Origin of the sequence: Sphingomonas sp. NIBR02145 (assembly GCF_027359115.1) — a bacterium.
GTDB classification, from domain to species: Bacteria; Pseudomonadota; Alphaproteobacteria; order Sphingomonadales; family Sphingomonadaceae; genus Sphingomonas; species Sphingomonas kyeonggiensis_A.
Genome location: NZ_CP114791.1, coordinates 3279296 through 3332701, shown reverse-complemented (window position 1 = coordinate 3332701; position 53406 = coordinate 3279296). Strand labels below are relative to the sequence as shown.

The following is a 53406-nucleotide window of genomic DNA, read 5'->3' as shown; positions in this document are numbered from 1 at the left end:
CCAGCTCTCGGGCAGGGCGTGAACCAGCTTTACGTCTCCCTGGGCTCGATCGGCGCCATCCTGGTGATGACGCTGGTGGCCTGGGCGCTGGGGCTCGGTCGTGGCGCCGCGATCGCCAGCGCCGAGGAAGCGCGGGAGACGGCGGAGGGGATGATCTCCGGCTTCGACGCCGGAGAGGCACTGCTCGGCAGCGACGGCAGGGCCGCGCTCGTCCATGGCAAGGCCGGCGACGTCGCGCTTCTGAAAATGCACGGCGCGCGTGTTGCGGCGCGGCATCTGCGGCTCCCGCTCACCAGCCAGGCGACCCCCGATGGCCTCCGTGTCGACAGCGGCGACAAGCGCTTCGGGGTCGTGCTGCTGCGCGGCGTGACAGGTTACTGACAACAGGGTAAGCAAGCGCCATGCTGGTGCCCCATCTCCCCGATCCGGTGACCTATGCCATTCCCGGCTTCGTCATCCTGATCCTGGCGGAGATGGTCATTGCCCGCATTCGCGATCGCCGCCGCTTCTGCCCCAGGGATACGCTGACCAGCCTCGCGCTCGGCTTCGGCAGCACCGTCGCTGGGCTGCTCACCACCGGCCTCGTCTATGCGCTGGCGATGTGGCTATACCAGTTCCGCCTCTTCACCATCGGCTTCGCCTGGTACTGGTTCGTCCTCGCCTTCGTGCTCGACGACCTGGCCTATTACGCCTTCCACCGCGCCGCCCACCGGGTGCGCTGGTTCTGGGCGAGCCATGTCATCCACCATTCGAGCCAGCATTATAACCTGACCACGGCGCTGCGGCAGACCTGGACCGGGTTCATCAGCGTGAGCTTCGCTTTCCGGCTGCCGCTGTTCCTGATCGGCTTCCACCCGGCGATGATCTTCTTCTGTGCCGGCATCAATCTGATCTACCAGTTCTGGATCCACACCGAGATGGTCGGTCGGATGCCGCGCTGGTTCGAGGCGGTGATGAACACGCCGTCGCACCACCGCGTCCACCACGCGACCAACCCGCGCTATCTCGACAAGAACTATGCCGGCGTCTTCATCATCTGGGACCGCATGTTCGGCACCTTTGTCGAGGAGCGCGCAGACGACCGGCCGCGTTACGGGATCGTCAAGGACCTGGGCAGCTTCAACGTCCTCTGGGCCGCCTTCCACGAATGGATCGGCATCGCCAAGGACGTGTGGGCGGCTCCGGACTGGAAGTCCCGAATTGGCTATATGATCGCGCCGCCGGGCTGGAGCCACGATGGCAGCCGCGATACATCCGAGACCATAAAGGCGCGCTGGGAGGCGCGGGAGCAGCTACGGGGGGATTCGTGGAAGCAGCCGATATCGTCGTCATCGGTGGGGGATCCGGCGGGAGCGCCGTCGCGGGCCGCCTGAGCGAAGGCGGCAAGTACAGCGTCGCGGTGCTCGAGGCGGGTGGCCGCAACACCAGCATCAAGACCCGCATGCCCGGGATGATGCCGTTCCAGCGCCCCGGCGCCAACTGGGCGTTCGAGACGGTGCCGCAGCGCGGGCTCAACGGCCGGCGCGGCTACCAGCCGCGCGGGCGCGGCCTTGGCGGCTCGAGCGCGATCAACGCGATGCTCTATGTCCGCGGCCACCATAGGGACTATGATGAGTGGCGCGGCCTCGGCTGCCCCGGCTGGGGCTGGGACGACATGCTGCCCTGGTTCAAAAAGGCCGAGCACAATGTCCGCGGCGCCAGCGACTATCATGGCGACAAGGGTCCGCTCTGGGTCAGCGACCAGCTCTGGGCGCACCCGGGCTCCGAGGCGTTCATCGACGCGTGCGGCGAGCTCCAGATCCCGCGCAATGACGATTTCAACGGCGCCGGGCAATCGGGCGCCGGCCTGTTCCAGGTCACGCAAAGGAATGGCGAGCGCTGGACCGCCGCGCGCGCCTATCTCGATCGCCGCGACAATCTCGAGATCATCACCGATGCGATGGTCGAACGCGTGCTGTTCGAGGAAGGCCGTGTCTGGGGCGTCGCCTATCAGCGTGACGGCCAGGCTCGCGAGATCCGCGCCCGCCGCGCCGTGGTCCTCGCTGCCGGTGCCTTCCAGACGCCGCAGCTGCTGATGCTCTCCGGCATCGGCCCGGGCGAGCATCTGCGTGAGACGGGCCTGTCGGTGCGGATCGATCGCCCCGCGGTCGGCGGCAACCTCCAGGATCATGTCGACTATGTCGCCGCCTTCGAGACCGAGGGCAGCTTCTTCCTCGGCCGCTCGGCGGCGGGCACGCTCAAGTCGCTCGGCTCGATCGGCCGCTGGATGGTCAGCCGCAAGGGGCGGATGACCACCCCCTATGCCGAGGCCGGCGCGTTCCTGCGCAGCGATCCGGCGCTGGAGCGGCCCGATCTCCAGCTCCATTTCCTGATCGCCATCGTTGAGGATCATGGCCGCACCGCCGTGCCCGGGCACGGCTTCAGCTGCCATGCCTGCGTGCTGCGGCCGGAAAGCCGGGGCACCGTCCGGCTCCAGTCGCTCGATCCCCGCGCCGCGCCGCTGATCGATCCGGACTTCCTGGGCGATCCGCGCGACCTGGAGCTGCTCAAAAAGGGCACGCGGGCGATGTACCGCGTGCTCGAGGCACCACAGCTTGCGCAGTATCGCGGCCGCGATCGCTATCCGATCGATCTCGACGACGATGCCGCGCTCGAGCGGCTGATCCGCGCGCGCGCCGACACGATCTACCATCCGGTCGGCACCGCGCGCATGGGCTCGGACGAAGGCGCGGTGGTCACCCCACGGCTCAAGGTCCGCGGGGTCGAGGGGCTCTATATCGCCGACGCCTCGATCATGCCCCGGCTGGTCGGCGGCAACACCAATGCCCCCAGCATCGTGATCGGCGAGCGCTGCGCCCAGTTCATCAAGGAAGATCTGGCCTGATCCGCTCCCGGAGGCGGGAGAGGGAACTCCGAACATAAAAAAAGGGCCGATGGTCGAAACCACCGGCCCAGTCGTCCGCAGGAGGAACCTCGGTTGGGCGCCGCGCTAAGGAGAGGTGTGCGCGGCGCCCGATCTCGTCAGTAGTTGTAGGCGCGCTCGCCGTGCGCGTTGATGTCGAGACCTTCCATCTCGACTTCGACGCTCGGGCGGATGCCGATCGTGTACTTCAGCGCCAGGAACAGGACCGCCGACACGCCGCCCGAGAGCAGCAGCGTCACGCCCACGCCCGTCGCCTGGGTGACCAGCTGCGACGCCATGTCGTACTTGCCGGCAACCGCCGGGATCACGGTGAAGTCGATCCAGCCCTGGCCGCCCAGCGCCGGGTCGGCGACGACGGCCGTGCCGATCGCGCCGATGATGCCGCCGATGCAGTGCACGCCGAACACGTCGAGCGTGTCGTCATAGCCCAGCGCGTTCTTCACCGTGGTGACGAAGAAGAAGCAGCCGATCGAAGCGACGATGCCGAGCACCACCGACGTCATCGGGGCGGCGAAGCCGGCGGCCGGGGTGATCGCGACCAGGCCGGCGACCACGCCCGAGGCCGCGCCGAGCAGCGAAGGCTTGCCGTGCACCACCTGCTCGATGATCGCCCAGGCGGCACCCGCGGCGGCGGTGGCCACCATGGTGTTGATGAAGGCGAGCGAAGCGAACTTGTTGGCTTCGAGGTTGGAGCCGGCGTTGAAGCCGAACCAGCCCACCCAGAGCAGCGAGGCGCCGATCATGGTCATGGTCAGCGAGTGCGGCGCCATCGGCTCCTGCTTGTAGCCGGTGCGCTTGCCGATCACGAGGCAGCCGACCAGGCCGGCGATACCGGCGTTGATGTGCACCACGGTGCCGCCCGCGAAGTCGAGCGCGCCCTTGCCCCACAGGAAGCCATGGTCGTCGGGCAGGCCGGCGGTGAAGTCCGGACCCGGCCAGTACCAGACCATATGGGCCATCGGGTAATAGACGAGGATCGACCAGATCACGACGAAGAGGATCAGCGGCGTGAACTTCACGCGCTCGGCAAAGGCGCCGACGATCAGCGCTGGGGTGATCATCGCGAAGGTCATCTGGAAGACGACGAAGGTCGTCTCGGGCAGATAGACGCCGTTCGAGAAGGTCGCGGCGAAGGTGTTGGCGTCAACGCCCTGCATCAGCGCCTTGGAGAAGCCGCCGACGAACAGGTTGAGCGCGCCGCCATTGGTGAAGGCCATCGAATAGCCGATGGTTACCCAGAGCAGGCCGGCGACGCAGACGATGGTGAGCACCTGCATCAGCACCGAGAGCATGTTCTTGGTGCGGACCAGGCCGCCATAGAAGAGCGCGAGGCCGGGTACCGACATCATCAGCACCAGCGCGGCCGAGACGAGCATCCAGGAGACGTCGCCCTTGTTGACCATCGCGTCGGTCGGCACGACCGGCGCTGCGGCGGCAGGCGCCTGCGCGAGGGCAGGCATCGCGGCGAACAGGGCGCCGAGCCCCGCTCCCGCGGCAATCTTCATCGCAAGTTTCATCTGGACCCCCATCTTACAGCGCCGTCTCGTCGGTTTCGCCCGTGCGGATGCGCACGGCCTGGCCGACATCGAGGACGAAAATCTTGCCATCGCCGATCGCGCCGGTGCTGGCGGCGGCCTGGATCGCTTCCACGGCGCGGTCGGCCAGATCGGCTCCCACCACGACCTCGATCTTGATCTTGGGCACCATGTTGGTGCTGTATTCCGCGCCGCGATAGATTTCGGTCTGGCCCTTCTGGCGGCCGAAACCCTTCACTTCCGACACGGTCATCCCCGCGACCCCGACACCCGTGAGCGCCTCGCGGACCTCGTCCAGCTTGAACGGTTTTATGATGGCGATGATGAGCTTCATGTCGCCCCCTCGTTGGCGGTTATCCCGAGGGGGTTCGTCGCAAACAGCGTGCCAAGCGCAAGAATCCCACGATTCCGTGGGGTTTGGGCGCAATCAAATATTACCCATGGGTAAATTTTTGTGCAGATGCGAAGGTCTGCTCAAAAAACGGGCAGGATTCGTTACGCATCCGAAGCTGTGCTGCACAATTAATTCGCCCCCGCGCGCCTTCGGCCGGAAAATGCGGTAAGCCCTTGCCCATGATGCTTGCCATCGCCCTCTCCGCGCTCGCGATGACGCTGATCGTCGGCGTGCGCTATCTGCTGGCGAGCGGCGGCTTCGCCCTGGCGACGCGGGTGAAGCATCCCGGCCTCTATACCGGGCTCGACCGGCAGATCCGCCGCGAGATCGGCTGGAGCCTTGCCAGCGCCGCCATCTACGGCGTGCCCGCCGGTGTGGTCGCTTGGGGCTGGCAGAATCATGGCTGGACGCGGATCTACACCGATGTCCACGCCTTCCCGCTCTGGTACCTGCCGGTCTCGGTGCTGCTCTATCTGCTGGCGCACGATGCCTGGTTCTACTGGACGCATCGCTGGATGCACCGCCCGGCGCTGTTCCGCCGGATGCATGCGGTCCATCATGCCAGCCGGCCGCCCACCGCCTGGGCCGCGATGAGCTTTCATCCCTGGGAAGCGGTCACCGGTGCGGTGGTGATCCCGGCGCTGGTGTTCCTGATCCCGATCCATGTCGGCGCGCTCGGCCTGGTACTGACGATCATGACTGTGATGGGCGTCACCAATCACATGGGCTGGGAGATCTGGCCCCGCTTCGTCTGGCAGGGGCCGCTCGGAACCTGGCTGATCACCGCCAGCCATCACCAGCGTCACCACGAACATTATGGGTGCAATTTTGGACTGTATTTCCGCCACTGGGACCGGCTTTGCGGCACCGACAAGGGCCTTGGGGATTTCGATCGCGGCCATGCTGCTGCTCGGCGCCGGATCGCCCGCGGTTGAGACCGGCGGTCCGCTCGAGATCGAGATGACCGGACTGCGCTCGGCCAAGGGCGTCGTGCGGCTCTGCCTCGTCCAGGATCCGGGCGACTTTCCCGATTGCCGCGACGGCAGGGGCGCGCTCAAGCGCACGCTCCCGGCCGCCAATCCGCGCATCCGGCTCGAGGGCCTGCCGGTCGGTGACTATGCGATTGCCGTGATCCATGATGCCAATGGCAATTCGAAGCTCGATACGATGCTCGGCATTCCGCGCGAGGGTTTCGGCTTCTCGCGCAACCCCGCGATCCGTTTCGGCCCGCCCCGCTACAAGGATGCGCGCTTCACCCTGGGCGCTGATGCACAGCGGCAACAGGTTCGAATTCGCTATCTGTTATAGGAACTTGGGCGCTCCGGGCGGCGTTCTCGCGCCTGCAACATGACAGAGGGTGCCCCATGATCCGACTTTGCGGTGCGCTTGCCGCCTCGTTCCTCGCCATTGCCCCGGCCTGCGCGCAGGACCAGGCCGCGCCGCAATCGGCCGAAGTGGCCGAGGCCGCCAGCGAAGGCGCCGCGCGGCTTACCCTGGGCGTCGGCGCGGCCTATTTCCCGGACTATGAAGGCTCCAGCCACAATCGCTGGACGCCGATCCCGGTCGCCAACGGCACGGTGGCGGGGATGAGCTTCACCCTGGTCGGCAACCGCGCCCAGCTCGACGTGATCCCGAACGGCACCGGCCCTGGCTGGGATATCCAGCTCGGGCCCGTCGCGGTCTACAACATGAACCGCTCCAACCGCGATTCCATCCGCGATCCCCGCGTCCGCGCGCTCGGCGAAGTCGATTCCGCGCTCGAGGTCGGCGGCTATTTCGGCATCGGCCGCACCGGGCTGATCACCAGCGATTTCGACAAGCTCTCGGTCACGATCTCCTATCGCCGCGACGTCACCCGGGTGCACAAGGCCGGCATCTGGAACCCGGTGGTCACCTATTCGACGCCGCTCAGCACCAAGGCGATGGTCAGCCTCTCCGCCTCGGCGGAGATCGTCGAGGATCGCTATGCCCGCACCTATTTCGGCGTCACCCCGGCGCAGAGCATCGCCAGCGGGCTCCCCATCTTCCGCCCCGAGGGCGGGCAGAAGGACATCACCTTTGGCGGCTATTTCGCCTATGCGCTCACCGGCAACCTCACCAAGGGCCTGTCGCTGGTCGCCGGCGGTACCTATCGCAAGCTGGTCAATGATTTCGCCGACAGCCCGCTGGTCAGCATCGCCGGCGACCGCAACCAGTGGACCGGCGCGGCGGGGCTGGCGCTCACCTTCTGAGTGCTGGACCTCGCTTCCCCAAGCGCCTAAGACACGGCCATCCCCGGGGGACCGCTTCGTCGCGGTTGAGAGGGAGGCCGCAGCCTCCGACCCGCTGAACCTGATCCGGTTGAGACCGGCGTAGGGAGGGAGCGGCCGCCACCATACGACCGTCCTCTCCCGATTTGGAGAAGTGACGAATGGCCGACATCCCCGCCAAGACCGAACTCGCCGTCACCACCGGCGCGATCCGCGGTTCGAAGAAGATCCATGTCGGCCCGCTGAAGGTCGCGATGCGCGAGATTTATCTCGAGCCGTCGTCGGGCGAACCGCCGGTCCGCGTCTACGACACCTCCGGCCCCTACACCGATCCCGAGGCCCGGATCGACATCATGGCCGGCCTGCCCGAGCTGCGCCGCGACTGGATCCGCGCCCGCGGTGATGTCGAGGAAGTCGCCCAGCGCGAAGTCCGTCCCGAGGATAACGGCCAGCTCGGCCCGGACCGCAGCGGCGGCGTCCAGCCCTTCCCGAACGTCCGCAAGAAGGTGCTGCGCGCCAAGCCTGGCATGAACGTCTCGCAGATGTATTACGCCAAGCGCGGCATCATCACGCCCGAGATGGAATATGTCGCCGAGCGCGAGAATCTCGGCCGCGCCCGCCTCGCCGAATATGTCCGCGACGGCAACAGCTTCGGCGCGTCGATCCCCGACTACGTGACGCCGGAGTTCGTCCGCGAGGAAGTCGCCCGCGGCCGCGCGATCATCCCGAACAACATCAACCACCCCGAATCGGAGCCGATGGCGATCGGCCGCAACTTCCTGGTCAAGATCAACGCCAATATCGGCAACTCCGCCGTCGCCTCGAACGTGGCGCAGGAAGTCGACAAGATGGTCTGGGCGATCCGCTGGGGCGCCGACACGATCATGGACCTGTCGACCGGCCGCAACATCCACGACACCCGCGAATGGATCATGCGCAACGCGCCGGTGCCGGTTGGCACCGTGCCGATCTACCAGGCGCTGGAGAAGGTCGGCGGCATCGCCGAGGACCTGACCTGGGAAATCTTCCGCGACACGCTGATCGAGCAGGCCGAGCAGGGCGTCGACTATTTCACCATCCATGCCGGCGTCCGCCTGCCGTACGTGCCGCTCACCGCCAAGCGCGTCACCGGCATCGTCTCGCGCGGCGGCTCGATCATGGCGAAATGGTGCCTGGCGCACCACAAGGAGAGCTTCCTCTACGAGAAGTTCGACGAGATCACCGAGATCATGAAGGCGTATGACATCGCCTATTCGCTCGGCGACGGCCTGCGCCCCGGTTCGATCGCCGACGCGAATGACGAAGCCCAGTTCGCCGAGCTCTACACGCTGGGCGAGCTCACCAAGCGCGCCTGGGAACAGGACGTCCAGGTGATGATCGAAGGCCCCGGCCATGTGCCGATGCACAAGATCAAGGAGAATATGGACAAGCAGCTCGAAGCGTGCGGCGAGGCGCCCTTCTACACGCTCGGGCCGCTCACCACCGATATCGCGCCCGGTTACGACCATATCACCAGCGGCATCGGCGCCGCGATGATCGGCTGGTACGGCACGGCGATGCTCTGCTACGTCACGCCCAAGGAGCATCTGGGTCTCCCGGACCGTGACGACGTCAAGGTTGGCGTGGTCACCTACAAGCTCGCCGCGCATGCCGCCGATCTCGCCAAGGGCCATCCCGCGGCCAAGGTCCGCGACGATGCGCTGAGCCGCGCCCGTTTCGAGTTCCGCTGGCGCGACCAGTTCAACCTGTCGCTCGATCCCGATACGGCGGAGAAGTATCACGACCAGACGCTGCCGGCCGAAGGCGCCAAGACCGCGCATTTCTGCTCGATGTGCGGCCCGAAGTTCTGCTCGATGAAGATCACCCAGGAAGTGCGCGACTTCGCCGCCAAGCAGAATGCCCCGGTCGAGGGCTTCCTGGCGGCGGAAGATGCCGAGGCCGGCATGGCCGCGATGTCGCAGCTCTACAACGAGACCGGCCGCGAGCTGTACATGGGCCAGGGCGACCGCGAGCACGATTGACGCGAAAAGGGGCGGCCGTGCGCGTCTCGGCCGCCCCGCTTTCGTCTGGCGCCAGGCTCAGTGCCAGTGGCCGCTGCCGCCGCCGATCCCGCCCACGGTCGAGATCGATCCGGCCTGGAAGCTGCCCAGCGTGTTGCCGCTGTCGTCCATGAAGATGAAGCTGGTATAGACCGGCGTCGCCACCAGCGTGAAGCTGGAGGTCTTCGCGTACAGCTTGTTGATGTCGTCGGTATAGACGTCTCCCTTCAGTGCGCCGCCGCCCGGGAAGGTCACGCCCCAGGCCGAGCCGTCAAAGGTCTTGCCGCCGTTCAGGATCGTGCACTGGCACTTGGTGTAGACGATCAGCGACGCGACGCTGCCATTGGCGGGATAGGCCGTCGTCGCCGCCGCCCTGGGTGCGCTCTCCAGATGCGCCACGGCATTGTCGATCGCTTCCTGCGGCAGATGATCCGCAAGCAGTTTCCTGAAGTCGCTCGCGATCTGGTCGCGATCGATTTCGGTAACGGTGTCCGTCATGTGAAGTCCTCCCCACGTGGATCGGTCAAATCGAAGCGAGGATCGCCTCGATGATCCAAGGCTGATCTTGTCCCGGGCCGCACACAACCATGGCTTGGGTCGGATCGGAGCATAACCATTTCGGCTGTTTCATCGCCGACTCGCCGGGATTGCTGGCATTTCGGACCGCTGGTGGCCCGGTGCGCGCCGGAATGGCTCCGGAGCGGATCAGCCTTGCACCGCAGCCGGCGATCAGGACCAGCTGCCGGTGCCGCCATAGCTGCCCGAAACCGTCCCGAGCGCGCGGCCCTGGAAGCTGCCCAGCGCATTGCCGCTGTCGTCGAGGAAGATCAGGCTGACATAGACCGGCGTTGCGACCAGCATGAAACTGGTCGACTGGCTGTAGAGCCGCTCGGGATCGTCGGTGTAGATCGATCCGGGCGACCGGGTGGCGGGCGCGCCGCCCCAGAAATGCCCGAGGAAGGTCGGCCCGTCATCGACCACGCACTGGAGCTGGCCGGTGATCCCGCCGGTGATGATCAGGGTGGCGTCGCCGCTGCTGGCGGCGACCAGCGGGCGGCTTTCGAGATGGGCCCGGGCCGAATCCAGCACCTGCTGCGGCACCTTGCCGTCGAACAGCTGCTGGAGATCGGCGGCCTGCCGGCCGGGCTCGACGGTCTGCGTATCGGTGGTCATGAGGGCTTCCCCTGGAAGTGTGCGCCGCTCGGCGCATCGGGCCGGAGATCGACTCGACCCGCCAAGGCTCCGCCGCGCCGCCCCGATCGGCAATCGCGGCATGGGCCGCTTCGGAGCAGAGCCGTTTCGGGGCCAAATCGCGCCAAGCCACGGAGGTAGGGGCCTTTTCGCCGGGGTTCCGCGACGCCGCGCCGGAGACATGTCCGAAACGGACGCGCCTGCTGCCAAAGCGGATGCGTCACGCGATAGCCTTGCGCGCATCATCCAGGACGGGGAGGCGGCAATGGCGGGCATATGGCAGGGACTGGCCGGGGCATTGCTGCTGTTCGGCTCGCTGGCACTCGCACCTGCCGCGACGGCGCAGAAGACGGGGCAGGTGGCCAATGGCCCGGACTTTTCGGACATCACCAGCAAGGCGGCGGCAAACCGGCTGGTCCGCGAAGGCCGGCTGGTGAAGATCCACATCTTCCCGAAGGAACTGGGCGGGCCGAACGACCCGCACAACTTCGTCTATATCCCGCCCGCCGTGGAAGAGGCCCGCCAGCTCCTGATCGGCACCCTGCGCCGCTTCACCGAGGAAGATCTGATCGACAAGCTCGACGTGCAGGCGGAATACAAGGGCACCAGCATCATCCCCAGCCGCATCCACTACACGGCGACGCACAGCCGGGGCGGCCCGCCCTTCGAGGCGGTGGTGGAGGTTTGGTAGCCTCTTCGGGTTCGTTGTAATTCCCCGTGGCAGAGGGTTATGGCAATGGTCGTGGCCGACCGCATGCCCATGAATCTGACATGACGGGGGAAGAATGCAGATAGTATTGGGAACCCTGCTGGGTCTGTTATTGGCGGCTATTTCGGCTCTGATAATCTATGGGTCCGGGTATCGTTTGGCGCCAAAAACCCTTCGGCTCGGCTTCATGGATTTCGATGCGAAGAGTTTTGCTGCACTCTCACCAGTGCAGGTGTTTGCAGTCCTCAGCAGGGCGATCATAGCGCCGTCATCGGACGCAAGTGATTGGCTCTCCGCCCAACAGAACCTGCTCAAGCCGGTACTGCTGATTCACCTTGGATGGAGATTGGTTTGCGATACCTTCGTCGAGCGCTACACGCTTTATCCGACTGAGGATAACGTCCGGGCGAAGATTTCCGACCTGGGTGCACAGAACGTCGAATTTATCCTCGTGTTCGAGCGGGTCCACGCGGTTGCCGTCCGAGACAGCGACGCAATCGATGCCGAACTCGCGAAGGAATATTTTCTGCGAGCTCCATCGCTCGCGCAGCGCATCCATCCTGATCGCGATATGGAGCCCTCGAATGATATGTTCGAGCGTGTCTACCAGGCTATCGCGCTCTTGAATCGCTGACGAGGCACCGTGGTTCAATACCTAGCCCACATCGCCCTGATCGTCCGCGACTATGACGAAGCGCTCGCCTTCTACATCGGCAAGCTCGGCTTCACGCTGGTCGAGGACAGCTACCAGCCCGAGCAGGACAAGCGCTGGGTCACGATCCGCCCGCCCGGCGCGCCGGAGAACGCCACCACCATTCTCCTCGCCCGCGCGGTCGGTCCCGAGCAGGAGGCGGCGATTGGCAATCAGGCGGCGGGCCGGGTTTTCCTGTTCCTCGCCACCGATGATTTCGAGCGGGACTTCGCGGCCTATAGCGCGGCCGGCGTCCGGTTCGTCCGGCCGCCGGCGAGCCAGCCCTATGGCAAGGTCGCGGTGTTCGAGGATCTCTACGGCAATCGCTGGGACCTGATCGAGTTCGCCGCGCATCGGTGATAGGGTTCCGCGCAAAGGAAGCCCCGATGCCCGACGAACCCCACCCCCTCTTCACCCCGCAGACCGCGCGCGCCACGCTGCGCGCCGGGAAGTTCGTGATGGAGGCGGAGGCGCGGGCCACGCCGATCGGGCTGCTCGCCATTGGCGGGATGGTCGCGGCGATCCTGTTGTCGGTCCCGCCGATCCTCCATGCCGGCCGCGCCCGCAAGGCGCTGCCGCCGCCCCGCGACTGACGCGACGGGGCTCGCGATCCTGATGGATGCCCGCGCGCAACACCCGCCGGGAATCGGTCCTACACCTCTCGCAATGTAGGATTTCGCCTGTTTCCCTCGCGCCATGGAACAGCTGGACCATCGCATCGCTTTCGATCCCGCGCTCTCCGCCGGCATCGATCCCGTCAACCTTCCCGCCGTCACCCAGGGCGGTGCCGTTGCGCCGCCGGATGCGCGGCCGCTGACGCCGCTCGATGAGCACGGCCATTACCCGGACGACTATGAATGGGTGCCCGTGCGCCGGAAACATCGGCATGATGGCTGGTCCCCCGAGCGCCAGCGCGACTTCATCGAGGCGCTGGCCGATCGCGGCTCGGTGACCGAGGCGGCGCGGCAGGTCGGCATGTCGGTCGGCAGTGCCTACAAGCTGCGGCGCTCGCCTGGCGGCGAGAATTTCGCCCGCGCCTGGGAAATCGCCATCCACCACGCTGCGAACCATTTGGCAGACCTCGCTTTCGATCGTGCGATCCATGGCAGCGACGAGCCCGTTTTCGACAAGGAAGGCCGCCGCGTCGGCCGTCGCATGCGGGTCAACGATCGGCTGCTGATGTTCCTGCTGCGCGCGCATCTGCCCGAACGCTATGCCCATGCGCACCGTGACACGCTGCCGGCCGGCGCCGTGCCCTATGCGCCGCCGATGCCGCTCGCCGATGCGCTGGCCGCGCTCGCGCCGGTCCAGCCGGCCGATCCTGCCGCCGGGCTTTCGGCGGAGGAGCTGGAGTACAAGCTCGAGATTGCCGACCTTGCCGGCGACAAGCTGCCGCGCTGGCTCTACGAAAAGTCGGAGGAGGAACAGGATACGCCCTCGGCGGCGCAGCTGGCCATCGATGCGCATTTCGATGCAGAGCTGGATCGGATACGCGGCGAGGGGACGATCTGATCCGCCGAAAAACGCGCTCTTGGCGTGTACTTCGTGTACTTTGGACTGGTAACGCCGCCGCTTAGAGCCCGCGGCGGCGCTTCCAGTCGAGCGTCACGCCGATGCGCTTGTCCCAGCTGCCGTCCCAATGGGTGGCCAGGCCATGCGCCTCGAGCTCGGCGACGATGTCGCGGGCGACGGCAAGTGCCGCGTCCTCGCCTTCGGCGCAGGCGCCGTAATTGAGGTAGAGCCCGCCGCCGTCCACCGCACCCTCGGTGTCCTGCATATGGTAGAAGGCATAGCCGCGGATCTCGGCGCCGGTCTCCTCGACGGCGCGGACCTCGTCCCAGATCTCGGTCGCGCCGCAATTGCCGCAGCAGCTGAAGTTCTGGCGGGCGATCACGCCGCTCTCCTCGAGCGCGGCGAAGGCGGCGTCGAGCCGGTCGCAATCGGTCTCGTCGGGCCAGTGGCGCTCGGCGACGCGCTGCTCGGCCAGCGCCTCGCGCAGCGCCTGCTGGGCCATCGGGCGGAGCTCGTCGGGGGTCAGGTCGTCGGCAAAGGCGTCGGCCGCGTTGGTCAGGATCGCGTCCTCGTCATAGAAGCCGCTCGCCACGTCGCGGCGGATCTGGTCGCGGACCCATTCGGCCTTTTCGTCAGGCGGGGCCGCAGCAGGCGCCAGCTCCGTCTGCTCCGGAGCGCGCTTGCCGAACAGGCGGCCGAACAGCGACTTCATCATTTCCTCCATCGTCCGGAGGGCAAGATAGCAAGCCGCGGCGCCCGCGCCTATGCCGGGCGCCGCAAAATCGGGTCAGAACATGCCGGGCACGTCGCGCTGCGGCACGGTCGGGGCCTGCGGGCTCAGCAGTTCCTGGGCGCTCGGGCTGCCGGTCTCGCCGGCGGTGCGGGCACTGGCGCTGGCGCCGCTGACCGCGCTGATCGCGGTGCAGCTCTTGCCCTGGATGAAGTCGAGCGCGGCGCGGGTGGAGGCCTCGCGCGGGTCGCCCATCGGATAGGCGATGTCGTCCGACGCGCGGCAGCTCGCCTTCACGATGCTGGAGAGGCCGGTGAAATAGGCGCCCTGGTGGTCGCGATTCTCGAGCGCGAAGGCGATGATCCGGAAGCGGTCGTCGCAGGCGCTCTTGTCCACCGCGATCTGGCCGACCGGCTTGCCATAGGTGTTGGTGCCGACCAGCGCCATGTTGGTGCCGAGATAGGGCAGCATGCCGGCGGCGACGAGCTCGCTGGCCGAGGCGGTGCTGGAAGTGCCGATGAATGCGACGCGGGTCGGCGCGATCGACTGGGTCTGCGGCGCGAAGAAGGCGGTGCTGTTCTGCGCCGACTTGCTGGCGCGGAAGGTCATATAGTCGAACACGTCGGAGGTGCTGCGGTTGGCGCCCAGCAGATTGCCCATCAGCTCGGCGATCGAGACCAGGCCGCCGCCATTGTAGCGCACGTCGACGATGACTTCGGTCACCCCCGCCGCCTTGAACTGGGCGAAGGCGGCGCGCAGCGGGGAATCGGCGGTGTTGATGAAGGTGCGCAGATTGACATAGCCGACGCGGTGGCCGCCATCGTCGATGATCTTGGCGCCGTAGCGGCTGGAGACCGGGTCGAGCGTATAGTCGGTCTTGGCGATGGTCACCACGCGGGTGCCCGCCACCGTGTCGGTAACGCGGAAGCTGCGGGTGGTACCTGCGGTGTTGGGGCCGAGCGCCTCGGTCAGCCCGGCGCTGCCGCTGCTCGCGAGGATGTCGCTGACGGTGCGCAGGTTGGCGGTGGTGGTGCCCACCGCGAGGATCTCGGTGCCGCGGTCGATGCCGGCACCCAGTGCGGTCGTGCCCTCGAAGGTCTCGGCCGAGAACAGCCGGTTGCCGCTCAGGTACAGGCGGAAGCCGAAGCCCGCGGTCGCGCCGGAATTGTAATAGGCATTCTCCTCGGCGATCGAGGTGACATAGGTGAAGTAGCGGTCGCGGCCCTGCGAGCGCGCGGTGGCGGTCAGCGCGTCGACATAGTCGCCGACATTGGAATAGGGCGCCGGGTCGAGGCTGGTCGGCAGCGTCTCGGGGAAGAGATACCATTCGTTGAGCTGCGCCGCGGCCCAGAGCTGGCGCTCGCGCAGCGTGCAGCCCGCCGTGGTCGGGGTCGGCGTGGTGGTCGGCGTCGGCGTGACGCTGCCCGTCGAACCGCCGCCCGCCGATACGGAACCGCCGCCACCGCCGCTGCAGGCGGAAAGGGAAAGCGCGATCAGGGCAGTAAGGGTACGACGCATGCCAGGTCTCCGAAGAGTTTCTGGAGCCAGCCTAAGTCAAGCCGCGAGACAAGTCATCCTGTTGTATTTGCGCCACTTCGGCGCTGTTGTTCAGCGCTGCAATGGCGGCAGTGCCCAGTCGATCGGCTTCTGGCCGACATGCTCCAGAAACGCGTTGGCCTTGGAGAAATGGCGCGATCCGAAAAAGCCCGAATGGGCGGAAAGCGGCGAGGGGTGGGGGGCCTTGAGCACCAGGTGGCGCCCGCCCTTGTCGATCGAATCGACGAACGCCGCCTTCTTCTGAGCATGGCTGCCCCAGAGCAGGAACACCACCGGCTCTTCCCGGGCATTGACCAGCCGGATCACCGCGTCGGTGAAGCGCTCCCAGCCGCGACCCTGATGCGATGCGGCCATGCCCATCTGCACGGTCAGCACCGCGTTGAGCAGCAGCACGCCCTGCTCGGCCCAATGCTCGAGGAAGCCGTGCTGGGCGCGCGGGATGCCCAGGTCGGTCTCCATCTCCTTGTAGATGTTGACCAGGCTGGGCGGGGTGCGGACGCCGGGCTTCACCGAGAAGCACAGGCCGTGCGCCTGGCCCTCGCCATGATAGGGGTCCTGGCCCAGGATGACGACGCGCACCTTGTCGAGCGGGGTCAGGTCAAGCGCGCGGAACCATTCGCCGCCCGCCGGGAAGATGCGCTTGCCCGTCGCCTTCTCGCCGACGAGGAACTGGCGCAGCTGCGCCATGTAGGGATCGGCGAACTCGCCCTGCAGCGGTTCAAGCCAGCTCGGATGGAGTTTCACCTCGGCCATGGCTTCCTGTCCGGGAGCATGTGCGTGCTGTCAATCGCTGCGCGCGCGGCAATCGGTCCGAAGCGGGCAGCGGGCGCAGTCGGTGCCGTCGAACCGGCACAGCGTCTGGCCGAGCTTCTTGGTGCCGATATGGAAGTCGAGAAACTCGTCGCCCCGCCATTCGGGCATCGCCGCGGTCACCGCTTCGCTCGCGTCGCGCCCCTCCGCGCCGCGCCGCACGAAGCCGGTGCGCTGGAGCACGCGCAGCACATGGCCGTCGACGATCAGCACAGGCCGGTCGAGCGTGCTGCCGTTGAGCGTCGCGGCGGCGACCTTGCGGCCGACGCCGGGCAGCCGCTCGAGCCAGGCCAGTGCCTCGCCCAGCGGCAGCGTGCCGAGAAAGCCCAGGTCGAAGCCCTTGCGCTCGGCCGCGATCCGGCCGAGCGCGCCGATCAGGTAGCGCGCCTTGTCCTCGGCATGGGTAACCGCGCCGATGCAGCGAAGCACTTCGGCCGGTCCCGCCGCCAGCACCTGTCCGGGGGTGCCGAAGCGCGCGACCAGCCGGTCATAGGCGGCGAGCGAAACCGGGTCCTTCGTCCGCCCGCTGATCATCGACTTGACCAGCGCCCCGATCGGCGAGCGCCGCGGCAGCGGTCCGGCAAGCGCCCGCATCGGCTCCAGCGCTTGCTGCCAGCGGATTATGTCGTCATGCCCGTAAAAGCCGAAGCCCGATTGCATGGTCCCGGCATAGAACATAATAAGAACACGAACAATGGGGTGGCCCATGCGTTGCCCCGAAAACGATAAAAGAATGCAGGATAGGGAGGAGCCGATGCCGTTCACCGGAAGCTGCCATTGCGGCGCGATCGCCTTTGTCGTGCAGGAGGATCCACCCACCCGGGCGATGCAGTGCAACTGCTCGATCTGCCGCCGCAAGGCGCCGCTCCACCATTTCACCACGCCCGAGCGCTTCACCCTGCAGACGCCGATCGACGCGGTGGCGACCTATCGCTTCAACCATCACATCATCGCGCATCATTTCTGCCCGGTCTGCGGCGTCGCACCCTTTGCCGAGGGGCAGGGGCCGGACGGGCCGATGGTCGAGATCAACCTGCGCTGTGCCGACGGGATCGATCTCGATGCGCTGCAGGTGCAGTTCTACGACGGCGCCAGCCGCTGATACTGGCGGGCTCGGCGACGGGATGGCATGGGGTGGCCCATGCACATGAACCACGATCCCGCCGCCGAGCCTGCCGAGACGATCGGCTTCGACCAGTTCCTCGCGGTCGATATCCGGGTCGGCACGATCTTGGAGGCGGAGGCCTTCCCGGAAGCGCGCAAGCCTGCCTACAAGCTGCTGATCGATTTCGGCCCGACGATCGGCCGCAAGCGCTCCTCGGCGCAGATCACCGAGCACTATGCGCTGGAGGATCTGCCAGGCATGCAGGTGGCTGCCGTGGTCAATTTCCCGCCGCGTCAGATCGGCAAGATGATGTCCGAAGTGCTGACGCTCGGCTTTCCCGATGAAGACGGCAAGGTGGTGCTGTTCCACCCTTCGGTGCCGGTGCCGAACGGTGGCCGGCTCTTCTGATTGTCGGCCAGAAGATACCGCTAACATTTTCGTTGAAACAAACCGGACACAGGCATAGCCTCCCCGCAAAATAACGAGGGGAGGAACTGATGACCAAGCGACTGGCGCTCGCCGCCATGGCACTCGCAATCCCGGCGGGGCTCGCATTCGCCCCGCTCGCCGCGCAGACGGCGGCGGCGGAGCCCGAAGTGCTCAACAATGCCAATCCCGACAGTTTCCAGGTCTATGGCCTGCCGGGCGGGGCCAAGCCGACCCCGATCAAGGACGCGAAGGTCCAGTTCGGCAAGGCGATCCGGGTCGATACGCCGGGGGGCGGCAATCCGTGGAGCATCGGCGTCAACTCGCCGCTCCAGCTCGGTGTGAAGAAGGGCGACAAGGTCGTGATCGCCTTCTACGCCCGGGTCGAGAAGCCGGCCGAGGGCGCGACCACCGCAACCATCGCCAACGTCCAGATCCAGCTCGCCTCGGCGCCCTACACCAGGGTGTTCGGCAATCCGGTGACGGTCGGCCCCGAGTGGAAGCTCTACACCGCCGCCGGCCATGCCGATCGCGACTATGCCAAGGGCGAACTCGCCGCCGCGCTCCACATCAACACGGCGAAGCAGACGCTCGATATCGGCGCGCTGGCGGTACTCAACTACGGGCAGAAGCCCTGACGTTTACAGTCTGAATAGCTCCACGGGCTTTCGCCGGGGAGCCGCATTCGTCAGGCCCGTACCACCGTAACCAGATAGTTCAGCGCCTCGCCGGTGCCGGTCACGAAGCCGCGCGCCGGCGAGAAGCCCAGGCCGGTGCGGTCGATCACCTTCAGCCCGGCGGCGACCAGCAGCTCTTCCAGTTCCTCGGGGCGCAGGAACTTGCTCCAGTCGTGCGTGCCCTCGGGGATCGCGCCGGTACCTTCGGCCAGCGTGATCATCGCGATGCGCGAAGCCAGCGTTCGGTTCGGCGTGGAGAGGATCATCAGGCCGCCCTCGGCGAGCGCACCCGCCAGCGCGCCGACAAATGCCGCCGGATCCGTGACGTGCTCGATCACTTCCATCGACGTGACCAGGTCGAAGGTCCGGCCCGGCAGGTTCTCGATCCCGCCGGCGATATATTCGATGTCGAGGCCCGTCGCGGCGGCATGGGCGCGGGCTGCGCCGATATTCTCCGGCGCAGCGTCGATCCCGGTCATCCGGGCGCCCAGCCTTGCAAGCGGCTCGACCAGCAGCCCGGCGCCGCAGCCGACATCGATCGCGGTCTTGCCCGCAAGCGGCGCAAAGCCCGCCGAGTCTCCGCCCCAGTGCAGGTCGATCGCCTGGCGGATATAGCCGAGCCGGGCCGGGTTCAGCCGGTGGAGCATCGCGGAGCTACCCTTCGGATTCCACCAGTCCGCGGCGAGCTTGCCGAAATGCTCAGCTTCACGCGGGTCAATCGTAGCTTTGGTTGCGCTTCCCATGAGCCGCTCCTATCAGGGCGCCCCATTATCGTCATCCCCGCGCAGGCGGGGACCAAAGGCCCGCAAAGCAGACAGGCTCATTCCATGGCGCGTATCGTGATGAAGTTCGGCGGCACCTCGATGGCAGGCATCGAGCGCATCCGGAGCGTCGCGGCGCGAGTCAAACGCGAATGGGAAGCCGGCAACCAGGTCGCGGTCGTCGTCTCGGCGATGGCCGGCGAGACCGACCGGCTGGTCAATTTCTGCCGCGAGGCGAGCTCGCTCTACGATCCGCGCGAATATGACGTTGTGGTGTCGAGCGGCGAGCAGATCACTTCGGGCCTGCTTGCGGTCGCGCTCCAGGCACTTGGCGTGCCGGCGCGTTCCTGGCTGGGTTCGCAGGTCGCGATCCATACCGACGCGGCGCACGCCAAGGCACGTATCCAGTCGATCGATTCGGCCGGGCTTGAAGAAGGCTGGTCGCGCGGCGAAGTCGCGGTGATCCCGGGCTTCCAGGGCGTCACCAATGACGGCAGCAATCGCGTCACCACGCTCGGCCGCGGCGGCTCGGACACCTCGGCGGTGGCGGTGGCGGCGGCGGTCAAGGCCGACCGCTGCGACATCTATACGGACGTCGATGGCGTCTACACCACCGATCCGCGCATCGTCCCCCGGGCCCGCAAGCTCAAGAAGGTGACGTACGAGGAGATGCTGGAGCTCGCCAGCGTCGGGGCCAAGGTGCTCCAGACGCGCTCGGTGGGTCTGGCGATGAAGGAACAGGTCCGCGTTCAGGTGCTGTCGTCGTTCACCGGCGACGATGCCCCGATGGCGGACACGCTGCCCGGTACGATGATCGTGGGCGAAGAGGAGATTCAGGACGTGGAAAGCCAGCTCATCACCGGCATCGCGCACGACAAGAACGAAGCGAAGATCACCCTCACCGCAGTGCCGGACAAGCCCGGCGCGGTGGCGACGATCTTCAACCCGCTGGCCGAGGCCAATATCAACGTCGACATGATCATCCAGAACATCGCGCACCAGAGCGCGGGTTCGGCGAGCGCGACCGACGTGACCTTCACCGTGCCGGCGGCGGACCTTGCCCGCTCGATCGAGACGCTGAACCAGGCCAAGGGCTCGATCGGCTTCGCGGATCTGCTCCAGGATACGCGCGTCGCCAAGATCTCGGTGGTCGGCGTCGGCATGCGCAGCCATGCGGGCGTGGCGGCGACGATGTTCAAGACGCTCGGCGAGCGTGGGATCAACATCCAGGCGATCACCACCTCGGAGATCAAGGTCTCGGTCCTGATCAACGAGGACGAGACCGAACTGGCGGTGCGCATCCTCCACACCGCCTATGGGCTCGACGCGACCGACGAGGCCGCGTGATCGCTTCCTGACCGCCGGCTGCAACGAACCGTAACATGCGGCTGGATGCTGCCATGTTTCGGTCGCGGTGCCGCCGTGCGGGCGTGGTTGGGGGAAGTTCGTGATGCGGTGGCCTTCCCGTCTCTTTGCTGATTCGGGACTGCTCCGCAGGCGCGGCGCTGCCTTGCTCATCGCGCTCGTCATCGAGCTGTTGCTCCTGGCGCTCCTGCTGTTCTTCGTGCCGCCTTTGCCGGGCCGCAAGCAGGGCAACAGCCTCAATACCTTCGGGATCGAGGCGTCGAAGGGCGAGGAGAGCCCCGACAAGAAGCCTGCCGAGAAGCAGCAGAAAAAGGCCGCGCCGAAGCAGCAGGCGCAGTCCCGGACCCAGCCGCCGCCCCCGGTGCCGACTCCGGTCGAGAGCCCTGTCCCCATCGGCCCGCCGACCTTCCTCAAGCTCAGCCGCAACGATTACCAGCAGGGCGACATCGCCAAGGTGCCTTCGCGTGCGCCCGCCGACGCCCCGGACGGCGCCACCGCCGATGCGGGCGGCGGCGGCGGCGGTGCCAACGACACGCCGGTGGCGGGCCGCAAGGGCCGGCATGGCGAGACGCTTTATGTCGCCGAATGGGTGCGCGAGCCGCGCGATGCCGAGCTCTCGCCCTATATCAACGAGAACCGCGCCCGCTTCCCCGGCTTCGGCCTCGTCGCCTGCCGCACCGTGGCGCGCAACCGGGTCGAGGATTGCTACGAGCTCGACGAGACGCGCGGCACTGGCTTCGCCGGATCGGTCCGTCAGGCCGCCTTCCAGTTCCTGGTCCGTCCGCCGCGGGTGAACGACAAGCTGATGGTCGGCGAATGGGTGATGATCCGTATCGACTATCGCCGGGTGACGCGCCAACCCTGAGCGATCTCTTGCCGGGAGCCCCCTGCCGAGGCTAGGCGAGGGCGATGACCAATGCATCTTCCGTCGGCGCCGAGCGCCTGGCCCGCCGCATGGCCCGCGGCCGCGAATTCCTGGGCAGCGAAACCGCGATCATCTCGGGCGCCATGTCCTGGGTGTCCGAGCGCAACCTCGTCGCCGCCATCTCCAACGCCGGCGGCTTCGGCGTGATCGCCTGCGGCGCGATGACGCCCGAGCTGCTCGACGCGGAGATCGCCGGCACCAAGACGCTCACCGACAAGCCCTTCGGCGTCAACCTGATCACCATGCACCCGCAGCTCTTCGATCTGATCGAGGTCTGCAAGGAGCATGAGGTCGGCCATGTCGTCCTCGCCGGCGGCCTGCCGCCCGCGGGCTCGCTCGACGCGATCAAGGCGAACGGCGCCAAGCTGATCTGCTTCGCCCCGGCGCTCAGCCTCGCCAAGAAGCTGATCCGGTCGGGCGTCGATGCGCTGGTGGTCGAGGGCATGGAAGCCGGCGGCCATATCGGCCCTGTCTCGACCAGCGTGCTCGCCCAGGAGATCCTGCCCGAAGTCTCCGAGCAGGTGCCTGTCTTCGTCGCCGGCGGCATCGGCCGGGGCGAGGCGATCGCCGGCTATCTCGACATGGGCGCGGCGGGCGTCCAGCTCGGCACCCGCTTCGCCGCGGCGACCGAGAGCATCGCGCATCCGAACTTCAAGAAGGCGTTCATCCGCGCCTCGGCTCGCGATGCCGTCGCCAGCGTCCAGATCGATCCCCGGCTTCCCGTCATTCCGGTTCGCGCGCTCAAGAACGCGGGTGGCGAGCTGTTCACCGCCAAGCAGCGCGAAGTTGCCCAGTCGCTCGACGAGGGCAAGATCGAGATGATGGAAGCCCAGCTCCAGATCGAGCATTACTGGGCCGGCGCGCTCCGCCGCGCAGTGATCGACGGCGATGTCGAACATGGCAGCGTGATGGCGGGCCAGTCGGTCGGCATGGTGACCAGGGAAGAGCCGGTCGCCGAGATCATCGCCACGCTGATGGCAGAGGCGGCGCACGCGCTGGAGAAACGCGCGGCTTGATCCCTGCATAGGGAGCGCCTCAGCGGCGCTCCCGGTACAGCTGGTAGAGTTCCTTCGCGCACTGGAACGCCGTCACTGCGGCGATCACGATCACTGCGATCTCCAGGCTCTTGTCGAGGCTCTCCTGGATCCGCGCGGCCTTCACCGTGTCGGTGCCGACGACGGTGACGATCTGCCCGGCTTCGTGCAGGATCTTGGCGATCCACAGCGTGCCCGCGGTGCAGCCGAGGATCAGCGCGGCGCGCATCGGCTTCCAGTGGGGGCGCAGGAAGCCGATCAGGCTCAGCGCGATCCGCGCCCAGACCAGCGCCACCACCGGCCAGTAGAGCCCCTGCCACACCGCAGCGCCGGTGATCCGTACATCGGCGTCATGTGGTGCGAGCGGCACGGTGAAGCCACCCGCCCACCACACCAGGAAGGCGATGCCGAAGCCGATCTCGAACAGCGGCTCCCAGCGCTTCTTCGGCGGCAGGTCGAGGCGCAGCTTGCCCAGGTCGGGCAGCTCCTCGGGCTTCCACTTGGCGAGATAGGCATCGAGCCAGCCGAGCCGCTCGATCACCGCGAAGGCAAGCGTCACCAGCGCGGCATTGTAGAGCAGCGCATGGACCAGCGCGCCCGATCCATGCGCCAGGGCGCGGGCGAAATCGCCGGTCACCACCAGCCCGCCTCCGATCTGCACCAGCTCGATCACCGCGACGATCGCCAGCACCACCTTGAGCACGAACCAGTAGAAGGGGAACACTTCCGCCCCGATCAGCGCACGCTGATCGCCATATTGCCCGGCCACCGCCAGCGGATGCCCGAACTCGCGCAGCACCTGGCTCACCTCGCTCTTGTCGAGCGGTCGGCCGAGCATTTCCTCGCGATCCTCGACGCGGGCGGCGATCAGGTCGGCCAGCTCGGCGACGATGTCGTCGGCCTTGGCGGCGGGCAGGTTCCAGCGCACGGCGCCGAGATAGCGTTCGATGAGGTCCATCACTTGTCTCCCTCGGTAAGGCGGAGGATCGATTCCGATATCGCGTTCCATTCGGCGAGCAGCTGGCCAAGCACGTGCAGGCCGTCGGCGTTCAGCCGATAGAAGCGCTTGTTGCGCTTGCCTTCCTCGCGCCATTCGCTGGTCAGCATCCCCTGGGTCTCCAGCCGGCGGAGCAGCGGATAGAGCGCGCCTTCGTCGATCGGCAGCCCCGCTTCCTCCAGGCTGGTGCGCAGCGTGTAGCCATAGCGTTCCTCGCGCAGCGCCCCGAGTACCGCCAGCACCAGCGATCCGCGCCGCAGCTCGACGCGCAGTTTCTCGAACAGGTCTTCCTCGACCGGCATCGTCCTGTGCCTCATATCGTGTATGACACATACTATGTAGCACACAGTATATATCGCGACAAGGGGTCCGTCCGATCGTTACGCAAGTGATTGGAATATGCGACGAATCGAAGCGGTAACCGGCTGATTCACAAAGATTCTTCAGGACGGATTCAGCGCGTCGCGAGAAGCTGACAGCGGGGATAGAGACCGGGGGGTTTCACACATGAAGAAGGTAATCTGGGGCGCTGCGGCGCTTGTTGGAATCGCGTGCGCAGTGCCGGCGCAGGCGCAATATCGGGGGGATTCGCGGCCGCTGCCGCCAGCCGGGGCAAGTTTCAACCAGCTGATCCCGGCCGTCGCGGCCGATGGCCAGTACGACACCGTCAACCACCATATCTCGCGCGAGCAGACCGCCTGGCACGTCCGCGCCGCGCTCAATGTGGCGGCGCTCGGCTGTCGGGACGAAGCGGAACGCGAGACGGTCGCGGCCTATAACGCGATGCTCGGCCGCCACCGGGCCTCGCTGGCCGCGGCCGATACGGCGGTGAAGGCGCAATATCGGGCACGGTATGGAGCGGGCTGGGATTCGCGGCATGATCGCGACATGACCCGCGTCTACAATTTCTTCGCCCAGCCGCCCGCCCAGACCGGCTTCTGCCGCGTCGCGCGCGACGTGCTGGCCGAAGTGGGGCAGGTGCGGCCCGAGGCGTTCGCGGCCTTCGCTGCCGAAGCGCTGCCACGGCTCGAGGCGCCGTTCACCGATTTCTACCGCGACTATGACGCCTGGCGAATCGCCGATCGCGCCTGGGGCAGCCGCCTGGCCAGCCTCCAGCGCTAAAAACCTTCGCAGCCGTAACGGTTTGTGTTCGTCGGCGCATGGCGCGGGCGAACACAATCTGTTAGCGCCTTGTTCATGCCCGTTTCCGCCGCCGCCTCGGCCCGCGAAATCCTGACGCGCCTCCACGACGTGATGGCGTCGCGCAACCCGGCGCAATCGAAGCTCAATTCGGTCGTCAACATCATCGGCGAGGCACTGTCGAGCGAAGTCTGTTCGATCTACCTGCTGCGCGAAGGGTTGCTCGAGCTGTTCGCCACCCGCGGCCTGGCGCAGGAAGCCGTGCACGTCACCAAGCTCGCGCTCGGCGAGGGCCTGGTCGGCACGATCGCCCAGAATGTCGAGACGCTGAACCTTGACGAGGCCGAGATGCATCCGGCCTTCGCCTATCGCCCGGAGACGGGGGAAGAGGCGTTCCACAGCTTCGCCGGCGTGCCGATCATCCGGCGCGAGCGCTCGGTCGGCGTGCTCGCCGTCCAGCATGCCGAATCGCGGCGCTATGCGAGCGAGGAGATCGAGGCGCTGCAGACGGTGGCGATGGTGCTCTCGGAGTTGATCGCCAATGCCGATCTGATCGATCCGGCGAGCGCCGGTGGCTCCACCCGGCTCCAGTCGACCGCGCCCGAGCTCGGCCACGGCTTCAAGCTGGTCGATGGCATGGCCGCCGGTGTCGCGGTCTTCCATCAGCCGCGCATCACCATCGAGCATACCGTCGCCGAGGATACCGAGGCGGAGCGTCACCGCGTCTATGCCGCGTTCGACAAGATGCGCGAGCAGATCGACCGGATGGCCAGCCAGGCCGAGTTCGGCGTCGGCGGCGAGCAGGACGAGATTCTCGCGACCTACAAGATGTTCGCGTACGATGAAGGCTGGTCGCGCCGGATCAACGAGGCGATCGATTCCGGCCTGACCGCGGAGGCGGCGATCGAGCGCGTCCAGCAGCGCACCCGCCAGCGCATGCGCGAGATCGACGATCCCCTTCTTCGGGATCGCATGCACGATCTGGAGGACCTGGCGAACCGGCTGCTCCGCATCGTCTCGGGCCAGCTCGGCACTGCCGCGCAGATGGGCCTGCGCCAGGATTCGATCCTGATCGCCAAGAATCTGGGTCCTGCCGAGCTGCTCGAATATGATCGCCGTCGTCTCAAGGGCGTGGTGCTCGAGGAAGGCTCGCTCACCGCGCATGTCACCATCGTCGCCCGCGCCATGGGCGTGCCGGTGCTCGGTCGCGTCCGCAACATCCGCCAGCTGATCGCCGAAGGCGACATGATGCTCCTCGACACCGCCGAGGAGAGCCTGTTCGTCCGCCCGACCCAAGCGATGCTGGAGGCGTTCGAGGCGAAGCTCGAGCTCAGCCAGAAGCGCCGCGCCGCCTTTGCCCAGATGCGGAACGTGGCGCCGGTCACGGCCGATGGCCACCGGGTCGCGGTGATGATCAACGCGGGTCTGCGCGACGACATGGCCGCGCTGGACCTGACCGGTGCCGACGGCATCGGCCTGTTCCGCACCGAATTCCAGTTCCTCGTCTCGGCCACCTTGCCCCAGCGCGAGATGCAGCGCCGGCTCTACAAGGATGTGCTCGACGCGGCGGGCGACCGCCCCGTCACTTTCCGCACCGTCGATATCGGTGGCGACAAGGCGCTGCCCTATCTCAATCACGACGAGGACGGCGAGGAAGAGAACCCCGCGATGGGCTGGCGGGCGCTGCGTCTCGCGCTCGATCGCGATGGCCTGATGAAGGCGCAGGCGCGCGCGCTGATCGAGGCGGGTGCCGGCCGCCCGCTCAACATCATGTTCCCGATGGTCTCCGAACCCTGGGAGTTCGACGAGGCGCGCGAGCTGTTCGAGGCGCAGCGCGCCTGGCTTGCCGCGCGCGGCCGCAAGATGCCGACCGAGATCCGCTACGGCGCGATGCTCGAAGTACCCGCCCTGGCGGAAGTGCTCGACCTGCTGCTGCCCAAGCTCGATTTCCTGTCGATCGGCACCAACGACCTCACCCAGTTCCTGTTCGCCGCCGATCGCGCGCATCCCAAGCTGGCGCTGCGTTATGACTGGCTCAGCCCGTCGATCCTGCGTTTCCTCAAGCGTGTCGCCGATCAGTGCGCGGTGGCGGGAGTGCCGGTGGGCGTGTGCGGCGAGATGGGTGGGCGTCCGCTGGAGGCACTGGCGCTGCTCGGGCTCGGCATCGATCGCCTGTCGATCACCCCGGCGGCGGTCGGGCCGATCAAGGCGATGGTCCGCTCGCTCGATCGCGCCGCGTTGATCGATGCGATGGGCGCGATGCTGGCCGAACCGGGGCGTTCGCTGCGCGATCAGCTCGAAGCCTGGGCAAGCGAACATTCCGTCGAACTGGCTTGATCTGCCGGTAAAATACCCCCTGTCGGCGTTGACAGGGGCGGCTTGGTGAACGACAGCTTCAGCCGTGGCGGGAGCTCCGGGCGCAACCCTTCCGCTACGGAGAGTATGGATGGAAGGCGAAGCCGCCGAAGACCCGACCCTGTTCCCCACCACGGTGGGCGAGAAGCTTCGTGCCGCGCGTGAAGCGCAGGGGCTCGATCTTCCCGAAGTAGCGGCGCGTACCCGAATTCCCCAGCGGCATCTCGAAGCGATCGAGAAGGGCAATTACGCCGGGCTTCCCTCGATCACCTACGCGCTGGGTTTCGCCAAGGCCTATGCCCGCGCGGTCGGTGCCGATGAAGTGGTGATCGCTCGCGAGCTGCGCACCGAGCTGCACCGCAATCCCGAGCGCGCCGCGCCGGTGCCCGCCTATGAAACCAGCGATCCCGCGCGCGTCCCGCCGCGCGGCCTGGCGATCTTCGGCGTCATCCTCGCGCTGGTGCTGATCGCCGGCGCCATCGTCTATTACGGCACCGATCTGTTCCGCGGAAGCGCGCCGGCGCCCGAGACGCTGACCACCGAGGAGCCGGTGGCCAACACCGCCGACAATGGCGTGGTGGCCAATGCCGCGACGCCGGTGGTGCCGAATGGCGGCCAGGTCTCGCTGGTCGCGCTCGACACGGTCTGGATCCGTGTCACCGACGCCAAGGGCCAGAAGCTGGTCGAGAAGGAGCTTGCACCGGGCGAGCGCTATGACGTGCCGGCCGATGCCGATCATCCGCGCATCCGCACCGGCGGGCCGGAGAAGATCCAGGTCACGCTCAACGGCTCGAACATCGATCCGCTCGGCCGCGCCGGCACGACGGTGGATGTCGAGGTGAGCGCCGACGCGCTGCGCAACCGCAACCAGCCGGGTGCCGGGCCGATCGCCGGATCGTCGCCCACCGCTGCTGCCCCGGCCGCTGCGCGTCGCGAACGCCCGGCTGCGCGCCTCTCGGTGAGCACGCCGACCCCGGCACCGGTCGAGCCGGCTGCGACGAGCGCTGGCAACAGCACGCCATAAGGATTTCCCCCGGGACTGGCGGGAAGTGCCTTCTGGCGGTTATAGCGAATTTCCGTTCACCTTGTTTGACCTGCACCGGGGGGTGTGATCGATGCGTTTTCTTCTCGCTGCAACGGCAATGGCCGTAGTCTTCGGTGCCGCCGGCACTGCCCAGGCCCAGGATTCCGCCATCTCTGGTCGTGTCGACCGGCTTGAGCGCGAGATGCGCGCCGTGCAGCGCAAGGTCTTCCCGGGCGGCGCCGGCCAGACGGTCGAGCCCCAGATCACGCCCGAGACCAGCACCACCGTGCCGGGCATGCCCTCCAGCTCGCCGCTTAGCGACCTCACCCAGCGCGTGACCGCGCTCGAGGAGCAGCAGCGCACGCTCACCGGCCAGGTCGAGCAGGGCCAGTATCGCCTGCGCCAGCTCGAGGACGCCTTTGCCGCCTATAAGCGGCTCGCCGACAATCGCCTCAAGGCGCTCGAGGATCGCTCGACCGCCACTGCCGCGCTGGGCGGCGAGGACACTACCGTGCCCGCCGACACTGCCGGCGCCGCGATCCGTCCGCCCGCCCCGATCGGCACGCGCCCGAGCATCCCGGCGCCGTCTGCCGGCACCACGCCCGCCGCGCCCAAGCCCACCGGCACGCGCGCGCAGCAGGTCGCCGCGATCGAGAAGCCCGCCACCGGTGATCCGGCCGAGGACGGCTACACCTATGGCTTCCGCCTGTGGCAGGCCAAGCTCTATCCGGAAGCGCGCCGCGAGCTCGAGACCGTCGCGACCAAATACCCGACGCATCGCCGCGCCAGCTATTCGCAGAACCTGCTTGGCCGCGCCTATCTCGACAGCGGCGCCCCCAGCCTCGCGGCGGTGGCCTTCTACGAGAACTACAAGAAGAACCCCAAGGGCGAGCGGGCGCCCGACAGCCTCTATTATCTCGCCCAGGCGCTCATCAAGCTGAAGAAGCCCGCCAGCGAAGTCTGCAAGGTCTATACCGAGCTCGACCAGCTTTACGGCGACAAGCTGTCGACCGAGATGAAGGCCGGCGTGGCCGAGGGCCGTGCAAGCCAGAAGTGCAAGTGACCGGCTGACGCTCGACCGCGACCAGGTCGAGCGTTTCCGCCGGGACTGTGTGGCGCTCACCGGCGCCGCGCCTTCCCTCGACAATGTCCTGGCGCTCGCCGTCTCGGGCGGGCCGGACAGTCTCGCGCTGCTTCTCCTCGCCCATGCGGCCTTTCCCGGTGCGGTGATCGCCGCCACCGTCGATCACGGCCTGCGTCCCGAGGCGGCGGAGGAGGCGGCGCTGGTCCGCCGCCTGTGCAACCAGCTCGACGTGCCGCATGAGACGCTCGCCGGCACCGTCCCCGCCGCAGGCAATCTCCAGCAGGGCGCACGGGCGCTGCGCTACGCGCTGCTCGCCGACTGGGCGATGGGCCGCGCCGCCTGGGTCGCCACCGCGCACCAGCAGGACGATGTCGCCGAGACCTTCCTGATGCGCGCGCGCCGCGGGGCCGGGGCAGGGGGGCTGGCGGCGATGGCGGCCGCACGGCCGCTCGGTCCCATCCAGCTTATCCGCCCGCTGCTCGGATGGACGCGTGCCGAGCTGGAGGCGCTGGTCGAGGGCGCCGGCATCGCTCCGGTCCGCGACCCCTCCAACCAGGATCCCCGTTTCGACCGCGCCCGCATCCGCGCGCTGCTTGCCGAGGCCGGGGACCTGCCCGCCGATCGCCTCGCCGCCGCGGCGCGCAACCTGCGCGACGCCGAGGATGCGCTTGCCTGGATCGCTGATCGCGAATGGCAGGCGCGGGCGGTGGTCGCCGGCGGCAAGGTCGCGCTCGATCCCGCCGGGCTGCCCCGCGAACTTCGCCGCCGCCTCGCCGAACGCGCCGTCGCCACCGTCCGCGAAGCGCATGGCCTCAGTCCCGAATGGCGCGAGACCGGCCTCGAGCCGCTGCTCGCCGCGCTCGATTCGGGGGGCACCGGTACTCTTGCGGAAGTGATCGGGCGAACCAAAGCCGCTATCTGGCGTTTCGAGCTGGCACCACCCCGTCGATCACACTGATCGACGCTGTTCCATTGCCATTAACTTGGCCATGCCTATCTTGGGGCGTGAAAGGTACCGATTCCGCATGAGCGACAACGACAAGCAGCCGCAGGGTCCCGAGAATGGGGGCAACCCCTGGATGAAGAGCCTGTTGATCTGGGTGGGCATCCTGGCGGGTCTCGCCCTGTTCGTGACCTTCTTCGACAATCGCAGCGCGCCGGCCACTGGCGACGCGATCCCCTATTCGCAGTTCATCGCCAAGGTGAACAATGGCGAGGTGAAGTCGGTCAACGTTTCGCGCACCACCGGGCTTGTCAGCGGCGAGCTCACGGGCGGTGGCAAGTTCCGCACCAACGCGCCCGACGATCCCAAGATGATCGAGACGCTGCTCGCCAAGAACGTCCAGGTCTCGGCGCGCCCTGAGGAAGGGCCGAATATCTGGATCTACCTGCTCTACCAGTCGCTGCCGTTCCTGCTCATGCTCGGCATCGCCTTCTTCGTGATCCGCCAGATGCAGAAGGGCTCCGGCTCGGGTGCGATGGGCTTCGGCAAGTCGCGCGCGCGCCTGCTCACCCAGAAGGAAGGCAAGGTCACCTTCGACGACGTCGCCGGCATCGACGAGGCCCGCGAGGAGCTGCAGGAGATCGTCGAGTTCCTCAAGGACCCGACCAAGTTCGCCCGTCTCGGCGGCAAGATCCCCAAGGGCGCGCTGCTGGTCGGCTCGCCGGGTACCGGCAAGACGCTGCTCGCCCGCGCCATCGCAGGCGAGGCGGGCGTGCCGTTCTTTACCATCTCGGGCTCGGACTTCGTCGAGATGTTCGTCGGCGTCGGCGCGAGCCGCGTGCGTGACATGTTCGAGCAGGCCAAGAAGTCGGCCCCCTGCATCGTCTTCATCGACGAGATCGACGCGGTCGGCCGTTCGCGTGGTGCCGGCCTCGGCAACCAGAATGACGAGCGCGAGCAGACGCTCAACCAGCTGCTCGTCGAGATGGACGGCTTCGAGGCGAACGAAGGCATCATCATCGTCGCGGCGACCAACCGCCCCGACGTGCTCGATCCCGCTTTGCTCCGTCCGGGCCGCTTCGACCGTCAGGTCCAGGTGCCCCGTCCGGACATCGAGGGCCGCGTGAAGATCCTCCAGGTCCATATGAAGAAGGTGCCGCTGGCGCCCGACGTCGATCCGCGCGTCATCGCACGCGGTACGCCGGGCTTCTCGGGTGCCGATCTCGCCAACCTGGTCAACGAAGCGGCCCTGCTCGCGGCGCGTCGCGGCAAGCGGCTGGTCGCGGCGCAGGAGTTCGACGACGCGCGTGACAAGGTGCTGATGGGCGCCGAGCGCCGCTCGATGGTGATGACAGACGACGAGAAGCGGATGACCGCCTATCACGAAGCCGGCCACGCCCTGGTCTTCGCGCACGAGCCGACCGCCGATCCGATCCACAAGGCGACGATCATCCCGCGTGGCTTTGCGCTCGGCATGGTCCAGCCGTTGCCGGAGCGTGACAGCTATTCCTATCACCGCGACAAGATGCATGCCGATATCGCCGTGGCGTTCGGCGGCCGCGTCGCCGAGGAGCTGATCTTCGGCTATGACAAGGTGTCGTCGGGTGCCTCGAACGACATCATGCAGGCGACCCGCCTCGCCCGAGCGATGGTCACCAAATGGGGCCTGTCGGACAATGTCGGCCCGCTCGACTTCTCTGAGAGTGATGAGGCGTACGGCTATTCGATGGCGCGCTCCAAGCCGATGTCGGACGAGACCGCACGGCTGATCGACAGCGAAGTGAAGGCGTTCGTCGAGCGCGGCCTCGGCCGTGCCCGCCAGCTGCTGAGCGACCATATCGACCAGCTCCATACCATCGCCCAGGCGCTGCTCGAGTACGAGACGCTGACCGGCGAGGAGATCAAGCGGCTGATCGCCGGCGAGGATCTCGGCCGCGAGGATCCGGGCGCCAGCGCTCGGCCGACCGCGGTCGCAGGCACCTCGATCCCGAAGATCCGCAAGCCCAAGGGTCCGTTCGGCCAGCCGACGCCGCAAGGCGCCTGATCCGGCGGAAACGCCGCCGACACGGATGTGAATTAGCCCTTCCCGGCAACCTTGCCGGGGAGGGCTTTTCATGCGCTTTCTGATCCCGCTTGCACTGCTGTCGGCCGCCGCTGCGCAGGAGGCGCCGAACCTGACCATCGCCGATTTCCTGGGCGAGTGGCGTGCCGCGCAGGCCGAGACCGATCGCGGGGAGAAAGTCGCCAAGTTCAGCCGGCTTGCCGAGCGCCTCGCGCCGAGCTTCAGTCGCTACAAGGCGCTGCTCGATGCGGACAAGGCCGCCGGACGTCCGCCGCGTGCCTGCCCCGCCAAGGGCAGCAAGGCGACGGTCGATATCAACGCGCTCGTCGCGGATCTGGAAAAACTGTCCGAGGCACAACGCGCCGCCCCGATGGATGCAGCGATCTTCGCTCAGCTCGATCGGCGCTTCCCTTGCCCGACGGCATGAAGCCTCATCCGAACATCCCCAGCGCCACCAGGATCAGCACGAACAACACCAGGATCCAGCTGATGAAGAAGGTCAGCACCCAGGCCCGCATGAACGCGGAGAACCAGCCGATGTCATAGGCCTGCTTCAGTTGCCGGGTGATGTGGATGAAGGGCACCAGTACCGCCACCATCCCCAGCGGCCCGCTGCGCAGGCCGATCGCGGCGGCGATCGCCACCACGATGTAGAACAGCGACATGAACGAGATCGAGTAGATGATGAAGATCGTGTGGTCGTACAGCTTGTACTGGCGCTTCCAGAAGAACAGCGACCACAGGAAGGGCAGCGATAGCGGGATCAGCAGCCAGGAGAATTTGTAGCTGGCCGACTGGAGCTTGTAGAGCATCAGTGCAGGGTTCTTCTGCCACTTCTCGATGCCGTGATCGAGCGCATGCCAGCCGGTATGTGCCTCCGAAGTGGTCACATCCAGGTTGCCCTCGGCCAGCGACTTGGCGGCCTTGTCGAGCCCGGCAAGGTCGTTCTGCGCATCGGTGATGCGCTCGCGGTATCTTTGCTTGTCGTCCTCGTCCTTCGCGGTGGCCAGCTTCTTCTGTGCCTTCTCCAGCTTCTCGCGCGCGTCCTTCTTGGCATAGTCGATCGCCGCCACCGGCTTCAGATTGCTGCCGTTGAATTCGGTCGGCGCCGAGATGCCGACCCAGGAGAAGACCGCGAACATCGCGAAGACCGAGAACAGGAAGATCGCCATCGGCGAGACGAAGCGCGCGCGCTCGCCGGCGATATAGCGCTTGGTCAGCTCGCCCGGGCGCCAGGCCAGCATCGGCAGAGTGCGCCAGAACTTGCCTTCGAAATGGAAGACGCCGTGGAGGATGTCGTGCCCGATCGCGTGCAGCGAGCGGTGGACATGCCCCGCCTGCCCGCAATTATGGCAATGCGATCCGATCAGCGCGGTCCCGCAATTGAGGCATAGGCCATGGCCCTCGCCATGCCCTTCGCCTGCCCCCGGCTCGACCGCACGGCCAAGCAACGCCCCAGTCGCCAGTTCCCCGGCTGCTTCGATTTCCCCCGACATGCGGCCTTGGCTACCAGCTTCATGCTGCACGTGCTAGCGGGTGGAATCATGACTGACGCAGCAACCCTGATTGCCGAAATGGCCGCCCGCGCCCGCCTCGCCGCCACCAAGCTTGCCGCGATGCCGACCCCGGCCAAGGCGGCTGCGCTGCGCGCCGCCGCCGCCGCGATTCGCGCGGACGCCACTGCGATCCAAGCCGCCAATGCCGAGGATATGGCCGCCGCCGAGGCGAATGGCCTGTCCGGTGCGCTGCTCGATCGGCTCAAGCTCGACCAGAAGCGAATCGAGAGCATGGCCGCCGGCGTCGAGGCGGTGGCCGGGCTCGCCGATCCGGTCGGCGACGTCTTCGATCGGGTCGAGCGGCCCAATGGCCTGGTCCTCACTCGGGTCAGGGTCCCGATCGGCGTGATCGGCATCATCTATGAGAGCCGGCCCAACGTTACCGCCGATGCCGGAGCGCTTTGCGCGATGGCGGGCAATGCCGCGATCCTGCGCGGCGGCTCCGAAGCGATCCGTTCGAATCGTGCGATCCACGCGGCGCTGGCTCGCGGCCTGGCCGAAGGCGGCATGCCCGAGGATGCGGTGCAGCTCGTGCCCATCACCGATCGCGCCGCGGTCGGCGCGATGCTGACGGCCGAGGGGGCGATCGACATGGTCGTGCCGCGCGGCGGCAAGGGCCTCGTCGCCCGTGTCCAGGCTGAGGCGCGGGTGCCTGTGCTCGCGCATCTCGACGGGCTCAACCACACCTATATCGATGGCGCCGCCGATCCGGCGATGGCGAAGGAACTGGCGCTCAACGCCAAGATGCGCCGCACCGGCATCTGCGGGGCGACCGAGACGCTGCTGATCGATCGCGCCTTTGGCGATCCCGCGCCGATCCTCGCCGCGTTGGCCGATGCCGGCTGCGAGCTGCGCGGCGATAATGATCTCCAGGCGCTCGAGCCCCGCATGGTCGCGGCGAGCGATGAGGACTGGGATACCGAATATCTCGATTCGATCCTGTCGGTGAAGCGGGTCGACGGCGTCGATGATGCGATGGCGCATATCGCCGCGCACGGCTCGCACCATACCGATGCGATCGTTACGGCGGATGAAGCGGTGGCCGAGAAATTCCTCGCCCAGGTCGATAGCGCGATCGTGGTGTGGAACGCCTCGACCCAGTTCGCCGATGGCGGCGAGTTCGGGCTGGGCGCCGAGATCGGCATCTCGACCGGCCGGCTGCATGCGCGCGGCCCGGTCGCGCTCGAAGGGCTGACGACCTATAAATGGGTGGTCCGCGGCACGGGGCAGGCGCGCCCTTGAAGCGCATCGGCCTGCTCGGCGGCTCGTTCAATCCGGCGCACAAGGGGCATCGCAAGCTCTCGATCCACGCGATCCGGGCGCTGGGGCTCGACGAGGTGTGGTGGCTGGTCTCGCCCGGCAATCCGCTCAAGGACAAGGCGGGCATGGCGCCGTTCAAGCTGCGCATGGCCTCGGCCCAGCGCATGGCCCGCCACGCGCCGATCCGGGTGTCGGACATCGAGAAGCGGATCAAGACGCGCTACACCGCCGATACCGTCCGCAAGCTGCCCCGGCTGTTCCCCCAGCATCGCTTCATCTGGTTGATGGGCGCCGACAATCTCGCCCAGTTCCACAAATGGGAACGCTGGCGTGACATTGCCGAGCAGGTTCCGATTGCGGTGATCGCCCGTCCGGGATATGATCGCGACGCCCATGCAAGTCCTGCAATGGGTTGGCTGCGGCGCGCTGTGTGGCCCGCAGGCCAGGCGAAGAACTGGACGCGTTGGAGATTGCCGGCCCTCGTGCTGTTGCGCTTCCGCCCCGATCCTACTTCGGCGACGAGCCTTCGGGCCGCCGATCCCGCCTGGCACCGGCGTTACATTGCGTCGTCTCCATCCCAACACCACACAGGTTTGTTGCAACCCTAGGAGGCCCCTTGGCCACATCGCCCAATGTTCTGCGTTCCTCCGATGCCAATGGTGGCGTCGAGGCGCTGCACCAGCTCGTGATGGCGTCGCTCGACGACGATCAGGCGGTCGAGACGGTCTCGATCCCGCTCGCCGGCAAGAGCAGCATCGCCGACTATATGGTCGTGGCTTCGGGCCGCTCGACGCGCCAGGTCGCGTCGATGGCGGTGAAGCTCGCCGACAAGATCAAGGCCGAGTTCGGCCGCACCCCGCGCGTGGAGGGCCTGCCCACCGCCGATTGGGTGCTGATCGATGCCGGTGACGTGATCGTCCACCTGTTCCGTCCCGAAGTGCGCAGCTTCTACAATCTTGAGCGCATGTGGTCGTTCGGCGAAGCCGGCCAGGCCTGATTCGGTAAAGGGCCGCGCGGGCGATGCAGCTACACATCGTCGCGCGCGGCAAGATCGGGCGCAGTCCCGAGGCCGAGCTGGTCGATCGCTATCTCAAGCGCATCCAGTGGCCGACGCGGGTTACCGAGCTGCCCGATACCGGCGGCAGGATCCCCGACATTTCCGGCACCACCCGAATCGTCATGCTCGACGAGCTGGGCGAGAACCTGCCGTCCAAGGTGATCGCCGAGCGGCTCGGCAGCTGGCGTGACGACGGGGTGCGCGAGGCGCGATTCCTGATCGGCGCGGCGGACGGCTTTGACGATGCGGCTCGAGCCCAGGCCGACCTGCTGATCAGCTTCGGCCGCGCCACCTGGCCGCACATGATGGCTCGCGCGATGCTCGCCGAGCAGCTGTGGCGCGCCACCTCGATCCTTGCCAACCACCCCTATCATCGCGAAGGCTAGCGGTATGCTCCGCCCGCTCGCCATCCTTGCCGGCACCGTCGCGATCCTCGCCACCGGCAGTTTCGCCGCCGCGCAGGCGCCGGGTCTGGCCGAGCAGCAGGGCAGGTTGCGCGACGCCACTGCCCAGTCCCAGGCCGCCCAGGCGCGTAGCGCCGCGCTCGAGCGCCAGGCCGCCTCGGAGCGCGACCAGGCCCTGCGCGCCCGCGCCCAGGAAGCCGCCGCCGCCGAGCGGATCAAGGCCGCCGAGGCCGATATCGCCGCTGCCCGTGCCCGTATCGGTATCGTCGATCGCCAGCTGGCCGAGCAGCGCACCCGCGTCGCCGAGCGCCAGGGCCCGATCCTCCGCCTGATCGCCGCGCTCCAGTCGATGGCCCGCCGCCCCGCGGTGCTCGGCCTCGTCCAGCCGGGCTCGACCGCCGACATGGTCCATGTCCGCGCCGTGCTCGGCACCGTGATGCCCGTGGTCGAGGCGCGTACCCGCGACGTCCGCGCCGAACTCTCTCGCATCCGCGCACTGCGTGCCGATGCCCTGGCCGCGGTCAACAGCTTCCGCGAGGCCCGCCAGCGCATCGAGAATGAACGGACCGCGCTGGTCAGGCTCGAGGCCGATCACCGTGCCCGCTCGGCCCAGCTCGCCTCCAGCGCGCTGGTCGAATCGGACCGCGCCATTGCCCTCGGCGAGCGCGCCCGCGAGATCGTCGACCAGATGGAGACGGCGGGCGAAGCGGCGGAGATCCAGTCCGGTCTTGCAGCCCTTCCCGGACCGCTGCCCCGCCCGGGCAGCGCCGCACCGGCACCGGCCCGCAAGCTCGGCGCACCCTATGTGCTGCCCGTCGCCGGAGCCGTCGTCACCGGCATGGGCGAGCTTTCGCCCACCGGCGTGCGTGCCCGCGGCGTGACTCTCGCCTGCGCCGCCAATAGTGATGCCGTCGCGCCAGCCGCCGGCCGTATCCTCTATGCCGGCGCGTTCCGCGACTATGGCGGGGTCGTCATCATCGATCACGGCAATGGCTGGACCAGCTCGGTCACCGGCCTAGGCGGCATCGCGGTGCGCGTCGGCCAGCAGATCAGCCAGGGCACCCGCATCGGCCGCGCCCCGGCAAGCGACGCCCCCCGCGTCACCGTAGAGCTGCGCCGCCGCGGCGAACCCATGGACCTTGCGCGCCTGCTCGGCTGATTGTGCCGTGCAATTGCCGCGATCCCGGCCTAGATTGTCCCTCGAACGCGTTTCCGGAAAGTAGTTGTTGATGCTCCGTTCGTTCCTTCAGGTCACCGCCGCCGTCGGCGCGCTGGCGCTCGTTCCCGTCGCCTCGGGCGCGATGGCCGGCGTCGATACGTCGAGCTTCAAGGAGCTCGACACCTTCATGGAAGTCTACAGCCAGGTGAAGGCGAACTATGTCGACAAGGTCGACGACGCCACGCTGATGAAGGGCGCGATCCAGGGCATGCTCGCCGCATTGGATCCGCACTCCAGCTTCGCCGACGGGCTCGATTTCGACAATCTCAAGATCCAGACCGACGGCAATTATGGCGGTCTCGGCCTCACCGTCACCCAGCAGGACGGCGCGGTTAAGGTCGTCGCCCCGACCGAGGATACGCCGGCCGCCCGCGCGGGCATGAAGTCGGGCGACTTCATCACCCATATCGACGGCAAGTTCATCGTCGGCGGCAGCCTCGACGAAGCGATCGAGCAGATGCGCGGCAAGCCGGGCACCTCGGTCACGCTCACCGTGGTCCGCCCGGGCGCCGACAAGCCGCTCACCTTCACCATGAAGCGCGAGATCATCGTGCAGAAGCCGGTGAAGTGGGAGGTCAAGGACGGTGTCGGCATCATCAACATCAACACCTTCACCGCCCAGACCGGCGCGGACACGGTCAAGGCGATCCAGGAGATCGACAAGAAGCTCGGGCACAAGCCGCTCGGCTATATCGTCGATCTGCGCGAGAATGGCGGCGGCCTGCTCAGCCAGGCGATCGAAGTCTCCGACGTGTTCCTGTCGCACGGCGAGATCGTCTCGCAGCGCGGCCGCGAGAAGAGCGATATCGAGCGCTGGTATGCCGATGTGAACGAGCCCGGCATCACCTCGATCCCGGGCGACCTCGCCAAGGGGCTGCCGGTCGTCGTGCTGATCGACGCGGGCACCGCCTCGGCCTCGGAGATCGTCGCCGGCGCGCTCCAGGATCATCACCGCGCGCTCGTCATGGGCGTGCGCAGCTTCGGCAAGGGCTCGGTCCAGTCGATCCTGCCGATGGGCCCGCGCGCCGCGCTGCGCCTCACCACCGCGCGCTACTACACGCCGTCGGGCCGCTCGGTGCAGGAAGGCGGCATCAAGCCCGATCTGCTCGTGCCGCAGCTCACCGATCCCGACTACAAGAGCCGCCCCTCGATCCGCGAGGCGGACCTGCGCGCGCACCTGATCAACAACGACAAGGTCGATGATTCGGTGCTCGAGGATGATCAGCGCACCGATCCGCGCTTCGCCAAGACGGCGGATCAGCTGAAGAAGGAAGGCGTGGAAGACTTCCAGCTCCACTACGCCCTCCAGACCATCTCCCGCCTTGGTCCCAAGACCCAGGTCGCCGCTGCCAAGAGCAAGTAAGCCATGCGTATCGACACTTTCTGCGCCGCCCGCTGGCTCGCGCTCCTGCTGCCGCTCGCTCTGGTCGGCGGCGCGCACACCACCGAGTATTTCGGGCTGGTTCCGTGCGAGATGTGCTGGTGGCAGCGCTATCCGCATTATGCCGCGATCCTGATCGCGCTCTCGGCCTTCCTGGTGAAGGATCGCCGCGCCCAGCTCGGGCTCGTCCTGCTCGCCGGCCTTGCCGTGGCGATCAGCGGCGGCATCGGCGTGTTCCATGCCGGGGTCGAGTATAAATGGTGGCAGGGCATCACCGCCTGCACCGCCCAGGTGCACGGCGCCAACCCGATGGACATGCTCACCGACGCGCTGCGCCGTCCGCTGATCCGCTGCGACGTGCCGCAATGGACCCTGTTCGGCATCAGCCTGGCCGGGTTCAACGCGATCTTCTCGCTCACCGGCGCCGCCGCGATCTTCGCGCTGGCCCTGCGGAAGGGCCGCGCATGAGCTGGAAGCCCGGCGATCGGCGCGAGGGGACGTCCTCGATGGTCCGCGTCGATCAGGCGGGCGAATATGGCGCGACGCGCATCTATGCCGGCCAGCTGGCGGTGATGGGCGATCGCACCCCGATGGCGCGGATGATCGCCGGCATGGCGATCCAGGAGGAACGCCACCGCGCATTCTTCGATTCGATGATCGCGCGGCGCGGCGTGCGCCCGACGGCGCTCCAGCCCTTCTGGAACGTCGCCGGCTTCGCGCTCGGCGCGGTCACCGCGGCGATGGGTCCCGAGGCGGCGATGGCCTGCACCGCCGCGATCGAGACGGAGATCGATCTTCACTACCAGCAGCAGCTCGAGGAGCTCGGCACGGGCGATCCCGAGCTCAGCGAAGCGGTCGCGAAGTTCCGCGACGAGGAGCTCGAACACCGCGATACGGCATTGGAGCATGGCGCGGAACAGGCCCCGGCCTATCCTTTGCTCTCCACCCTGATCCGCGCCGGTTGCCGGGCTGCCATTGCGGTATCGAAACGGATATAAAGCGTCTATTCAGCCGTTGTCCCCGATGCACGGCATAGAGGAGTAAGCCGATGTTGAACCGGATCCTGATCGCGGGCGCGCTCGCCGCCGTCCCGATGCTGATGCCCGCCGCTGCCCATGCGCAGAGCTCGGCGCAGAACAGCGTGCTGATCATCTATGGCAACGACAAGTGCCCGACGAACAGCAACGGCGAAGAGATCGTGGTCTGCAAGCGCCTCGACGAGGCCGAGCGCTTCCGCATCCCGTCGAACCTGCGCGACCAGGGTGGGCCGCCGCAGAAGACCGAGAGCTGGGCGGTGCGCTCGCAGGACGCGGTGACCGCGGGCAATTTCGGTACCGGCAGCTGCACCTCGGTGGGCGCCAACGGCAGCACCGGCTGCTTCGTCAAGCGCGCCACCGCCGCCCGCGCCGAAACCCGCGCCCGCCGCAAGGCCGAACAGAACCTGCCGCTGCCTTGAGCTGATCGAATCGTCATCCCCGCGAAGGCGGGGATCCATTCAGGCTGGCCGAAGTGAGTCTCATCAAAGCCGGCGCCAATGGATTCCCGCCTTCGCGGGAAGGACAATGGAGATGGCGGGCCCGCGCTACTCCCGCACCGGCCACCGCCCCACCCATTCCGGCGGCTCCCGGCGCAGGCAATCCACGATGATCCACAGCATCACCGCCCCGCGCGCCGCGGCCGCCCAGGCGATGTCGATCGTGCTGGCCGCCGGCCACACGCCGTCCATCCCGGCGAAATACCAGAATTCGGCGAAATAGGCGGCGATCCCCGCCAGCGCGAACAGCGCCACCGGCAACAGGCGCGGCGCGGTCATCACCAGCAGCGGCCACAGCCACAGGTCGAATTGCGGCGAATAGACCTTGTTGGTCAGCATGAACCAGGCAAGCACGGGCGTCGCCAGCAGCCACAGCCGGTCGCGGTGCCGCTGCCACCCCAGCGCTACGATCGCCGCCGCCCCGATCGCGAAGGCCAGGGTCGCGTAGAGGTTCTTGTCCTCGATGCTCAGCGGCAGCCAGCCAAGATTGCCGAGCACGTCCCAGGTCCCCGCCGCAGTGCCGCTGCGCGATTGCGAGAACAGATAGAATTCGCTCCAGTTGCGCGGTGCGAGCAGTGCGATGGGCAGGTTCACCGCTGCCCAGGCAGCGATCGCCGCCAGCGTCACCAGCGCAGCGCGGCGCAGGCGCTGCACCCAGTCCTTGCCGCGCTCGAACAGGGCGGAGAGCCCGATCAGCGGCAGGATCACGATCGGGAACAGCTTGGCCGCCACGCCCAGCCCCGCCGCCGCCGCCGCGCGCACCAGCCGGTTCTCGCGTGCCTGGAGCAGCGCCGCCACCGCCAGCGTCACCGCGATCATGTCCCAGTTGTGCCCGACATAAAGCACCAGCGGCGGTGCTGCCGCCCACCACCAGAGCCGCTTGCGGTCGACCCCCGCGCGCCACAACATCCACAGCACCAGGAAGGCGAGGGCGATGTTCACCGCCGTCACCACGCCCAGGAACTTGGCGTCATTGGCGCGGGCGCCGAAGAACAGGTGCGTCGCTGCGCCTTCGATCCAGATCGCCGCCCCGGTCAGCACCGGATATTCGATCGGGGTCTGCAGGTACGGGATCCTGCCCTTGTCCACTTCGCGCGCGGTCCAGAAGGGCACCGCGTCGCTGTAGCAGCCGGTGATATACTGCTCGGAATCGGTCCAGCCGCCGGGCATGCAATGCTGCTTGAAGCTGAAGCCGAGCAGGCAGGTGACCGCCAGGCCGATCAACAGGATCCTGAATTGCCGGTCGATCGTCAGCCGCATTCCGCGCTCCCTTCGCCGCGCCTCCTCCCACAACCCACTGGACACTGCAATATCAGGAACATAGAAGGAACAAATGTCGCAGCTCGATCTCCGCGGAAAGCTCGCCATCCTGGCCGATGCCGCCAAATATGATGCGAGCTGCGCGTCCTCCGGCACGACGAAACGCAACGCGGCGAGCGGTCCCAAGGGCGGGATCGGCTCGACCGAGGGGATGGGCATCTGCCACGCCTATGCGCCCGATGGCCGCTGCATCTCGCTCTTGAAGATCCTGCTGACCAACAGCTGCATCTTCGACTGCCATTATTGCATCAACCGCAAGAGCTCGAACGTCCGCCGCGCCCGCTTCACGCCCGAGGAAGTCGTCGACCTCACGCTCAATTTCTACCGGCGCAACTATATCGAGGGGCTGTTCCTCTCCTCGGGCATCATCCGCTCGTCCGACTATACGATGGAACAGATCGTCCGCGTCGCCCGGCTGCTGCGCGAGGAACATGATTTCCGCGGCTATATCCACTTGAAGACCATCCCCGATGCCGATCCCGAGCTGGTCCGTCAGGCGGGCCTTTATGCCGATCGCGTCTCGATCAATGTCGAGCTGCCGACGGTCGCCGGCCTCACCCGGCTCGCGCCCGAGAAATCGGCGCCGCGCATCGAAGGCGCGATGCGGGATGTCCGCGCCGCGATCGACGACACCACGGACGCCGGCAAGCGCTACAAGTCCGCGCCCAAATTCGCCCCCGCCGGCCAGTCGACCCAGATGATCGTCGGCGCCGATGCCGCTACCGATGGCGACATCATCACCCGCGCCGCCGGGCTCTATGACCGCTTCCAGCTCCGCCGCGTCTATTATTCGGCGTTCAGCCCGATCCCCGATGCCAGCGCGGTCCTCCCGCTCCAACGCCCGCCGCTGATGCGCGAGCACCGGCTCTACCAGTCCGACTGGCTGATGCGCTTCTACGAGTATCAGCCCAGGGAAGTCGCGGCGGCGGCCGACCCCGCCACCGGAATGCTCCCGCTCGATATCGATCCCAAGCTCGCCTGGGCGCTCAAGTTCCGCGAGTCCTTCCCGGTCGACGTCAACCGCGCCCCGCGCGAGCTGCTGCTGCGTGTCCCCGGTCTCGGGGTGAAGGCGGTCGATGCGATTCTCTCCGCTCGCCGCATGCGCCGCCTCCAGCTCGCCGATGTCGCGCGGCTGACGGCCTCGATCGCCAAGGTCCGCCCGTTCCTTGTCGCTGCCGACTGGCGCCCGGTCGCCTTGTCCGATCGCGCCGACCTGCGCAGCCTCGTCGCGCCGAAACGCGAGCAGTTAGAACTATTTGCGGCCTGATCGGTTCTGACTCCCCGACCAAGGGAGAGAGTAGAATGGCCGACGCACGCATCTTCGCCGATCTGATTGCCGACCATGACCGCCAGCGCGACCTGCTCGAGCGGGTGGGGGAGACCTCGGGCGACAGCAAGGACCGCCGCGAGCTGTTCGAGCAGCTTCGCCTCGAGCTGCAGGCCCATGCGGCCGCCGAGGAAGAAGCACTCTACGCGACGATGCTCGCCGATCCCGAGCTGCGCGAGGACGCCCGGCATTCGGTGTCGGAGCACAAGGAAGTCGACGACTATCTTGGCGAACTGATGGACACCGACATGTCCTCGCCCGGCTGGCTGGTGAAGTTCAAGGAGATGCGTCACCGCTATCTCCACCATATCGACGAGGAAGAGGAAGAGATGTTTCCCACTGCGGCGAAGCATCTCAGCGCGGCACAGGAAGAAGCGCTCGGCAAGCTGTTCGAGAAGCGCAAGCCCAGGGAACTGGCGCGCGCCGAGGCCAATCCCCCCGGCGACGCGCGCGAATAGCTAGTCGGGAATCGGCACGACCAGCCCGCGCTTGCCCACTCCCAGCGCGACATTGGTGGTGAAGCGGCGGACATTGGGATTGTCAGCCATCAGCCGGCTCATCAGCGCGTCATAGGCGCCGACATCGGACGCGACGACGACCAGCACGAAATCGGCGGTGCCGGTGACGTAATAGACCTGCTGGATCTGCTCCTCCGCGGCCATCCACTGGCGCAGCCGGGCGATCAGCTCGGGCCGTTCGCGCTCGATCTCGAGCGCCGCCAGGAAGAAATTGGGCTTCCCCACCTTGAGTGGGTCGACCACCGCGACTTCGCTGACGATCACCCCGGTCGCGCGCAGCCGCTTCAACCGGCGCTGCACCGCCGATGCCGACAGCCCGACCTGTGCGGCCAGCGCCTCGGCGGTCTGGCCGGCGTCGCGCTGGACGAGGACGAGGAGCTTGCGATCGAAGCGGTCGAGATCGGATCGGGCCATCGCCGGCATCCTAGCGGGCAAATGCGCCGAAATCCGGCGATTTGATCCCCGCCTTCGCGGAAAGGCCGCGCCGCGCGGCCTTATTCCTCAGCACGAAGGAGAGTTTCATGATCGACCATATCGAGATCCGCACCGCCCGCCTCGCCGAGAGCCTGGCCTTCTACGCCGATACCCTCGCCCCGCTCGGCTACAGCCAGAAGGTCGACGGCCCGGCCAAGGGTTTCGGCAACCACGCCGCGCTCGACCTGTTCCTGGTCGAGGGCGAAGTGCCGTCGGACCTTCATTTCGCCTTCGCCGCACCCGATCGCGCCACCGTGGATCGAATCTATGCCGCAGGCCGCGTCGCCGGCCATGTCCTCGATCGCGCGCCCGCGCTCGCGCCTCATATCCACCCCGATTATTATGCCGGCTATCTGCGCGATCCCGACGGGCGGCTGATCGAGTTCGTCTGCCACCACCCCGAGCCGGCCTAACTGACAGGACTGTCAATTCGTCCTGATCGGCGTATCATCCTCCCAAAAATAGGGAGAGAGGGATGCTTCGACTCTGTGCGCCCGCCGCGTTCGCCTGCGCGATGCTTGTCGCGTCTCCGGCCCTGGCGAAGGACATCATCGTCGAGGCGGGCCCCAATGCCCAGGAACGCCTCCAGTCCGCCCTGCTCGACGCGAAGCCAGGTGACACCGTCCGCATCGGCGCCGGCCGCTTCGAGCTGACCGACGGCCTCAGCCTCGACGTGGGCGGCGTCACGGTGCGCGGTGCCGGACCGCTCAGGACCGTGCTCAGCTTCAAGGGGCAGCTCGGGGCAGGCGAGGGGCTGCTCGTCACGTCCGACGACGTTGTACTCCGCGATTTCGCGGTCGAGGATTCGAAGGGCGACGGCATCAAGTCCAAGGGTGCTGACCGGATCGTCTACAAGAACATCCGCGTCGAATGGACTGGCGGCCCCAAGGCGACCAACGGCGCCTATGGCGTCTACCCGGTCGAGAGCAGCGACGTGCTGATCGACGGCGTGACGGTCATGGGCGCATCGGATGCCGGCATCTATGTCGGCCAGTCCAACCGCATCATCGTCCGCAACTCGGTGGCGAAATACAATGTCGCCGGCATCGAGATCGAGAATAGCGGCTTCGCAGAGGTCACCAACAACCTCGCCACCCACAATACCGGCGGCATCCTGGTGTTCGACCTGCCCGCCTTGCCGAAGCGCGGCGCCGGCTGGGTCAATGTCACCGGCAACAAGGTGGTCGACAACGACACCCCCAATTTCGCTCCGCCCGGCAACATCGTCGCCACCGTGCCCACCGGTACCGGCGTGCTGGTGATGGCCGAGAACGACGTGACCGTGACGGCCAACGATCTCAGCGGCAACGGTACCGCCAACATCATGGTCGTCGCCTATCGCAAGCCGTTCGAGGACAAGGGCTATGATCCCTATCCCCGCAACATCCGCCTTGCCGGCAACAAGCATGGCCGCGCCGGCTTCGCCCCCGCCATGCCCGGCGGCGCGCTGCTTGCCAGGATGCTCGGCGGCACGCTCCCGCCGGTCTTCTGGGACGGCACCGGTGGCGACCAGGTCAAGCTCACCGGCGATGACGGTCCGGTGCTCACCCTTGCGCTCGCCCTCGGTGCCCCGCTCGACACCGCCAAGCCGCAGCTGATCAAGCTCGACAACGAGATCCCGCCGCCCTGGCAGACCTTCAAGCTGCCGCCTGCGATGGAGGCCGCCGCCAAATGAAGGCGCTGCTCGGCGCGGCCGCTTTGTTCGCCGCCGCGCTGCTCGGCCGTCCAACGGGCGTGAACGACGCCGCGATCACCGCCGAAGGCTGGCCCGCGCACCTCTCCGACTACGCCTTCTTCACCGATCTCAAGGCCCGCACCCCCGCCCCGCGGCTGATGGCCTATACCCTCGAAACCCCGCTCTTCTCCGACTATGCCGAGAAGGAGCGCTACGTCTATCTGCCCGAGGGCAGCCGGGCGACATACGACCCCGACAAGCCGCTCGACCTCCCCGTCGGCGCCGCGCTGATCAAGACCTTCGGCTATCGGACGAACGGCGTGTTCAAGCCGCTTGAGACCCGCGTCCTGCTCCACCGCGCCAGCGGCTGGACCCCGATCCCCTATGTCTGGAACGCCGAGGGCACCGACGCCGACGTGAAGCGCGCCGGCACGCGCATCCCCGTCACCTTCACCGACCCCTCCGGCGAGCGGCACAGCATCTCCTACGCCGTCCCCAACCAGAACCAGTGCAAGGACTGCCACGGCCTTGCCGGCCAGGTCGTCCCGATCGGGATCAAGGCGCGCTATCTCAACCATGGCGGCCAGCTCGAGCAGTTGCTCGCCGCCGGCATGCTCGACCGGCTCCCCGCCGACGCCCCGAAGGTCGCCCGCTGGAACGACACCGCCGCGCCGCTCGACCAGCGCGCGCGCGCCTGGCTCGAGATCAACTGCGCCCATTGCCACAACCCCCAGGGCGCCGCGTCCAACTCGGGCCTGTTCCTCGATCTCGGGCGCGCCGATCCCGAGCAGCGCGGCCTGTTCAAGCGCCCCACCGCCGCCGGCCGGGGGGCGGGCACCCGCGACTTCGACATCGTCCCCGGCGATCCCGACGCGTCGATCCTGCTCTACCGCATGCAATCGACCGACCCCGGCATCGCCATGCCCGAGCTCGGCCGCGCGACGGTCCACAAGGAAGGCGTCGCGCTGGTCCGCGACTGGATCGAATCGATGCCGAAATCCGATTCAGCGCGTTAGACCGCCTTCATCGTCATCCCCGCCTGCGCGGGGATGACGGGTTTGGAGGCAAGCGTTGCGCGTAGTTACTTTGGCAAGCGAGGATGATTTCGAGGGCTGGCGCGATGCCGCGCGCGGCCTCGCCCAGGCCGGCGTCCTCGCATCCGAGATCCTCTGGCAGGTCGGCGAAACCCCGGTCGACCTGTTCGCCGATGAAGCGGTGCTGCCCCCCGCCGCCCCGCGCCCGCTCAAGGTCCCCCGCGCGTTCCTCGACCTCGCCCAGTCGGCGATCCTCCATTCGGACCCCGAGCGTTTCGCCCTGCTCTACGCGCTGCTCGCGGGCGATCCCCACCGCGTCGCCGACGCGGCCGATCCGCTGGTCCGCCGGCTCGAGGGCATGGCCCGCGAGGTCCGCCGCGACATCCACAAGATGCGCGCCTTTGTCCGCTTCCGCGAAGTCGAGGACGCGCAACCCTTTCCCGGCACCGGCGAGCCCAACACGCGCTATGTCGCCTGGTTCGAGCCGATCCACCACATCGTCCGCGCCAATGCCCGCTTCTTCGTCGAGCGCTTCACCTCGATGCGCTGGTCGATCCTCACTCCCGAACTCTCGCTCCACTGGGATACCGAAACGCTCTCCGAAGGCCCCGGCGCAACCGCCGCCGATGCCCCGGGCGAGGACCCGGTCGAGGATATCTGGAAGACCTATTACGCCTCGATCTTCAACCCGGCCCGCCTCAAGACCGGCGCGATGCTCAAGGAGATGCCGCGCAAATATTGGAAAAACATGCCCGAGACCGCGTTGGTCAAGGAGCTGGTCGCCACCGCGCGCCAGCGGGAGACAGCGATGGTGGCGACCCAGCCCAGGCCGGGCGGCAATGTCGAGCGTGCCTGGGCGGCCCTGCGCGAGGAAGCCGCGCACTGCACCCGCTGCGACCTCTACAGGCACGCCACCCAGACCGTGTTCGGCGAAGGCCCGGCCGATGCCCGGATGATGATCGTCGGCGAGCAGCCCGGTGACCAGGAGGACTTGGCCGGCCACCCGTTCGTCGGCCCCGCCGGCGAAGTCTTCGACCGGGCGATGGCGCAGGCCGGGATCGACCGCGCGAGTGTCTACGTCACCAACGCGGTCAAGCACTTCAAGTTCGAGCCGCGCGGCAAGCGTCGCATCCATTCGAAGCCCGATGCCGGCGAGATCCAGGCATGCCGTTGGTGGTATGAGCAGGAGCGCCTGCTGGTGAAGCCCGAACTCACGATCGCGCTGGGCGCCACCGCCGCCCGCCAGATGCTCGGCAAGACGGTGACGATCGGCGCGGTGCGGGGCCGGGCGCTCGACCTGCCCGATGGCGGCCGCGGCTGGGTGACGGTCCACCCGAGCTACCTCCTCCGCCTGCCGGACCGCGCGAAAGCGGAGGACGAGTTCGCCGCGTTCGTCGAGGACCTGAAAGGCGCGGCGAAGGCGCTGGCCTGAATCAATTCCTCCCCGAGCTTGCTCGGGGAGGGGGACCATTCGCGTAGCGAATGGTGGAGGGGCCGCCGTCGCAGACGGCGGTGTACCACCGCCGCCCCTCCCCCAAGACAAGCTGGGGGAGGATTTGCGCGCTAGAACCCCAGCCGCTCCGCAATCCCCTTCACCGTCTCCGCCCTCCCGGGCGCGAACTTCTCCACCATCGCCCGGTAGCGCGCCACCGTCTCCGCCCCGGCCCGCTCCGGCGATCCGGCATCGAACGGCGGCGCCGGATCATATTCCAGGCTCAGCTGCACGAACCGTGCATGCGCCTCGCCCCGGATCGCCGCGGTCAGCGCCAGCGCGAAGTCGATCCCCGCGGTCACCCCGCCACCGCTCACCCGATTGCGATCGAACACCACCCGCTCCGGCGCCGGCTCGGCGCCGAACCAGGCGAGCTGCTCGCGCGATCCCCAATGGCAGGCCGATCGGTAGCCGCGCAGCAGCCCCGCCGCGCCGAGCAGCAGCGATCCGGTGCACACGCTGGTCACCCAGGTCGCCTCCGCCGCCACCTGCCGCAGCCAGTCCAAGGTATCGGCATCCTCCATCGCCGCCACCGTGCCGAACCCGCCCGGCACGCAGAGCAGGTCCGCGCGCGGCACCTCGGCGAAAGTGGCGGTCGGATGCAGGTCGAACAGCGCATCGGTGCGCACCGGATCGCGGGTCTTCGCCACCAGGTCGAGCGTCACATTCCCCATGCGCGACAGCACCTGCACCGGCCCGGTCAGGTCGAGCTGGGTCACGTCGGGGAACAGCAGGAAAGCGATATGCAGCGGTTCGGGCATCAGGATCCTCCAATCTCGAAGGGGTGCCCAGGCGATGCGGCGTTAGCATTCGCGCTTCCCGATGGTGCTCCATCCAGTCGCCAGTCACGCGAACAGCGGGAACCTACGCCGGTGATGCGCGTCTGTCACGCAGCACTGTCCCACCTGATCCCCGGCTTCCGCCGGGGAGCAAAACAGGGAACCCGCCAGCAAACCCCTTGCTTCACATCCGTGCATCCAATATTAGTTCGTTCGAACGAACAAGATTCGGTGCGATGACCAGCCAGATCCTGATCGACACGGCAATCGAGCAGTTCGGCCGCCACGGCTATGAAGGGGCGAGCACGCGCGAGATCGCCCGTGCCTCGGGCACGGCGATGTCGTCGATCACCTATCATTTCGGCGGCAAGCACGGCCTTTATCTCGCCGCCGCCGATCACATCGCCGCCAGCGTCAAGACCATCCAGGGGCCGGCCCTCGAAGCCGCCCGCGCCGTCGCCGAGAAGGGCAGCCGCGAGGAAGCGATCGAGGCGCTGCTTGTCGTGCTCGACGGCTTCGCGCTGATGATGCTCAGCCCACAGACCGAAGCCTGGGCGCTGTTCATCACCCGCGAGCAGCAGAACCCCACCGAAGCGTTCGACCGGCTCTATACCGGGGTGATGCAGGGCGTGGTCGAGACCTTCGTCGCCACGCTCAAGCGCGTCCGCACCGATCTCGGCGAGCGCGAGGTGCTGGCGATGGGGATCCTGCTGTTCGGCCAGTCGCTGGTGCTCCGCGTCGCCCGTGCCGCCGTCACCCGCATCCTTTCGGTCGAGACGATCGACGAGCCCACCCAGAAACTGCTCCGCGCCCGCCTGCGCGCCAACGCCCTCTGCATCCTGTCGGAGAATCCCGCATGAACCGTCGCCGCATCGCGATCCTCGTCGTCATCGTCGTGCTGGTGATCGCCGCGATCGCCACCAGCGGCTTCGGCCTGTTCCGCGCGAAGGATGACGGCGCGCTCAAGTTGAACGGCAATGTCGATATCCGCGAAGTCGATCTCGGCTTCCGGGTCAATGGCCGGATCTCGGGCATCACGGTGGAGGAGGGGGCCAAGGTCAGGCAGGGCCAGCTGCTCGCCACGCTCGATGCCGCCACGCTCGACAGCCGCATCGCCCAGGCCGATGCGAAGGTCTCGCAGGCCGAGGCCCAGCTCGCCAAGCTCCGCAACGGCAACCGCGCCCAGGATATCGCCCAGGCCCGTGCCCGGGTCGCCGCCGCCGTCGCGGTCGCCCAGGATGCCGATCGCGACTATGCCCGCCGCCAGCCTCTGGTCGAGCCCGGCGCGATCAGCCGCGACATCTGGGAGCAGACCGTCGCCACCCGCGACAAGGCCCGCGCCGATCTCGCCCAGGCCCAGCAGGCGCTGTCGCTGATGAACGCCGGCAGCCGCAAGGAAGACGTGGCCGCCGCCGCCGCCGATGTCCGCGCGGCGACCGCCGCCCGCCAGAGCGCCGCCACCGATCTCGGCGACGCCCGCCTGCTCGCGTCCACCGACGGCACCGTCGTCACCCGCGCCCGCGAGCCCGGCGCGATCGTCCAGCCCGGCGAGACGGTGCTGACGCTCGCGATCATGCGGCCGCTGCGGGTGCGTGCCTATGTCGCGGAAAGCGATCTCTCGCGGATCGGCCCAGGGATGAAGGTGGTGGTCACCGCCGACGGCAACCCGAAGCGCTACAACGGCACGATCGGTTATATCTCGCCCCGCGCCGAGTTCACGCCCAAGACGGTCGAGACCGAGAACCTCCGCACCGATCTTGTCTACCAGCTCCGCATCATCATCGACGATCCCGACGACGGCCTGCGCCAGGGCCAGCCGGTCAGCGTCTCGGTGCCGGGCGCGCGGCCCAAGCACAAGGGTTGAGGAGGTGGCGTTGCTGCCCCCTCTTCTTCGTCATGCTGAACTCGTTTCAGCATCCAACGCTCCCCCGGCGATATCGCTTGAGGCGCGTTGGACCCTGAAACAAGTTCAGGGTGACGCGGTAACTTGGCTGAGGGCGAAATGACCCAACCCCTCGCCAGCACCACCGCCCTCGTAAAAACCTTCGACGCCACCACCGCGCTCGACGGTGTCTCCATGGCGATCGAGCCCGGCCGCATCACCGGCCTGGTCGGGCCGGACGGCGCGGGCAAGACCACGCTCATCCGCATCCTCGCCGGACTGATGGCGCCCACTTCGGGGACTGTTTCGGTCCTGGGGGGTAAGCCGGGGGAAAAGCTCGAAACGCTCGGCTATATGCCCCAGCGTTTCGGGCTCTATGAAGACCTCTCCGTCCTCGAGAACCTCAAACTATACGCCGAAGTGCGCGGGCTGCCCCGAAGCGAGCAGCAGGATAGTTTCGACAGGCTGCTCGCGTTCACCGATCTCGCCCGTTTCCAGGACCGGCTGGCCGGCAAGCTGTCGGGCGGCATGAAGCAGAAACTGGGACTTGCCTGTGCCTTGGTGAAGACTCCCAAGGTGTTGCTGCTCGACGAGCCCGGGGTCGGCGTCGATCCGATCAGCCGGCGCGAGCTTTGGGCTATGGTGGGGGATCTTACCGAACAGGGCATCGGCGTGCTCTGGTCGACCGCCTATCTCGACGAGGCGGAGAAGTGCGACACCGTCTATTTGCTCAATGAAGGCAAGCTGTTGTTCGACGGTCCTCCCGCCGAGCTCACCGGCCATGTGCGGGACCGGGTGATCCGGGTGAGCGGCTTCGAGGCGCGCCGCCGCCAGTTCCTCACCCGCGCGCTCGACCGCGACGATGTGATCGACGGCACGATCCAGGGTCGTTCGGTCCGCCTGCTGGTCGCCGACGGCAAGCCGGTGCCCGATGCGCAGGCGCTTTCAGCCGGACCAGACACCAAGGTGGACACCGCCGACCCGCGCTTCGAGGACGGCTTCATCGAGCGGCTGGGCGGCGGGCCCAAGGGCACTTCCGCTCTCGCCAAACGCTACCGGACGATCCCCGAGACCATGGACTGCGCGATCGAGGCGAACGGGCTCACCAAGGTCTTCGGCGCGTTCACCGCGGCCAGGGATATGAACTTCCGCATCCCAAGGGGACAGATATTCGGTCTGCTCGGACCCAATGGCGCTGGCAAGTCGACCACCTTCAAGATGCTCTGCGGGCTACTTTCGCCAACTTCGGGGACTGGTGCGGTCGCCGGCAAGTCCCTCCGCAAGTCCGCCGCCGCCGCCCGGGCGTCGCTGGGCTATATGGCCCAGAAATTCTCCCTCTATGGCGACCTCTCGGTCCGCCAGAATCTCGATTTCTTTGCAGGGGTTTACGACCTGCCGCGCGACAAGGCGCAGCGTGCGATCGAGGCGATGATCGAGATATTCGAGCTGCACGACAAGCTCGACGTCAACGCCGGCACCTTGCCTCTGGGCTTCAAGCAGCGCCTGGCGCTGGCCTGCGCGGTGATGCACGAGCCCCCGGTGCTCTTCCTCGACGAACCCACCTCGGGCGTCGATCCGGTGACGCGCCGGGAATTCTGGATGCACATCAATGGTTTGGTCGAGAAGGGGGTGACCGTATTGGTCACCACCCACTTCATGGACGAAGCCGAATATTGCGACCGCGCGACCCTGATCTACCGCGCCGAGCAGATCGCCACCGGCACCCCGGACGAGCTCAAGGCCGAAGCCGCCCGCCTCACCGGTGCCCCCGATCCGACGATGGAGGATGCCTTCATCGCCCTGATCGAGGCGTTCGACCGCAAGCGCGAGGCGCGCGAGGCCGCATGAGGTTCCGCTTCGATCTCAGGCGCTTGGCCGCATTGGTCCGCAAGGAGGCCGCGCAGATCCTGCGCGATCCGTCGACCTTCCTGATCGCCTTCGTGCTGCCGATGATCCTGCTCTTCCTGTTCGGCTATGCCGTATCGCTCGACAGCACCCGCACCCGCGTCGGCCTGGTGATCCAGGACAGCAGCGCACCCGCGCTCCGCCTGGCGCAAGCCTATAGGAACTCGCGCTATTTCGAAGTGACCGAGGCCCGCACGGTGGCGCAGGTGCGCGACAAGCTGGTCGATGGCGAGCTTCGCGCGCTGATCGTCATCCCCCAGGATTTCGGCGCCGGGATTAAGCGCGGGCACATGCCGCCGATCCAGATCGTCACTGACGGCTCCCAGCCCAATACCGCCAATTTCGCAGCGG

At 67.4% G+C, this 53406-nt stretch carries 61 protein-coding genes and 2 riboswitches (2 of these 63 only partly in view); of the genes, 45 read left to right on the top strand and 16 right to left on the bottom strand.

What is annotated here, in order from left to right:
• The 4 genes in view from O3305_RS14950 to O3305_RS14935 are tightly spaced (at most 20 nt apart) and all read left to right on the top strand, a layout consistent with a single transcriptional unit that may run on beyond the window.
• Positions 1-22: the end of a protein tyrosine phosphatase family protein gene (locus O3305_RS14950; RefSeq protein ID WP_269573256.1), read on the top strand. The gene continues 410 nt to the left of window position 1, outside the view; 22 of the gene's 432 nt are visible here — the last part of the coding sequence; its start codon lies beyond the left edge, outside the window; its stop codon occupies positions 20-22.
• Complete coding sequence (locus O3305_RS14945) at positions 19-381, top strand: hypothetical protein (protein WP_269573255.1); 363 nt, start codon at positions 19-21, stop codon at positions 379-381. The genes O3305_RS14950 and O3305_RS14945 overlap by 4 nt, the downstream gene beginning before the upstream one ends.
• A gap of 20 nt (positions 382-401) precedes the next feature.
• Positions 402-1373: a sterol desaturase family protein gene (locus tag O3305_RS14940; protein WP_269573254.1), complete on the top strand. Its 972-nt coding sequence runs from the start codon at positions 402-404 to the stop codon at positions 1371-1373.
• Complete coding sequence (locus tag O3305_RS14935) at positions 1307-2884, top strand: GMC family oxidoreductase (protein WP_269573253.1); 1578 nt, start codon at positions 1307-1309, stop codon at positions 2882-2884. Before O3305_RS14940 ends, O3305_RS14935 begins: the two co-directional genes overlap by 67 nt.
• A 137-nt stretch (positions 2885-3021) precedes the next feature.
• Here the strand turns inward: O3305_RS14935 and O3305_RS14930 are convergent, their stop codons facing one another.
• The 3 genes from O3305_RS14930 to O3305_RS14920 all read right to left on the bottom strand — a co-directional run bounded on the left by O3305_RS14930 (position 3022) and on the right by O3305_RS14920 (position 5045).
• Positions 3022-4440 carry an ammonium transporter gene (locus tag O3305_RS14930; RefSeq protein WP_493113972.1) on the bottom strand — a complete coding sequence of 473 codons (1419 nt, stop codon included), beginning with the start codon at positions 4438-4440 and terminating at the stop codon, positions 3022-3024.
• A 13-nt stretch (positions 4441-4453) separates the two neighbouring features.
• Complete coding sequence (locus O3305_RS14925; protein ID WP_086127851.1) at positions 4454-4792, bottom strand: P-II family nitrogen regulator; 339 nt, start codon at positions 4790-4792, stop codon at positions 4454-4456.
• A 100-nt stretch (positions 4793-4892) separates the two neighbouring features.
• On the bottom strand, positions 4893-5045 hold the full coding sequence (locus O3305_RS14920; RefSeq protein WP_269573252.1) for a hypothetical protein: 153 nt from the start codon (positions 5043-5045) through the stop codon (positions 4893-4895).
• Between O3305_RS14920 and O3305_RS14915 the strand changes: the two genes are divergently transcribed.
• From O3305_RS14915 to thiC, 4 genes are all read left to right on the top strand, one after another.
• Positions 5032-5787, top strand: a complete 756-nt coding sequence (locus O3305_RS14915; protein ID WP_269573251.1) for a sterol desaturase family protein — start codon at positions 5032-5034, stop codon at positions 5785-5787. The two genes, O3305_RS14920 and O3305_RS14915, sit on opposite strands and share 14 nt — an antisense overlap.
• Positions 5753-6160 (top strand): DUF2141 domain-containing protein, encoded by a 408-nt coding sequence (locus O3305_RS14910; protein ID WP_269573250.1) that lies wholly within the window; start codon positions 5753-5755, stop codon positions 6158-6160. The genes O3305_RS14915 and O3305_RS14910 overlap by 35 nt, the downstream gene beginning before the upstream one ends.
• 56 nt (positions 6161-6216) lie before the next feature.
• Positions 6217-7083, top strand: coding sequence for a MipA/OmpV family protein (locus tag O3305_RS14905; RefSeq protein ID WP_269573249.1), 867 nt, complete (start codon positions 6217-6219; stop codon positions 7081-7083).
• A 34-nt stretch (positions 7084-7117) separates the two neighbouring features.
• Positions 7118-7227, top strand: a riboswitch (TPP riboswitch).
• Positions 7228-7262: 35 nt separating this feature from the next.
• Positions 7263-9122, top strand: coding sequence for a phosphomethylpyrimidine synthase ThiC (thiC, locus tag O3305_RS14900; protein ID WP_269573248.1), 1860 nt, complete (start codon positions 7263-7265; stop codon positions 9120-9122).
• Between the two features lie 57 nt (positions 9123-9179).
• On the opposite strand, the gene O3305_RS14895 is transcribed toward thiC, so the two are convergent.
• Both O3305_RS14895 and O3305_RS14890 read right to left on the bottom strand, forming a co-directional pair.
• Positions 9180-9638: a VapA/VapB family virulence-associated protein gene (locus O3305_RS14895; protein WP_184163586.1), complete on the bottom strand. Its 459-nt coding sequence runs from the start codon at positions 9636-9638 to the stop codon at positions 9180-9182.
• 231 nt (positions 9639-9869) lie between these two features.
• On the bottom strand, positions 9870-10313 hold the full coding sequence (locus O3305_RS14890; protein WP_269573247.1) for a VapA/VapB family virulence-associated protein: 444 nt from the start codon (positions 10311-10313) through the stop codon (positions 9870-9872).
• A 283-nt stretch (positions 10314-10596) separates the two neighbouring features.
• Between O3305_RS14890 and O3305_RS14885 the strand changes: the two genes are divergently transcribed.
• The 5 genes from O3305_RS14885 to O3305_RS14865 all read left to right on the top strand — a co-directional run bounded on the left by O3305_RS14885 (position 10597) and on the right by O3305_RS14865 (position 13243).
• Positions 10597-11022 carry a hypothetical protein gene (locus O3305_RS14885; protein ID WP_269573246.1) on the top strand — a complete coding sequence of 142 codons (426 nt, stop codon included), beginning with the start codon at positions 10597-10599 and terminating at the stop codon, positions 11020-11022.
• A gap of 94 nt (positions 11023-11116) precedes the next feature.
• Positions 11117-11674, top strand: coding sequence for a hypothetical protein (locus tag O3305_RS14880; protein WP_269573245.1), 558 nt, complete (start codon positions 11117-11119; stop codon positions 11672-11674).
• 9 nt (positions 11675-11683) lie between these two features.
• The gene (locus tag O3305_RS14875) at positions 11684-12091 is read left to right on the top strand and encodes a VOC family protein (RefSeq protein WP_269573244.1); all 408 of its coding nucleotides are present in this window, start codon (positions 11684-11686) and stop codon (positions 12089-12091) included.
• Positions 12092-12117: 26 nt separating this feature from the next.
• Positions 12118-12324, top strand: coding sequence for a hypothetical protein (locus O3305_RS14870; RefSeq protein WP_269573243.1), 207 nt, complete (start codon positions 12118-12120; stop codon positions 12322-12324).
• Between the two features lie 103 nt (positions 12325-12427).
• Positions 12428-13243: a hypothetical protein gene (locus O3305_RS14865; protein ID WP_269573242.1), complete on the top strand. Its 816-nt coding sequence runs from the start codon at positions 12428-12430 to the stop codon at positions 13241-13243.
• Positions 13244-13304: 61 nt separating this feature from the next.
• On the opposite strand, the gene O3305_RS14860 is transcribed toward O3305_RS14865, so the two are convergent.
• The 4 genes from O3305_RS14860 to O3305_RS14845 form a co-directional block, all read right to left on the bottom strand.
• Positions 13305-13955 (bottom strand): DUF6891 domain-containing protein, encoded by a 651-nt coding sequence (locus O3305_RS14860; RefSeq protein WP_269573241.1) that lies wholly within the window; start codon positions 13953-13955, stop codon positions 13305-13307.
• Between the two features lie 75 nt (positions 13956-14030).
• Positions 14031-15491, bottom strand: a complete 1461-nt coding sequence (locus tag O3305_RS14855) for a S41 family peptidase (protein WP_269573240.1) — start codon at positions 15489-15491, stop codon at positions 14031-14033.
• A 90-nt stretch (positions 15492-15581) separates the two neighbouring features.
• The gene (gene ung, locus O3305_RS14850) at positions 15582-16283 is read right to left on the bottom strand and encodes a uracil-DNA glycosylase (protein ID WP_269573239.1); all 702 of its coding nucleotides are present in this window, start codon (positions 16281-16283) and stop codon (positions 15582-15584) included.
• Positions 16284-16313: 30 nt separating this feature from the next.
• A complete protein-coding gene (locus tag O3305_RS14845) occupies positions 16314-17000 on the bottom strand; it encodes an endonuclease III domain-containing protein (protein WP_269573238.1) in 687 nt (228 codons plus the stop codon).
• A gap of 94 nt (positions 17001-17094) precedes the next feature.
• Between O3305_RS14845 and O3305_RS14840 the strand changes: the two genes are divergently transcribed.
• From O3305_RS14840 to O3305_RS14830, 3 genes are all read left to right on the top strand, one after another.
• Positions 17095-17442 carry a GFA family protein gene (locus tag O3305_RS14840; RefSeq protein ID WP_269573237.1) on the top strand — a complete coding sequence of 116 codons (348 nt, stop codon included), beginning with the start codon at positions 17095-17097 and terminating at the stop codon, positions 17440-17442.
• Positions 17443-17481: 39 nt separating this feature from the next.
• Positions 17482-17853 carry a tRNA-binding protein gene (locus tag O3305_RS14835; protein WP_269573236.1) on the top strand — a complete coding sequence of 124 codons (372 nt, stop codon included), beginning with the start codon at positions 17482-17484 and terminating at the stop codon, positions 17851-17853.
• 89 nt (positions 17854-17942) lie between these two features.
• Positions 17943-18509: a carbohydrate binding domain-containing protein gene (locus tag O3305_RS14830; protein WP_269573235.1), complete on the top strand. Its 567-nt coding sequence runs from the start codon at positions 17943-17945 to the stop codon at positions 18507-18509.
• Positions 18510-18559: 50 nt separating this feature from the next.
• Here the strand turns inward: O3305_RS14830 and ubiG are convergent, their stop codons facing one another.
• Complete coding sequence (ubiG, locus tag O3305_RS14825) at positions 18560-19291, bottom strand: bifunctional 2-polyprenyl-6-hydroxyphenol methylase/3-demethylubiquinol 3-O-methyltransferase UbiG (protein WP_269573234.1); 732 nt, start codon at positions 19289-19291, stop codon at positions 18560-18562.
• A gap of 84 nt (positions 19292-19375) precedes the next feature.
• Here ubiG and O3305_RS14820 point away from each other — a divergent pair, with 84 nt between their 5' ends.
• The 3 genes from O3305_RS14820 to O3305_RS14810 all read left to right on the top strand — a co-directional run bounded on the left by O3305_RS14820 (position 19376) and on the right by O3305_RS14810 (position 22615).
• The gene (locus O3305_RS14820) at positions 19376-20656 is read left to right on the top strand and encodes an aspartate kinase (RefSeq protein ID WP_269573233.1); all 1281 of its coding nucleotides are present in this window, start codon (positions 19376-19378) and stop codon (positions 20654-20656) included.
• A gap of 163 nt (positions 20657-20819) precedes the next feature.
• Positions 20820-21539 carry a hypothetical protein gene (locus O3305_RS14815; RefSeq protein ID WP_260395929.1) on the top strand — a complete coding sequence of 240 codons (720 nt, stop codon included), beginning with the start codon at positions 20820-20822 and terminating at the stop codon, positions 21537-21539.
• 44 nt (positions 21540-21583) lie between these two features.
• Positions 21584-22615 (top strand): NAD(P)H-dependent flavin oxidoreductase, encoded by a 1032-nt coding sequence (locus O3305_RS14810; RefSeq protein ID WP_269573232.1) that lies wholly within the window; start codon positions 21584-21586, stop codon positions 22613-22615.
• Positions 22616-22634: 19 nt separating this feature from the next.
• Here O3305_RS14810 and O3305_RS14805 read toward each other — a convergent pair whose 3' ends face one another.
• Together O3305_RS14805 and O3305_RS14800 are read right to left on the bottom strand one after the other, a co-directional pair.
• Positions 22635-23591 (bottom strand): hypothetical protein, encoded by a 957-nt coding sequence (locus O3305_RS14805; protein ID WP_269573231.1) that lies wholly within the window; start codon positions 23589-23591, stop codon positions 22635-22637.
• Positions 23591-23947, bottom strand: coding sequence for a PadR family transcriptional regulator (locus O3305_RS14800; protein WP_269573230.1), 357 nt, complete (start codon positions 23945-23947; stop codon positions 23591-23593). The genes O3305_RS14805 and O3305_RS14800 overlap by 1 nt, the downstream gene beginning before the upstream one ends.
• Positions 23948-24137: 190 nt before the next feature.
• Between O3305_RS14800 and O3305_RS14795 the strand changes: the two genes are divergently transcribed.
• The 7 genes from O3305_RS14795 to O3305_RS14765 all read left to right on the top strand — a co-directional run bounded on the left by O3305_RS14795 (position 24138) and on the right by O3305_RS14765 (position 32665).
• The gene (locus O3305_RS14795) at positions 24138-24752 is read left to right on the top strand and encodes a hypothetical protein (protein ID WP_269573229.1); all 615 of its coding nucleotides are present in this window, start codon (positions 24138-24140) and stop codon (positions 24750-24752) included.
• 75 nt (positions 24753-24827) lie between these two features.
• The gene (gene ptsP / locus O3305_RS14790; RefSeq protein WP_269573228.1) at positions 24828-27107 is read left to right on the top strand and encodes a phosphoenolpyruvate--protein phosphotransferase; all 2280 of its coding nucleotides are present in this window, start codon (positions 24828-24830) and stop codon (positions 27105-27107) included.
• A gap of 109 nt (positions 27108-27216) precedes the next feature.
• On the top strand, positions 27217-28149 hold the full coding sequence (locus O3305_RS14785; RefSeq protein ID WP_269573227.1) for a helix-turn-helix domain-containing protein: 933 nt from the start codon (positions 27217-27219) through the stop codon (positions 28147-28149).
• A 91-nt stretch (positions 28150-28240) separates the two neighbouring features.
• On the top strand, positions 28241-29212 hold the full coding sequence (locus tag O3305_RS14780; protein ID WP_269573226.1) for a tetratricopeptide repeat protein: 972 nt from the start codon (positions 28241-28243) through the stop codon (positions 29210-29212).
• Positions 29190-30191, top strand: a complete 1002-nt coding sequence (gene tilS / locus O3305_RS14775; protein WP_269573225.1) for a tRNA lysidine(34) synthetase TilS — start codon at positions 29190-29192, stop codon at positions 30189-30191. The genes O3305_RS14780 and tilS overlap by 23 nt, the downstream gene beginning before the upstream one ends.
• Positions 30192-30258: 67 nt before the next feature.
• Positions 30259-32220, top strand: a complete 1962-nt coding sequence (gene ftsH, locus O3305_RS14770) for an ATP-dependent zinc metalloprotease FtsH (RefSeq protein WP_184163653.1) — start codon at positions 30259-30261, stop codon at positions 32218-32220.
• A gap of 70 nt (positions 32221-32290) precedes the next feature.
• Positions 32291-32665, top strand: a complete 375-nt coding sequence (locus O3305_RS14765) for a hypothetical protein (protein WP_269573224.1) — start codon at positions 32291-32293, stop codon at positions 32663-32665.
• Positions 32666-32669: 4 nt separating this feature from the next.
• On the opposite strand, the gene O3305_RS14760 is transcribed toward O3305_RS14765, so the two are convergent.
• The gene (locus tag O3305_RS14760; RefSeq protein WP_269573223.1) at positions 32670-33734 is read right to left on the bottom strand and encodes a DUF3667 domain-containing protein; all 1065 of its coding nucleotides are present in this window, start codon (positions 33732-33734) and stop codon (positions 32670-32672) included.
• Between the two features lie 48 nt (positions 33735-33782).
• Here O3305_RS14760 and O3305_RS14755 point away from each other — a divergent pair, with 48 nt between their 5' ends.
• The 9 genes from O3305_RS14755 (at position 33783) to O3305_RS14715 (ending at position 40571) form a co-directional block, all read left to right on the top strand.
• Entirely contained in the window at positions 33783-35036 is a 1254-nt protein-coding gene (locus O3305_RS14755) for a glutamate-5-semialdehyde dehydrogenase (RefSeq protein ID WP_269573222.1), read from the top strand.
• Complete coding sequence (locus tag O3305_RS14750; RefSeq protein WP_269573221.1) at positions 35000-35662, top strand: nicotinate-nucleotide adenylyltransferase; 663 nt, start codon at positions 35000-35002, stop codon at positions 35660-35662. Before O3305_RS14755 ends, O3305_RS14750 begins: the two co-directional genes overlap by 37 nt.
• Positions 35663-35742: 80 nt before the next feature.
• Positions 35743-36051: a ribosome silencing factor gene (gene rsfS / locus O3305_RS14745; protein WP_137861951.1), complete on the top strand. Its 309-nt coding sequence runs from the start codon at positions 35743-35745 to the stop codon at positions 36049-36051.
• A gap of 23 nt (positions 36052-36074) precedes the next feature.
• Positions 36075-36497: a 23S rRNA (pseudouridine(1915)-N(3))-methyltransferase RlmH gene (locus O3305_RS14740; RefSeq protein WP_269573220.1), complete on the top strand. Its 423-nt coding sequence runs from the start codon at positions 36075-36077 to the stop codon at positions 36495-36497.
• A 4-nt stretch (positions 36498-36501) separates the two neighbouring features.
• The gene (locus tag O3305_RS14735) at positions 36502-37674 is read left to right on the top strand and encodes a murein hydrolase activator EnvC family protein (protein ID WP_269573219.1); all 1173 of its coding nucleotides are present in this window, start codon (positions 36502-36504) and stop codon (positions 37672-37674) included.
• Positions 37675-37744: 70 nt separating this feature from the next.
• Positions 37745-39097, top strand: a complete 1353-nt coding sequence (locus tag O3305_RS14730) for a S41 family peptidase (RefSeq protein ID WP_269573218.1) — start codon at positions 37745-37747, stop codon at positions 39095-39097.
• A gap of 3 nt (positions 39098-39100) precedes the next feature.
• Positions 39101-39583, top strand: a complete 483-nt coding sequence (locus O3305_RS14725; protein WP_269573217.1) for a disulfide bond formation protein B — start codon at positions 39101-39103, stop codon at positions 39581-39583.
• Positions 39580-40113 (top strand): demethoxyubiquinone hydroxylase family protein, encoded by a 534-nt coding sequence (locus tag O3305_RS14720; protein WP_184163679.1) that lies wholly within the window; start codon positions 39580-39582, stop codon positions 40111-40113. The genes O3305_RS14725 and O3305_RS14720 overlap by 4 nt, the downstream gene beginning before the upstream one ends.
• 50 nt (positions 40114-40163) lie before the next feature.
• Positions 40164-40571 carry a hypothetical protein gene (locus O3305_RS14715; protein WP_184163682.1) on the top strand — a complete coding sequence of 136 codons (408 nt, stop codon included), beginning with the start codon at positions 40164-40166 and terminating at the stop codon, positions 40569-40571.
• Positions 40572-40697: 126 nt separating this feature from the next.
• Here the strand turns inward: O3305_RS14715 and O3305_RS14710 are convergent, their stop codons facing one another.
• The gene (locus O3305_RS14710; protein ID WP_269573216.1) at positions 40698-41909 is read right to left on the bottom strand and encodes a glycosyltransferase family protein; all 1212 of its coding nucleotides are present in this window, start codon (positions 41907-41909) and stop codon (positions 40698-40700) included.
• Between the two features lie 73 nt (positions 41910-41982).
• Here O3305_RS14710 and O3305_RS14705 point away from each other — a divergent pair, with 73 nt between their 5' ends.
• Both O3305_RS14705 and O3305_RS14700 read left to right on the top strand, forming a co-directional pair.
• The gene (locus tag O3305_RS14705) at positions 41983-43236 is read left to right on the top strand and encodes a putative DNA modification/repair radical SAM protein (RefSeq protein WP_269573215.1); all 1254 of its coding nucleotides are present in this window, start codon (positions 41983-41985) and stop codon (positions 43234-43236) included.
• A gap of 35 nt (positions 43237-43271) precedes the next feature.
• Entirely contained in the window at positions 43272-43754 is a 483-nt protein-coding gene (locus O3305_RS14700; protein ID WP_269573214.1) for a hemerythrin domain-containing protein, read from the top strand.
• On the opposite strand, the gene O3305_RS14695 is transcribed toward O3305_RS14700, so the two are convergent.
• On the bottom strand, positions 43755-44228 hold the full coding sequence (locus O3305_RS14695) for an Lrp/AsnC family transcriptional regulator (RefSeq protein WP_269573213.1): 474 nt from the start codon (positions 44226-44228) through the stop codon (positions 43755-43757). It lies immediately after the preceding gene.
• A gap of 107 nt (positions 44229-44335) precedes the next feature.
• On the opposite strand from O3305_RS14695, the gene O3305_RS14690 reads away from it, so the two are divergent.
• The 4 genes from O3305_RS14690 to O3305_RS14675 all read left to right on the top strand — a co-directional run bounded on the left by O3305_RS14690 (position 44336) and on the right by O3305_RS14675 (position 48429).
• A complete protein-coding gene (locus tag O3305_RS14690) occupies positions 44336-44701 on the top strand; it encodes a VOC family protein (protein WP_269573212.1) in 366 nt (121 codons plus the stop codon).
• Between the two features lie 62 nt (positions 44702-44763).
• Entirely contained in the window at positions 44764-45963 is a 1200-nt protein-coding gene (locus O3305_RS14685; RefSeq protein ID WP_269573211.1) for a parallel beta-helix domain-containing protein, read from the top strand.
• Positions 45960-46979 carry an SO2930 family diheme c-type cytochrome gene (locus tag O3305_RS14680; protein WP_269573210.1) on the top strand — a complete coding sequence of 340 codons (1020 nt, stop codon included), beginning with the start codon at positions 45960-45962 and terminating at the stop codon, positions 46977-46979. The genes O3305_RS14685 and O3305_RS14680 overlap by 4 nt, the downstream gene beginning before the upstream one ends.
• A gap of 55 nt (positions 46980-47034) precedes the next feature.
• A complete protein-coding gene (locus tag O3305_RS14675; RefSeq protein ID WP_269573209.1) occupies positions 47035-48429 on the top strand; it encodes a UdgX family uracil-DNA binding protein in 1395 nt (464 codons plus the stop codon).
• Between the two features lie 131 nt (positions 48430-48560).
• Here the strand turns inward: O3305_RS14675 and O3305_RS14670 are convergent, their stop codons facing one another.
• Positions 48561-49250 carry a DJ-1/PfpI family protein gene (locus tag O3305_RS14670; protein ID WP_269573208.1) on the bottom strand — a complete coding sequence of 230 codons (690 nt, stop codon included), beginning with the start codon at positions 49248-49250 and terminating at the stop codon, positions 48561-48563.
• An 18-nt stretch (positions 49251-49268) separates the two neighbouring features.
• Positions 49269-49348, bottom strand: a riboswitch (ZMP/ZTP riboswitch).
• 156 nt (positions 49349-49504) lie between these two features.
• On the opposite strand from O3305_RS14670, the gene O3305_RS14665 reads away from it, so the two are divergent.
• The 4 genes from O3305_RS14665 to O3305_RS14650 form a co-directional block, all read left to right on the top strand.
• Positions 49505-50128, top strand: coding sequence for a CerR family C-terminal domain-containing protein (locus O3305_RS14665; RefSeq protein WP_269573207.1), 624 nt, complete (start codon positions 49505-49507; stop codon positions 50126-50128).
• Positions 50125-51132, top strand: coding sequence for an HlyD family secretion protein (locus tag O3305_RS14660; protein WP_269573206.1), 1008 nt, complete (start codon positions 50125-50127; stop codon positions 51130-51132). The genes O3305_RS14665 and O3305_RS14660 overlap by 4 nt, the downstream gene beginning before the upstream one ends.
• A 138-nt stretch (positions 51133-51270) precedes the next feature.
• Entirely contained in the window at positions 51271-52998 is a 1728-nt protein-coding gene (locus tag O3305_RS14655) for an ATP-binding cassette domain-containing protein (RefSeq protein ID WP_269573205.1), read from the top strand.
• A protein-coding gene (locus O3305_RS14650; protein WP_184163716.1) for an ABC transporter permease crosses the window boundary here: on the top strand, positions 52995-53406 show its beginning. Its footprint extends 719 nt past the window's final position; the window shows 412 of its 1131 coding nt (coding positions 1-412); it begins with the start codon at positions 52995-52997; its stop codon lies beyond the right edge, outside the window. The genes O3305_RS14655 and O3305_RS14650 overlap by 4 nt, the downstream gene beginning before the upstream one ends.

What these genes read in the sequence shown, in the direction of transcription:
- O3305_RS14940 (WP_269573254.1), top strand. Translation starts at nt 402, where the DNA reads ATGCTGGTGCCCCATCTCCCCGATCCGGTGACCTATGCCATTCCCGGC.
- O3305_RS14930 (WP_493113972.1), bottom strand. Translation starts at nt 4,440, where the DNA reads ATGAAACTTGCGATGAAGATTGCCGCGGGAGCGGGGCTCGGCGCCCTG.
- O3305_RS14925 (WP_086127851.1), bottom strand. Translation starts at nt 4,792, where the DNA reads ATGAAGCTCATCATCGCCATCATAAAACCGTTCAAGCTGGACGAGGTC.
- O3305_RS14915 (WP_269573251.1), top strand. Translation starts at nt 5,032, where the DNA reads ATGATGCTTGCCATCGCCCTCTCCGCGCTCGCGATGACGCTGATCGTC.
- O3305_RS14920 (WP_269573252.1), bottom strand. Translation starts at nt 5,045, where the DNA reads ATGGCAAGCATCATGGGCAAGGGCTTACCGCATTTTCCGGCCGAAGGC.
- O3305_RS14910 (WP_269573250.1), top strand. Translation starts at nt 5,753, where the DNA reads ATGCTGCTGCTCGGCGCCGGATCGCCCGCGGTTGAGACCGGCGGTCCG.
- O3305_RS14905 (WP_269573249.1), top strand. Translation starts at nt 6,217, where the DNA reads ATGATCCGACTTTGCGGTGCGCTTGCCGCCTCGTTCCTCGCCATTGCC.
- thiC (WP_269573248.1), top strand. Translation starts at nt 7,263, where the DNA reads ATGGCCGACATCCCCGCCAAGACCGAACTCGCCGTCACCACCGGCGCG.
- O3305_RS14895 (WP_184163586.1), bottom strand. Translation starts at nt 9,638, where the DNA reads ATGACGGACACCGTTACCGAAATCGATCGCGACCAGATCGCGAGCGAC.
- O3305_RS14890 (WP_269573247.1), bottom strand. Translation starts at nt 10,313, where the DNA reads ATGACCACCGATACGCAGACCGTCGAGCCCGGCCGGCAGGCCGCCGAT.
- O3305_RS14885 (WP_269573246.1), top strand. Translation starts at nt 10,597, where the DNA reads ATGGCGGGCATATGGCAGGGACTGGCCGGGGCATTGCTGCTGTTCGGC.
- O3305_RS14880 (WP_269573245.1), top strand. Translation starts at nt 11,117, where the DNA reads ATGCAGATAGTATTGGGAACCCTGCTGGGTCTGTTATTGGCGGCTATT.
- O3305_RS14870 (WP_269573243.1), top strand. Translation starts at nt 12,118, where the DNA reads ATGCCCGACGAACCCCACCCCCTCTTCACCCCGCAGACCGCGCGCGCC.
- O3305_RS14865 (WP_269573242.1), top strand. Translation starts at nt 12,428, where the DNA reads ATGGAACAGCTGGACCATCGCATCGCTTTCGATCCCGCGCTCTCCGCC.
- O3305_RS14860 (WP_269573241.1), bottom strand. Translation starts at nt 13,955, where the DNA reads ATGAAGTCGCTGTTCGGCCGCCTGTTCGGCAAGCGCGCTCCGGAGCAG.
- O3305_RS14855 (WP_269573240.1), bottom strand. Translation starts at nt 15,491, where the DNA reads ATGCGTCGTACCCTTACTGCCCTGATCGCGCTTTCCCTTTCCGCCTGC.
- ung (WP_269573239.1), bottom strand. Translation starts at nt 16,283, where the DNA reads ATGGCCGAGGTGAAACTCCATCCGAGCTGGCTTGAACCGCTGCAGGGC.
- O3305_RS14845 (WP_269573238.1), bottom strand. Translation starts at nt 17,000, where the DNA reads ATGCAATCGGGCTTCGGCTTTTACGGGCATGACGACATAATCCGCTGG.
- O3305_RS14840 (WP_269573237.1), top strand. Translation starts at nt 17,095, where the DNA reads ATGCCGTTCACCGGAAGCTGCCATTGCGGCGCGATCGCCTTTGTCGTG.
- O3305_RS14835 (WP_269573236.1), top strand. Translation starts at nt 17,482, where the DNA reads ATGCACATGAACCACGATCCCGCCGCCGAGCCTGCCGAGACGATCGGC.
- O3305_RS14830 (WP_269573235.1), top strand. Translation starts at nt 17,943, where the DNA reads ATGACCAAGCGACTGGCGCTCGCCGCCATGGCACTCGCAATCCCGGCG.
- ubiG (WP_269573234.1), bottom strand. Translation starts at nt 19,291, where the DNA reads ATGGGAAGCGCAACCAAAGCTACGATTGACCCGCGTGAAGCTGAGCAT.
- O3305_RS14820 (WP_269573233.1), top strand. Translation starts at nt 19,376, where the DNA reads ATGGCGCGTATCGTGATGAAGTTCGGCGGCACCTCGATGGCAGGCATC.
- O3305_RS14810 (WP_269573232.1), top strand. Translation starts at nt 21,584, where the DNA reads ATGACCAATGCATCTTCCGTCGGCGCCGAGCGCCTGGCCCGCCGCATG.
- O3305_RS14805 (WP_269573231.1), bottom strand. Translation starts at nt 23,591, where the DNA reads ATGGACCTCATCGAACGCTATCTCGGCGCCGTGCGCTGGAACCTGCCC.
- O3305_RS14800 (WP_269573230.1), bottom strand. Translation starts at nt 23,947, where the DNA reads ATGAGGCACAGGACGATGCCGGTCGAGGAAGACCTGTTCGAGAAACTG.
- O3305_RS14795 (WP_269573229.1), top strand. Translation starts at nt 24,138, where the DNA reads ATGAAGAAGGTAATCTGGGGCGCTGCGGCGCTTGTTGGAATCGCGTGC.
- ptsP (WP_269573228.1), top strand. Translation starts at nt 24,828, where the DNA reads ATGCCCGTTTCCGCCGCCGCCTCGGCCCGCGAAATCCTGACGCGCCTC.
- O3305_RS14785 (WP_269573227.1), top strand. Translation starts at nt 27,217, where the DNA reads ATGGAAGGCGAAGCCGCCGAAGACCCGACCCTGTTCCCCACCACGGTG.
- O3305_RS14780 (WP_269573226.1), top strand. Translation starts at nt 28,241, where the DNA reads ATGCGTTTTCTTCTCGCTGCAACGGCAATGGCCGTAGTCTTCGGTGCC.
- ftsH (WP_184163653.1), top strand. Translation starts at nt 30,259, where the DNA reads ATGAGCGACAACGACAAGCAGCCGCAGGGTCCCGAGAATGGGGGCAAC.
- O3305_RS14765 (WP_269573224.1), top strand. Translation starts at nt 32,291, where the DNA reads ATGCGCTTTCTGATCCCGCTTGCACTGCTGTCGGCCGCCGCTGCGCAG.
- O3305_RS14760 (WP_269573223.1), bottom strand. Translation starts at nt 33,734, where the DNA reads ATGTCGGGGGAAATCGAAGCAGCCGGGGAACTGGCGACTGGGGCGTTG.
- O3305_RS14755 (WP_269573222.1), top strand. Translation starts at nt 33,783, where the DNA reads ATGACTGACGCAGCAACCCTGATTGCCGAAATGGCCGCCCGCGCCCGC.
- O3305_RS14750 (WP_269573221.1), top strand. Translation starts at nt 35,000, where the DNA reads ATGGGTGGTCCGCGGCACGGGGCAGGCGCGCCCTTGAAGCGCATCGGC.
- rsfS (WP_137861951.1), top strand. Translation starts at nt 35,743, where the DNA reads ATGGCGTCGCTCGACGACGATCAGGCGGTCGAGACGGTCTCGATCCCG.
- O3305_RS14740 (WP_269573220.1), top strand. Translation starts at nt 36,075, where the DNA reads ATGCAGCTACACATCGTCGCGCGCGGCAAGATCGGGCGCAGTCCCGAG.
- O3305_RS14735 (WP_269573219.1), top strand. Translation starts at nt 36,502, where the DNA reads ATGCTCCGCCCGCTCGCCATCCTTGCCGGCACCGTCGCGATCCTCGCC.
- O3305_RS14730 (WP_269573218.1), top strand. Translation starts at nt 37,745, where the DNA reads ATGCTCCGTTCGTTCCTTCAGGTCACCGCCGCCGTCGGCGCGCTGGCG.
- O3305_RS14725 (WP_269573217.1), top strand. Translation starts at nt 39,101, where the DNA reads ATGCGTATCGACACTTTCTGCGCCGCCCGCTGGCTCGCGCTCCTGCTG.
- O3305_RS14720 (WP_184163679.1), top strand. Translation starts at nt 39,580, where the DNA reads ATGAGCTGGAAGCCCGGCGATCGGCGCGAGGGGACGTCCTCGATGGTC.
- O3305_RS14715 (WP_184163682.1), top strand. Translation starts at nt 40,164, where the DNA reads ATGTTGAACCGGATCCTGATCGCGGGCGCGCTCGCCGCCGTCCCGATG.
- O3305_RS14710 (WP_269573216.1), bottom strand. Translation starts at nt 41,909, where the DNA reads ATGCGGCTGACGATCGACCGGCAATTCAGGATCCTGTTGATCGGCCTG.
- O3305_RS14705 (WP_269573215.1), top strand. Translation starts at nt 41,983, where the DNA reads ATGTCGCAGCTCGATCTCCGCGGAAAGCTCGCCATCCTGGCCGATGCC.
- O3305_RS14700 (WP_269573214.1), top strand. Translation starts at nt 43,272, where the DNA reads ATGGCCGACGCACGCATCTTCGCCGATCTGATTGCCGACCATGACCGC.
- O3305_RS14695 (WP_269573213.1), bottom strand. Translation starts at nt 44,228, where the DNA reads ATGGCCCGATCCGATCTCGACCGCTTCGATCGCAAGCTCCTCGTCCTC.
- O3305_RS14690 (WP_269573212.1), top strand. Translation starts at nt 44,336, where the DNA reads ATGATCGACCATATCGAGATCCGCACCGCCCGCCTCGCCGAGAGCCTG.
- O3305_RS14685 (WP_269573211.1), top strand. Translation starts at nt 44,764, where the DNA reads ATGCTTCGACTCTGTGCGCCCGCCGCGTTCGCCTGCGCGATGCTTGTC.
- O3305_RS14680 (WP_269573210.1), top strand. Translation starts at nt 45,960, where the DNA reads ATGAAGGCGCTGCTCGGCGCGGCCGCTTTGTTCGCCGCCGCGCTGCTC.
- O3305_RS14670 (WP_269573208.1), bottom strand. Translation starts at nt 49,250, where the DNA reads ATGCCCGAACCGCTGCATATCGCTTTCCTGCTGTTCCCCGACGTGACC.
- O3305_RS14665 (WP_269573207.1), top strand. Translation starts at nt 49,505, where the DNA reads ATGACCAGCCAGATCCTGATCGACACGGCAATCGAGCAGTTCGGCCGC.
- O3305_RS14660 (WP_269573206.1), top strand. Translation starts at nt 50,125, where the DNA reads ATGAACCGTCGCCGCATCGCGATCCTCGTCGTCATCGTCGTGCTGGTG.
- O3305_RS14655 (WP_269573205.1), top strand. Translation starts at nt 51,271, where the DNA reads ATGACCCAACCCCTCGCCAGCACCACCGCCCTCGTAAAAACCTTCGAC.